General features: G+C 38.7%; 61 protein-coding genes and 1 pseudogene (2 of these 62 cut by a window edge). 45 read left to right on the forward strand and 17 right to left on the reverse strand.

Annotated elements, in window-relative coordinates:
- The 7 genes from F3G75_RS05265 to F3G75_RS05295 form a co-directional block, all read left to right on the forward strand.
- Positions 1-214: the end of a peptidylprolyl isomerase gene (locus F3G75_RS05265; RefSeq protein WP_149716823.1), read on the forward strand. 605 nt of this gene lie to the left of the window's left edge; the window shows 214 of its 819 coding nt (coding positions 606-819); its start codon lies beyond the left edge, outside the window; it ends in the stop codon at positions 212-214.
- 14 nt (positions 215-228) lie between these two features.
- A complete protein-coding gene (fbaA, locus tag F3G75_RS05270; protein ID WP_149716824.1) occupies positions 229-1,293 on the forward strand; it encodes a class II fructose-bisphosphate aldolase in 1,065 nt (354 codons plus the stop codon).
- Positions 1,294-1,297: 4 nt separating this feature from the next.
- The gene (locus F3G75_RS05275; protein ID WP_149716825.1) at positions 1,298-2,611 is read left to right on the forward strand and encodes a MotA/TolQ/ExbB proton channel family protein; all 1,314 of its coding nucleotides are present in this window, start codon (positions 1,298-1,300) and stop codon (positions 2,609-2,611) included.
- Positions 2,608-3,699 carry an OmpA family protein gene (locus tag F3G75_RS05280; protein WP_149716826.1) on the forward strand — a complete coding sequence of 364 codons (1,092 nt, stop codon included), beginning with the start codon at positions 2,608-2,610 and terminating at the stop codon, positions 3,697-3,699. The genes F3G75_RS05275 and F3G75_RS05280 overlap by 4 nt, the downstream gene beginning before the upstream one ends.
- Positions 3,692-4,543: a pyridoxal-phosphate dependent enzyme gene (locus F3G75_RS05285; protein ID WP_149716827.1), complete on the forward strand. Its 852-nt coding sequence runs from the start codon at positions 3,692-3,694 to the stop codon at positions 4,541-4,543. Before F3G75_RS05280 ends, F3G75_RS05285 begins: the two co-directional genes overlap by 8 nt.
- Positions 4,540-5,832, forward strand: coding sequence for a histidinol dehydrogenase (hisD, locus tag F3G75_RS05290; protein WP_149716828.1), 1,293 nt, complete (start codon positions 4,540-4,542; stop codon positions 5,830-5,832). The genes F3G75_RS05285 and hisD overlap by 4 nt, the downstream gene beginning before the upstream one ends.
- An 85-nt stretch (positions 5,833-5,917) precedes the next feature.
- Positions 5,918-6,673: a flagellin gene (locus F3G75_RS05295; RefSeq protein WP_188115392.1), complete on the forward strand. Its 756-nt coding sequence runs from the start codon at positions 5,918-5,920 to the stop codon at positions 6,671-6,673.
- Between the two features lie 282 nt (positions 6,674-6,955).
- On the opposite strand, the gene F3G75_RS05300 is transcribed toward F3G75_RS05295, so the two are convergent.
- Positions 6,956-7,690 carry a HugZ family heme oxygenase gene (locus F3G75_RS05300; protein WP_188115393.1) on the reverse strand — a complete coding sequence of 245 codons (735 nt, stop codon included), beginning with the start codon at positions 7,688-7,690 and terminating at the stop codon, positions 6,956-6,958.
- A gap of 234 nt (positions 7,691-7,924) precedes the next feature.
- Between F3G75_RS05300 and F3G75_RS05305 the strand changes: the two genes are divergently transcribed.
- Genes F3G75_RS05305 through F3G75_RS05325 form a run of 5 tightly spaced genes read left to right on the forward strand, consistent with a single transcriptional unit; the run spans position 7,925 to position 12,240 of the window.
- Positions 7,925-8,908, forward strand: a complete 984-nt coding sequence (locus tag F3G75_RS05305; protein ID WP_149716829.1) for a FecCD family ABC transporter permease — start codon at positions 7,925-7,927, stop codon at positions 8,906-8,908.
- Positions 8,905-9,672, forward strand: a complete 768-nt coding sequence (locus F3G75_RS05310; RefSeq protein WP_149714950.1) for an ABC transporter ATP-binding protein — start codon at positions 8,905-8,907, stop codon at positions 9,670-9,672. The genes F3G75_RS05305 and F3G75_RS05310 overlap by 4 nt, the downstream gene beginning before the upstream one ends.
- A gap of 19 nt (positions 9,673-9,691) precedes the next feature.
- The gene (locus tag F3G75_RS05315) at positions 9,692-10,501 is read left to right on the forward strand and encodes an ABC transporter substrate-binding protein (RefSeq protein ID WP_149716830.1); all 810 of its coding nucleotides are present in this window, start codon (positions 9,692-9,694) and stop codon (positions 10,499-10,501) included.
- A 6-nt stretch (positions 10,502-10,507) separates the two neighbouring features.
- Positions 10,508-11,725, forward strand: a complete 1,218-nt coding sequence (locus tag F3G75_RS05320; RefSeq protein ID WP_149716831.1) for a radical SAM protein — start codon at positions 10,508-10,510, stop codon at positions 11,723-11,725.
- Positions 11,722-12,240 carry a flavodoxin family protein gene (locus tag F3G75_RS05325; RefSeq protein WP_149716832.1) on the forward strand — a complete coding sequence of 173 codons (519 nt, stop codon included), beginning with the start codon at positions 11,722-11,724 and terminating at the stop codon, positions 12,238-12,240. The genes F3G75_RS05320 and F3G75_RS05325 overlap by 4 nt, the downstream gene beginning before the upstream one ends.
- Before the next feature lie 290 nt (positions 12,241-12,530).
- Here F3G75_RS05325 and rpoD read toward each other — a convergent pair whose 3' ends face one another.
- Together rpoD and F3G75_RS05335 are read right to left on the reverse strand one after the other, a co-directional pair.
- Positions 12,531-14,387, reverse strand: a complete 1,857-nt coding sequence (gene rpoD / locus F3G75_RS05330) for an RNA polymerase sigma factor RpoD (protein WP_021091519.1) — start codon at positions 14,385-14,387, stop codon at positions 12,531-12,533.
- Positions 14,388-14,539: 152 nt separating this feature from the next.
- The gene (locus F3G75_RS05335; RefSeq protein WP_149716833.1) at positions 14,540-17,479 is read right to left on the reverse strand and encodes a TonB-dependent hemoglobin/transferrin/lactoferrin family receptor; all 2,940 of its coding nucleotides are present in this window, start codon (positions 17,477-17,479) and stop codon (positions 14,540-14,542) included.
- A 189-nt stretch (positions 17,480-17,668) separates the two neighbouring features.
- On the opposite strand from F3G75_RS05335, the gene F3G75_RS05340 reads away from it, so the two are divergent.
- Positions 17,669-18,478, forward strand: a complete 810-nt coding sequence (locus F3G75_RS05340; protein WP_149716834.1) for a flagellar hook-basal body protein — start codon at positions 17,669-17,671, stop codon at positions 18,476-18,478.
- Positions 18,479-18,493: 15 nt separating this feature from the next.
- Complete coding sequence (flgG, locus tag F3G75_RS05345; protein WP_021091447.1) at positions 18,494-19,282, forward strand: flagellar basal-body rod protein FlgG; 789 nt, start codon at positions 18,494-18,496, stop codon at positions 19,280-19,282.
- A gap of 199 nt (positions 19,283-19,481) precedes the next feature.
- Here the strand turns inward: flgG and F3G75_RS05355 are convergent, their stop codons facing one another.
- Positions 19,482-19,925 carry a tetratricopeptide repeat protein gene (locus F3G75_RS05355; protein WP_149716836.1) on the reverse strand — a complete coding sequence of 148 codons (444 nt, stop codon included), beginning with the start codon at positions 19,923-19,925 and terminating at the stop codon, positions 19,482-19,484.
- A gap of 104 nt (positions 19,926-20,029) precedes the next feature.
- On the opposite strand from F3G75_RS05355, the gene F3G75_RS05360 reads away from it, so the two are divergent.
- The 7 genes from F3G75_RS05360 (at position 20,030) to F3G75_RS05390 (ending at position 25,209) form a co-directional block, all read left to right on the forward strand.
- Complete coding sequence (locus F3G75_RS05360; RefSeq protein ID WP_149716837.1) at positions 20,030-20,692, forward strand: AzlC family ABC transporter permease; 663 nt, start codon at positions 20,030-20,032, stop codon at positions 20,690-20,692.
- Entirely contained in the window at positions 20,689-21,024 is a 336-nt protein-coding gene (locus tag F3G75_RS05365) for a branched-chain amino acid transporter permease (protein ID WP_107698333.1), read from the forward strand. Before F3G75_RS05360 ends, F3G75_RS05365 begins: the two co-directional genes overlap by 4 nt.
- 85 nt (positions 21,025-21,109) lie before the next feature.
- Positions 21,110-22,156 carry a type II asparaginase gene (locus F3G75_RS05370; RefSeq protein WP_149716838.1) on the forward strand — a complete coding sequence of 349 codons (1,047 nt, stop codon included), beginning with the start codon at positions 21,110-21,112 and terminating at the stop codon, positions 22,154-22,156.
- Positions 22,157-22,263: 107 nt separating this feature from the next.
- Positions 22,264-22,863 (forward strand): LysE family translocator, encoded by a 600-nt coding sequence (locus F3G75_RS05375; RefSeq protein WP_149716839.1) that lies wholly within the window; start codon positions 22,264-22,266, stop codon positions 22,861-22,863.
- Between the two features lie 74 nt (positions 22,864-22,937).
- Positions 22,938-23,207 carry a DsrE/DsrF/TusD sulfur relay family protein gene (locus F3G75_RS05380; RefSeq protein WP_149716840.1) on the forward strand — a complete coding sequence of 90 codons (270 nt, stop codon included), beginning with the start codon at positions 22,938-22,940 and terminating at the stop codon, positions 23,205-23,207.
- A gap of 73 nt (positions 23,208-23,280) precedes the next feature.
- Positions 23,281-24,177: a DUF4299 family protein gene (locus tag F3G75_RS05385; protein ID WP_149716841.1), complete on the forward strand. Its 897-nt coding sequence runs from the start codon at positions 23,281-23,283 to the stop codon at positions 24,175-24,177.
- Between the two features lie 180 nt (positions 24,178-24,357).
- Positions 24,358-25,209 (forward strand): hypothetical protein, encoded by an 852-nt coding sequence (locus F3G75_RS05390; RefSeq protein ID WP_149716842.1) that lies wholly within the window; start codon positions 24,358-24,360, stop codon positions 25,207-25,209.
- Between the two features lie 20 nt (positions 25,210-25,229).
- On the opposite strand, the gene F3G75_RS05395 is transcribed toward F3G75_RS05390, so the two are convergent.
- On the reverse strand, positions 25,230-26,189 hold the full coding sequence (locus tag F3G75_RS05395) for an SLAC1 anion channel family protein (protein WP_149716843.1): 960 nt from the start codon (positions 26,187-26,189) through the stop codon (positions 25,230-25,232).
- Positions 26,190-26,272: 83 nt separating this feature from the next.
- Here F3G75_RS05395 and F3G75_RS05400 point away from each other — a divergent pair, with 83 nt between their 5' ends.
- From F3G75_RS05400 to glyS, 13 genes are all read left to right on the forward strand, one after another.
- Positions 26,273-26,917: a Crp/Fnr family transcriptional regulator gene (locus F3G75_RS05400; protein WP_103560655.1), complete on the forward strand. Its 645-nt coding sequence runs from the start codon at positions 26,273-26,275 to the stop codon at positions 26,915-26,917.
- A gap of 84 nt (positions 26,918-27,001) precedes the next feature.
- Positions 27,002-27,991 (forward strand): FAD-dependent oxidoreductase, encoded by a 990-nt coding sequence (locus tag F3G75_RS05405; RefSeq protein ID WP_223154351.1) that lies wholly within the window; start codon positions 27,002-27,004, stop codon positions 27,989-27,991.
- Positions 27,992-28,085: 94 nt separating this feature from the next.
- Positions 28,086-28,340, forward strand: coding sequence for a hypothetical protein (locus tag F3G75_RS09430; protein ID WP_223154349.1), 255 nt, complete (start codon positions 28,086-28,088; stop codon positions 28,338-28,340).
- A 10-nt stretch (positions 28,341-28,350) separates the two neighbouring features.
- On the forward strand, positions 28,351-28,512 hold the full coding sequence (locus tag F3G75_RS05410) for a YgaP family membrane protein (RefSeq protein ID WP_021091464.1): 162 nt from the start codon (positions 28,351-28,353) through the stop codon (positions 28,510-28,512).
- 13 nt (positions 28,513-28,525) lie between these two features.
- Positions 28,526-28,699, forward strand: a complete 174-nt coding sequence (locus F3G75_RS05415) for a YgaP family membrane protein (RefSeq protein ID WP_223154436.1) — start codon at positions 28,526-28,528, stop codon at positions 28,697-28,699.
- A 129-nt stretch (positions 28,700-28,828) separates the two neighbouring features.
- Positions 28,829-29,314 carry a 3-isopropylmalate dehydratase small subunit gene (locus F3G75_RS05420; RefSeq protein ID WP_149716845.1) on the forward strand — a complete coding sequence of 162 codons (486 nt, stop codon included), beginning with the start codon at positions 28,829-28,831 and terminating at the stop codon, positions 29,312-29,314.
- A gap of 9 nt (positions 29,315-29,323) precedes the next feature.
- Positions 29,324-30,391, forward strand: a complete 1,068-nt coding sequence (gene leuB, locus F3G75_RS05425) for a 3-isopropylmalate dehydrogenase (protein WP_149716846.1) — start codon at positions 29,324-29,326, stop codon at positions 30,389-30,391.
- Positions 30,388-30,633: a hypothetical protein gene (locus F3G75_RS05430; protein ID WP_021091490.1), complete on the forward strand. Its 246-nt coding sequence runs from the start codon at positions 30,388-30,390 to the stop codon at positions 30,631-30,633. The genes leuB and F3G75_RS05430 overlap by 4 nt, the downstream gene beginning before the upstream one ends.
- The gene (locus tag F3G75_RS05435; protein WP_223154438.1) at positions 30,615-31,046 is read left to right on the forward strand and encodes a CiaD-like domain-containing protein; all 432 of its coding nucleotides are present in this window, start codon (positions 30,615-30,617) and stop codon (positions 31,044-31,046) included. The genes F3G75_RS05430 and F3G75_RS05435 overlap by 19 nt, the downstream gene beginning before the upstream one ends.
- On the forward strand, positions 31,006-32,193 hold the full coding sequence (locus F3G75_RS05440) for a tRNA nucleotidyltransferase/poly(A) polymerase-related protein (RefSeq protein WP_149716848.1): 1,188 nt from the start codon (positions 31,006-31,008) through the stop codon (positions 32,191-32,193). The genes F3G75_RS05435 and F3G75_RS05440 overlap by 41 nt, the downstream gene beginning before the upstream one ends.
- 73 nt (positions 32,194-32,266) lie before the next feature.
- Complete coding sequence (locus F3G75_RS05445) at positions 32,267-32,746, forward strand: tRNA (cytidine(34)-2'-O)-methyltransferase (RefSeq protein WP_072594657.1); 480 nt, start codon at positions 32,267-32,269, stop codon at positions 32,744-32,746.
- Entirely contained in the window at positions 32,743-34,146 is a 1,404-nt protein-coding gene (locus F3G75_RS05450) for an endonuclease/exonuclease/phosphatase family protein (RefSeq protein WP_149716849.1), read from the forward strand. The genes F3G75_RS05445 and F3G75_RS05450 overlap by 4 nt, the downstream gene beginning before the upstream one ends.
- A 152-nt stretch (positions 34,147-34,298) precedes the next feature.
- Positions 34,299-36,317 carry a glycine--tRNA ligase subunit beta gene (gene glyS / locus F3G75_RS05455; protein ID WP_149716850.1) on the forward strand — a complete coding sequence of 673 codons (2,019 nt, stop codon included), beginning with the start codon at positions 34,299-34,301 and terminating at the stop codon, positions 36,315-36,317.
- A gap of 45 nt (positions 36,318-36,362) precedes the next feature.
- Here the strand turns inward: glyS and F3G75_RS05460 are convergent, their stop codons facing one another.
- Positions 36,363-37,355 carry a phosphoethanolamine transferase gene (locus F3G75_RS05460; protein WP_262481482.1) on the reverse strand — a complete coding sequence of 331 codons (993 nt, stop codon included), beginning with the start codon at positions 37,353-37,355 and terminating at the stop codon, positions 36,363-36,365.
- Positions 37,356-37,370: 15 nt separating this feature from the next.
- A pseudogene (locus F3G75_RS09535) lies at positions 37,371-37,454 on the reverse strand (hypothetical protein); the annotation flags it as partial.
- Between F3G75_RS09535 and F3G75_RS09435 the strand changes: the two are divergent.
- A complete protein-coding gene (locus F3G75_RS09435; RefSeq protein WP_223154440.1) occupies positions 37,420-37,560 on the forward strand; it encodes a hypothetical protein in 141 nt (46 codons plus the stop codon). The pseudogene F3G75_RS09535 and the gene F3G75_RS09435 sit on opposite strands and share 35 nt — an antisense overlap.
- 193 nt (positions 37,561-37,753) lie before the next feature.
- Here F3G75_RS09435 and F3G75_RS05465 read toward each other — a convergent pair whose 3' ends face one another.
- Genes F3G75_RS05465 through alaS form a run of 5 tightly spaced genes read right to left on the reverse strand, consistent with a single transcriptional unit; the run spans position 37,754 to position 43,570 of the window.
- Positions 37,754-38,041, reverse strand: coding sequence for a ComEA family DNA-binding protein (locus F3G75_RS05465; RefSeq protein WP_149716851.1), 288 nt, complete (start codon positions 38,039-38,041; stop codon positions 37,754-37,756).
- A gap of 9 nt (positions 38,042-38,050) precedes the next feature.
- Positions 38,051-39,979 carry a transglycosylase domain-containing protein gene (locus F3G75_RS05470; RefSeq protein WP_149716852.1) on the reverse strand — a complete coding sequence of 643 codons (1,929 nt, stop codon included), beginning with the start codon at positions 39,977-39,979 and terminating at the stop codon, positions 38,051-38,053.
- Positions 39,976-40,518 (reverse strand): septum formation inhibitor Maf, encoded by a 543-nt coding sequence (gene maf, locus F3G75_RS05475; protein ID WP_149716853.1) that lies wholly within the window; start codon positions 40,516-40,518, stop codon positions 39,976-39,978. Before maf ends, F3G75_RS05470 begins: the two co-directional genes overlap by 4 nt.
- Positions 40,515-41,015, reverse strand: coding sequence for a 3-isopropylmalate dehydratase (locus F3G75_RS05480; RefSeq protein ID WP_149716854.1), 501 nt, complete (start codon positions 41,013-41,015; stop codon positions 40,515-40,517). The genes maf and F3G75_RS05480 overlap by 4 nt, the downstream gene beginning before the upstream one ends.
- The gene (gene alaS, locus F3G75_RS05485) at positions 41,012-43,570 is read right to left on the reverse strand and encodes an alanine--tRNA ligase (protein WP_149716855.1); all 2,559 of its coding nucleotides are present in this window, start codon (positions 43,568-43,570) and stop codon (positions 41,012-41,014) included. The genes F3G75_RS05480 and alaS overlap by 4 nt, the downstream gene beginning before the upstream one ends.
- Before the next feature lie 166 nt (positions 43,571-43,736).
- Between alaS and F3G75_RS05490 the strand changes: the two genes are divergently transcribed.
- The 3 genes from F3G75_RS05490 to F3G75_RS05500 are packed head-to-tail and all read left to right on the forward strand — an operon-like array spanning position 43,737 to position 46,070.
- Positions 43,737-44,606 carry a Gfo/Idh/MocA family protein gene (locus F3G75_RS05490; RefSeq protein WP_149716856.1) on the forward strand — a complete coding sequence of 290 codons (870 nt, stop codon included), beginning with the start codon at positions 43,737-43,739 and terminating at the stop codon, positions 44,604-44,606.
- Entirely contained in the window at positions 44,606-45,559 is a 954-nt protein-coding gene (gene hemH / locus F3G75_RS05495; protein WP_149716857.1) for a ferrochelatase, read from the forward strand. Before F3G75_RS05490 ends, hemH begins: the two co-directional genes overlap by 1 nt.
- A gap of 49 nt (positions 45,560-45,608) precedes the next feature.
- Positions 45,609-46,070 carry a response regulator gene (locus tag F3G75_RS05500; protein WP_149716858.1) on the forward strand — a complete coding sequence of 154 codons (462 nt, stop codon included), beginning with the start codon at positions 45,609-45,611 and terminating at the stop codon, positions 46,068-46,070.
- Positions 46,071-46,123: 53 nt separating this feature from the next.
- Here F3G75_RS05500 and F3G75_RS05505 read toward each other — a convergent pair whose 3' ends face one another.
- From F3G75_RS05505 to F3G75_RS05520, 4 genes are read right to left on the reverse strand one after another with little or no spacing between them, the layout of a single operon-like run.
- Entirely contained in the window at positions 46,124-46,591 is a 468-nt protein-coding gene (locus F3G75_RS05505) for a phosphatidylglycerophosphatase A family protein (protein ID WP_149716859.1), read from the reverse strand.
- Positions 46,592-46,599: 8 nt separating this feature from the next.
- A complete protein-coding gene (locus F3G75_RS05510; RefSeq protein ID WP_149716860.1) occupies positions 46,600-47,781 on the reverse strand; it encodes a sulfate adenylyltransferase in 1,182 nt (393 codons plus the stop codon).
- Entirely contained in the window at positions 47,759-48,649 is an 891-nt protein-coding gene (locus F3G75_RS05515) for a response regulator (protein WP_072594670.1), read from the reverse strand. The genes F3G75_RS05510 and F3G75_RS05515 overlap by 23 nt, the downstream gene beginning before the upstream one ends.
- Positions 48,646-49,764, reverse strand: a complete 1,119-nt coding sequence (locus tag F3G75_RS05520) for a bifunctional 2-C-methyl-D-erythritol 4-phosphate cytidylyltransferase/2-C-methyl-D-erythritol 2,4-cyclodiphosphate synthase (RefSeq protein WP_149716861.1) — start codon at positions 49,762-49,764, stop codon at positions 48,646-48,648. Before F3G75_RS05520 ends, F3G75_RS05515 begins: the two co-directional genes overlap by 4 nt.
- A gap of 149 nt (positions 49,765-49,913) precedes the next feature.
- On the opposite strand from F3G75_RS05520, the gene thiC reads away from it, so the two are divergent.
- From thiC to F3G75_RS05550, 6 genes are all read left to right on the forward strand, one after another.
- On the forward strand, positions 49,914-51,212 hold the full coding sequence (gene thiC, locus F3G75_RS05525; protein ID WP_149716862.1) for a phosphomethylpyrimidine synthase ThiC: 1,299 nt from the start codon (positions 49,914-49,916) through the stop codon (positions 51,210-51,212).
- Positions 51,206-52,306: an Mrp/NBP35 family ATP-binding protein gene (locus tag F3G75_RS05530; RefSeq protein ID WP_149716863.1), complete on the forward strand. Its 1,101-nt coding sequence runs from the start codon at positions 51,206-51,208 to the stop codon at positions 52,304-52,306. Before thiC ends, F3G75_RS05530 begins: the two co-directional genes overlap by 7 nt.
- A 144-nt stretch (positions 52,307-52,450) precedes the next feature.
- On the forward strand, positions 52,451-52,717 hold the full coding sequence (locus F3G75_RS05535) for an ACT domain-containing protein (protein WP_021091480.1): 267 nt from the start codon (positions 52,451-52,453) through the stop codon (positions 52,715-52,717).
- Positions 52,718-52,726: 9 nt separating this feature from the next.
- Entirely contained in the window at positions 52,727-54,064 is a 1,338-nt protein-coding gene (locus F3G75_RS05540) for a PFL family protein (RefSeq protein WP_149716864.1), read from the forward strand.
- 104 nt (positions 54,065-54,168) lie between these two features.
- Positions 54,169-54,858 carry a cytochrome-c oxidase gene (locus F3G75_RS05545; RefSeq protein ID WP_149716865.1) on the forward strand — a complete coding sequence of 230 codons (690 nt, stop codon included), beginning with the start codon at positions 54,169-54,171 and terminating at the stop codon, positions 54,856-54,858.
- Positions 54,859-55,029: 171 nt separating this feature from the next.
- Entirely contained in the window at positions 55,030-55,482 is a 453-nt protein-coding gene (locus tag F3G75_RS05550) for a hypothetical protein (RefSeq protein WP_149716866.1), read from the forward strand.
- 84 nt (positions 55,483-55,566) lie between these two features.
- Here the strand turns inward: F3G75_RS05550 and F3G75_RS05555 are convergent, their stop codons facing one another.
- Positions 55,567-56,169: a YagU family protein gene (locus F3G75_RS05555; protein WP_149716867.1), complete on the reverse strand. Its 603-nt coding sequence runs from the start codon at positions 56,167-56,169 to the stop codon at positions 55,567-55,569.
- A gap of 163 nt (positions 56,170-56,332) precedes the next feature.
- On the opposite strand from F3G75_RS05555, the gene F3G75_RS05560 reads away from it, so the two are divergent.
- Positions 56,333-56,951 carry the 5' portion of a 2,3,4,5-tetrahydropyridine-2,6-carboxylate N-succinyltransferase gene (locus F3G75_RS05560; protein WP_149716868.1) on the forward strand. It continues 581 nt past the right edge of the window, so 619 of the gene's 1,200 nt are visible here — the first part of the coding sequence; the start codon lies at positions 56,333-56,335; its stop codon lies beyond the right edge, outside the window.

A 56,951-nucleotide genomic window follows, 5' to 3' on the forward strand; every position in this document is an offset into this window, starting at 1 on the left:
TTCAATGGCTAATGGCACAGTTTCAACTAAGCCAGTTAAAACTCAGTTTGGCTACCATGTTATCTTGAAAGAAGATGGTAAAGCTGCTGGTACTGTAAGCTTTGAGCAAGCAAAAGCGGAGATCGAGCAAGCTGTTAAAATGGAGAAATTCCAAGCTGCTGTTAGACAAAAAAGTGAAGCTCTACGCCAAAAAGCAAAGATAGAATATAAGTAAAATTGGAGGATAAAATGGGCGTTTTAGATATCGTAAAACCTGGTGTTTTAAGCGGAGATGATGTAACAAAACTTTATGCTTATGCCAAAGAGCAAGGTTTTGCAATACCTGCTGTAAATGTCGTAGGTAGCGACTCAGTAAATGCTGTTTTAGAAGCGGCAAAGGTTGCTAACTCGCCTGTTATCGTTCAGTTTAGTAATGGCGGTGCAGGTTTTTACGCTGGTAAAGCCTGCGAAAACGCAGCCGTTCTTGGTGCGATCGCTGGAGCAAAACATGTTCATCTGCTTGCTAAGGCTTATGGCGTGCCAGTCATTTTACACACTGACCACGCTGCTAGAAAACTTTTGCCTTGGATAGATGAGCTAGTAAAAGCAAGTCATGAGTATAAAAAAACTCACGGCGTGCCGCTTTTTAGCTCTCACATGCTTGATCTTAGCGAAGAGAATATCAACGAAAATTTAAGCACGTGTGAGAAGTATCTAAAAGAGCTTAGCGAGCTTGGCATCAGCCTAGAGATCGAGCTTGGCGTCACTGGTGGCGAAGAGGACGGCGTGGATAACACAAGTGTTGATAATGCGCTTCTTTACACTCAGCCAGAAGATGTCGCGCTTGCTTATGAAAGACTAAGTAAGATAAGCGATAAATTTAGCATCGCAGCTAGTTTTGGCAACGTTCACGGCGTTTATAAACCGGGCAATGTCGTGCTAAGACCAGAAATTCTTAAAAACTCACAAGCCTATGTCGCTAAGAAATTTAATACAAAAAGCGAGAAGCCAGTAAATTTTGTATTTCATGGCGGTAGTGGTAGCGAGCTAAAAGATATCAAAAATGCTGTGAGCTACGGCGTTATCAAGATGAACATTGACACCGATACGCAGTGGGCATTTTGGGATGGCGTACGCGAGTATGAGGCTAAAAATAGAGCATACTTGCAAGGTCAGATCGGCAACCCAGAGGGCGACGATAAGCCAAATAAAAAATACTACGATCCAAGGAAATGGCTAAGAAGTGGCGAGGAGAGCATGGTTAAGCGTCTTCAGACTGCTTTTAGCGACTTAAACTGCCTAAATAGGAACTAATCCTATGCAAAATCAAAATGATTTTAGTGAGCTAAGCGTGCCAAAAGAGCGCCAAGCTCACTCTTTCTTTGTCTTTTTTAAAGTTATCTTTATCCCTTTAGCTATCTACATCTTGGCGATACTAGCGTATCTTGGCGTTATAAATTTTCAGATGAAGCTTCACACCATCGTGATGATGGGCTTTATACTCTTTGTCGCTTTTATCTTTTCACGTCACAGCGCTTTGGTCGCTTACTCAAATTTCTTAGCAAATGCCAAAGACTACAAGATAAGGCTAAAAGAATTTATCATCTCGCATCTCTTTGAAATTTCAAACGTCAAAAAGGCAAACGCTAAATTTGAAGATTTTTTTGAGAGCTATACAAGAAATTTTAGAAATGACAACCTAGCAAACATCGGTCAAGCAGTCTTTCCTATGCTTGGAATTTTAGGCACATTTATTAGTATCGCTATTTCTATGCCAAGCTTTAGCTCAAGCACTGCAAACGGCCTTGAAAAAGAGATCGCTATACTGTTAAATGGCGTGGCTACGGCATTTTATGTATCGATTTACGGCATATTTTTAGCGCTTTGGTGGATGTTTTTTGAAAAGATCGGCATTAGCAAATTTGAGAGATTTTACAGCGAGCAAAAAGAGCTAAGCCGTGAGTTTTTCTGGCAGGAAAATGAACTAAATGCAAATTTTATGAAAGCATCTGTTGGCTACTTTAAAGATAGTCATGACGCTTTTAAAATGGTGCTTGATGATAAATTTTTAAGAAATTTAAACGATCAGGTAAATGAAAAATTTGACAGACTAAAAGAGCTTTGCGAAATAGAGAAAAATATCATAAATCAAAGCAAGGCTGAGCTTAGTGCAAACCTTAAAATGCTAAATGAAGCTAGCCTAAAACAAGATGAATTTGTAAAAATCCACTCTGATATGCTAAAGGCAGTAAGCGCGTTTTCTAATGCCTTTAAAGATATGGAGGTTAAAATTTTAACCGAGCATGCAAAGCTTGGCGAAATTTTTAGTAGAAATTTAAACGCTACAAAAGAGAGCCAGATAAAATTTGAGCAGACTATAAAGAGTTTTGACAAGGTTTTAAGAGAATTTTCTCTCTCTTTGATGAAAGAGCAAAACGACGCACTAAAGGAATTTAGAGCCTCGCTCGTGGAGAGTGCGACGATATTTAAGGCAGCGTATGAGCAAGAGGGCAGGAGCTTGGAGCGAGAAAAAGAGCGCGAGAGCCTCATAGCTGAGCTTAAGAAGAATATAGACGAGATCGATAAAGAAGCAAATTCTGTAATAGAAAAAATCGAAAATCTAGTGCAATGAAAATAAACAAAAATAACGAGGATCAATCGAGCTTTTGGGTTTCGTACGCAGACTTGATGGCGGGTCTGCTCTTTGTTTTTATGCTGCTTATCGGCGCTGTCGTCGTAAAATACGTCCTAACTCAAAACACTCTTGAAAATAAAGAGCAAGCCATCATCGCAGCACTAGCAAATTTAAAAGACGCTCAGGGTAGAAATTTCACCCTTGAAGAGCTAAATGATGCCCTAAAAAGCGAGCTTTCAAAGATAAGCGACGAAAATATAAATTTGAAAAAATCAAATGAAATTTTTGTTATCCAAATAGACGCTCTCAAAGAAAAGCTGGCCCAGCTCATAGAGGAAAACAAAGACGCTAATACAAGCATAAAAGAGCTAAATGCCAGCATTTTTGATCTAAATCAAAAGATGATCGTGCTAAATGATGAAATTTCATCAAAAGATAGAGCACTTAGTGACGCAAACGAGAGCAGTGAGAAAAATTTAGCCAAGATCGCCTTTTTACTCGAGCAAGTGAGCCAAAGAGAGGCTAGATATGATGAGCTTTTAAGGGATCTAAATATCACTCGCGATAGAGTGAAAAATTTAACTGGTATCAGAGTAAAAGTGATCTCAGCCCTAAAGGATAGGCTAGGCTCAAGCATCGAGATCGATCCAAACTCAGGTGCGCTAAAGCTTAGCTCCTCAGTACTTTTTGATAAGGGCAGTGCGGTCTTAAAAGAAGAGGTCAAAGAGGAGCTAAAGGCCACGCTTAGTAAATATTTCGACGTGCTTTTAAATGATAAAGATATCGCGTCAAACATTGATCAAATCATAATCGAAGGCTTTACAGATAGCGACGGAAGCTATATTTATAACTTAGAGCTTTCGCAAAAAAGAGCATACGCGGTGATGGAGTTTATAAATTCATTTAGTGGTGATACTCGCCTTAGAAAGTTGCTTGTCGCAAGTGGTCGAAGCTACAACGAGCTAGTTTTTAAAGATGGAGCCGAGGACAAGGACGCTTCAAGACGCATAGAGATCAAATTTTCACTCTCAAACAAAGAGGCTATCAACGAGATAGAGAAATTTTTGGAGTTTAAGGGTGATTGATAAAATTTGCTTAAGAGGACGAGAATTTTGGCTTTTAAGAGATGATCTGTTAGGCGAATTTAATGGTAACAAAGCAAGAAAGCTAGAGTATTTTTTAAACGCTGATCTTAGCGGCATAAAAGCCATCGTTTCTCACGGCTCAAGCCAGTCAAATGCGATGTATAGCTTAAGCCTTTTTGCTAAGATAAAAGGGCTTAAATTTTACTACGTCGTCTCTCATCTAAGCTCAAATTTAGAGCAAGATCCAGTTGGAAATTTCAAATTTGCACTTGAAAATGGCATGGAAATTTTTGTAAAAGAGGAGCGTGAGAAATTTGCTAAAGAGCTAGCCAGAAGCAAAAATGCACTCTTTATAAACGAGGGCGTGGCGCAAAGTGAGGCTGAGCTTGGCTTTATCACGCAGGCACGTGAGATCAATGAGTGGAGCAAAAAAAGTGGCATAAGTCCTGATATCTTTTTACCCTCAGGCACTGGCACAAGCGCATGCTATCTGGCAAAACACACCGATCTTAGCGTTTTTACAACTCCTTGCGTGGGGGATGGCGACTATCTAAAAAAGCAAATTTATGAGCTAGATAAAAACAGCAAAGTGCAAATTTTAAATCCCCCAAAGAAGTATCATTTTGGAAATTTATACCCAGAGCTTTATGAAATTTGGATAGAGGTTTGCAAAAGCGGCGTGGAATTTGATCTAGTGTATGACCCTGTTGGCTTTATCACGCTTTTTGCAAATTTAGATAAGTTTGGAGCTGAAATTTTATACATCCACCAGGGCGGAATTTTAGGTAACATTACACAAAGACAAAGATACGAGAGAAAATTAAAATTAAAGGAGCATGGATGAAATTTTTTCATAGTAGCGACGCTGATTTTGAGAGTAAATTTTTACAGCTGGTTAAACGAAGTGATAATGATATGAGCGCTGTAATGCCAGTGGTTGCAGGCATAATAGATGAGATAAGAAATGATGGTGATAGTGCACTTTTTGCCCAGATAGCTAAATTTGATAAATTTAGCGTTACAAGTAAAAACGACATAATAATCGACGTAAAAGAGATGGAGGCTGCCTATAATTCGTTAGATAATGCTCTGAGGGTAGCTTTAAATTTAGCTCACGATAGGATAAAAAGCTATCATGAGCGTACAAAACCAAGCGACTGGACATATAAAGATGAGCATGATATCTTGCTGGGTGCAAAATACACAGCGGTTGACCGCGCTGGCCTTTATATCCCAGGTGGCAAAGCGGCTTATCCTAGCTCGCTTCTTATGAATGCGATCCCAGCGATCGTAGCCGGCGTAAAAGAGATCGTAGTTTGCACCCCAGCACCAAATGGCAAGGTAAATAACTTACTTCTTGCGGCAATGCACCTTTGTAATATAAAGACAGCCTTTAAAATAGGCGGCGCAAGTGCGATCGCAGCGATGGCATACGGAACCGCAACGGTGCCAAAAGTAGATGTCATAACAGGACCTGGTAATATCTACGTAGCGACTGCTAAAAAGCTAGTTTATGGTGACGTAAATATTGATATGATCGCTGGTCCCAGCGAGATAGGCGTCATCGCTGATGATAGTGCCGATCCTCGCCACATAGCTATCGATATGCTCTCACAAGCCGAGCACGACGAGATAGCAAGTGCCTTTTTGATAACGCCGGTAGAGGCTTTTGCAAGAGCGGTGCAAAGACACATCGAAGATGAGCTAAAGACACTAAAACGTGAAGCGATTGCAGGTGCAAGCATAAGAAATAAAGCTGCAATAATAGTGGCAAAAGATTTAAAAGAGTGTTTTGCACTCATGAATGAGCTTGCTGTTGAGCACCTAGAGATCGCTACAAACGATGCTTTAAGTTATATTGATGATGTGACTCATGCAGGCGCTATATTTTTTGGACACTTTACGCCTGAAGCGATGGGGGATTATATCGCTGGGCCAAATCACACATTGCCAACTGGCGGAAGTGCGAGATTTTACTCACCGCTTGGAGTTGAAAATTTCATGAAGCGAAGTTCGATCATTTCAGTGAGTAGAAAAGGTATCATGCATATTGGCAAATCATGCATGCAGCTAGCTGAAGCTGAGGGGCTAACTGCTCATAAAAAATCAGTCGCAGTGAGGTTGGAAGACTAAAGATAAAATAGATTTTATAAAGATTTTGCAACTTTTTATAGAATTTATAGTAGAATCGGTAGCGAATTATTAAAAAGGAGTTGTTATGAAGTTAGGAACTTATACTGCAAACCAGGCTTCAGGAAACTATTATTTAGATCAAGCAAAAAATAGCGAGAAGAAAGCGCTAAATGCTATCTCTGCAAACAGCGAGATCAAAGCTTCAGGTGCAAATTTGCAAATCGCAGAGAGTTTGCTTTCACAAACAAATGTCTTGAACGAAGGTTTGGCAAATGCAAACGATATGATCGGTATGCTTCAAATCGCTGACTCAACGCTTTTAAATTTAAGTAAAAGTACGGATAGAATAGGTGAGCTTTCAAGTAAGCTCACAAATCCTACTCTCTCGGCAAATGAACAAAAAGGCATAAAGAGCGAAATCAACGCACTAAGAAATGCTATGAATGATAGCGTAAAAGAGGCTAAATTTAACGGTAAAAACGTATTTGATGCTGAGCTTGGATTTTTTACAGGCGAGAGTACAAAAAATATAAATTTGGGCACAAATGCTCTTTTAAATGTAAAAGATGACGGCTCAAATACAGGTGAAATTTTAAAAAATATAAATTCACTTCGCTCAGAGATCGGATCAACACAAAATGCTGTATTTAGAGGCATAAATGCTCTAGCCGCAAGGAGCGTGGCAAATGCTAATAGTGTAGAAAATCTTGATAGCAGCGATATCGCAAAGAGCTTGGAAGAAAATTTACAAGCAAATTTAAAGCTACATGCTGCGAGCTTAGCCAAAGCTCATGATACTACGAGCTTGACCGCAAAACTAGATAAACTTCTAGCTGAATAAATTTTTACCGGTCTTGCACCGGTAAATTCTTTTTTAGTTTCTAATAAATTTTTATAATGATTCTATCTTGTTTGGATGAAATATGTTTATAGTTTAGATTATAGGTATAGGCATATTGAGGAATTTTGATGCTAGATTTTCTCGAGTTCGGGCAAACCCAAACCATTTTTATGATAACAAGCAAAAATATCACGGCTTGTATCTTTTAAATTTTTATAGCAACGCAAAAAATAAATTTTAAGAGGTATAAATTTGTAAGACCAAACGGTCTTACAAAAGTGATTATTTTTTAGTGTGAGGGTTGTTTACTCTGCCACTATCGACAACTTGGAGTCCTACTGTGTCATATGCTGCGCCAAAGCCTTTTACGTATCTACCCTTTGTTGGAGTGAGTTTTACTATATAGAAATCTTTCATCTCTTTAATAAATGCAAGTGCTGATTCATTTGCAAAGGCACTCTCAAATTTGGAAATAAATTCATCTCTTACACTGTCGCTTATGAATTCAGCTTTTGCTTCAAAGCTTACTCTTACACGAGCAAATAGACTTTTTGCATCTTTTTCATCCTGAATAAAAAGGAGTGAAATTTTATCTGGGTTTTGTTTTATTGAGTGGTAGTGATCTGCTACTGATGATATGCAGATATAAAACTCATCGTTTTCTTTTATGAAAGGTGAATACGACGAAACCGCTTGTCCGTCAAGAATGCTTGAGATCACAACAGTCTTAAAGCTATTTATAAATTTCATCATTCCGCCTTGCACACTAGAGCTGCTTGTATCGCCCTTGATGCTCATATAAAGTTCTATGATCGACTCTCTAAAACCATCTCCACCTGCTTTGCTTAAAAATGGTACAAATGTTTTTGCCTGATCACATGTTATTTCCATGCCATCTTCGTTTATATCGGTCATTTTGACATTTGTAGGCTCAGCTACACCGCTAAATTTCTTACAAAACTCGATCACTATATCCAAATGATCTTTATTCATGTGGTTTAATGCTCTTTGTTTCAAAACTGTTCTCCTTATAAAAATAAAATTAAAAATCGCAAAATCATACTAAAGAAAACTTAAAATTGATTAAAATTATCATTAATATTTTTAAAGCGAGAATTAAGCTTATTTTTTTAAAATTACGAGTCATTAATGACATTTTAGAAAATTTATGGCTTTTATTTAAAGATTATATTTTCTGCTTATTTTTGTTTCTTTTTGCTGTTTTTAGCCATTTGTATTAAAAGGAAATTTATGCAGGGTAGTACCAAGCTTACCGTTTTGCTGATTATGCTCATTGTTTTGCTCTCTTTTATCTCGCTTAGTATAGGCGGTTCTGACATAAGTATGAGTGAGATTTTAAATTTTATATTTAATAACAAAATAGACGATATGAAAGAGACCATCTTGTTTGACATTAGACTACCAAGACTTGTAATGGCTCTGCTTATAGGTATGCTTTTGGCTAGCTCGGGTGTTGTAACACAAAGCGTCTTTTTAAATCCGCTTGCAGACCCATATATCATCGGCATAGCCGCATCTGCGACATTTGGAGCAGTAGTGGCATATCTTCTTGGCTTATCTGAAATTTATTATGGTATCTTTGCCTTTTTGTCTTCGAGCCTGCTTACACTTGCCATTTTTGGAGTTTACAATCGTAGTCGCTCTATTGCTACACTTCTTATAATTGGTATCGCTTTTTCATCATTTCTAGGAGCATTTACGAGTTTTGCGACATATCTTATAGGTGAAGATAGTTTTAAGATAGTGGCATGGATGATGGGTTATTTAGGTTCTGCTTCGTGGCAAAAGGTCGGCATTATCGCTGTTCCGCTTATCTTTTGCATGATATATTTTTATCTAAAACGCTTTGAGTTAACGATACTTTTAAGCGGGGAAGACGAGGCAAAAAGCCTTGGTATAGATGTCGATGCACTTAAGAAGCGTCTGCTTGTCATAGCCTCGCTCACGGTTGCTTTTTCAGTAGCATTTACCGGTATGATAGGCTTTGTGGGGCTTATCATTCCACACTCTTTTAGAATGCTTTTAAATACCTCAAACAACGCTATTTTGTTACCACTTTCTACTCTTGGAGGAGGAGCGTTTTTACTAGCTTGTGACGTGGTAGGGAAGAGTGTTTTAAGTCCGGTCGAAGTGCCAGTTGGCGTTATTAGTGCGTTTTTTGGAGCGCCTTTTTTTCTATTTTTAGCACTTTATCTAAAAAGGAGTGTGCATTGAGCGTAGAAGTATCAAACTTAAGCTTTTCATATGCGCAAACAAGTGTGCTAAAAAATATAAGCTTTACCGCCAAAAGTGGAAAATTTATAGGTCTTTTGGGCTCTAATGGATGTGGCAAATCAACACTTTTAAAATGTATCTTAAATTTGCTTTCTCCAAGCACTGGAAGTGTCAAAATTTTCGAAAAAGATGTACAAAGCTACAGCACAAAGGAGCTTGCGAGAACGACTAGTTTTGTACCTCAAAAAAGTGCACTTACTATGCCGTTAAGCGTTTTTGAGCTTGTTTTGATGGGTAGATATGCTCATCTAAAAAGCTCTTTTAGTGGTTATAGCTCTCACGATATTGCCCTAGTTGATGAGGCTTTGCAGACTTTTGGGCTCGCTAAATTTAAAGACCGAGTGGCAAACTCGCTAAGTGGTGGCGAATTTGCTAGAGCTTTGCTTGCTCGTGCAATAGTTAGCGAGCCTAAAGTTTTGCTGCTCGATGAGCCTACATCAGCCCTTGATCTAAGCCATGCTATAGAGGTATTAAAGCTTTGCTCGCATCTTACTCGTGAGCTAAATTTAGTCACCATAGCGGTGCTTCATGATCTAAATTTGGCCTCACTGATATGTGATGAAATTTTAATGCTAAAAGGTGGTGTTATAGCTCACAAAGGGAGTGTCAGAGAGCTTTATAATCCAGAAATTTTAGATGAACTTTATGGCCTTAAGGCAGATATCATATATAAAAATGATATGCCATTTGTTTTACCAAAATGATAATTTTAAAGGAGATTTCATGAAAAAATTATTTTTAGTTTTTGTTTTTTTACTTGGTTTTGGCGGTGTTAGCCTAAGTGCTAAAAATATCGTTGTGCTCGATCCTGCAGTGGTTGAGATGATGTATATGTTGGAGGCTGAAGATCAGATCGCAGCTATTTCTACTCTTGAGTTTGGCAAGATTTGGCCTGAGGATAAGACTGAAAAGCTAAAGAGCGTTGGCACTTATACAAAGCCAAATTTAGAGCGTATAGTCGAGCTAAAGCCTGATCTTGTAGTTACTAGCTTTCACTCTGATGGTGTAAACGCCGACCTTGCTAAATTTGGTATAAAGACACTTACGATGCAGGCAAATAGCGTAGATGATATTTGCAAAAATATAGAAAAAATGGGCGATATCACAGGAAAAAAAGAGCGTGCTGGCGAGCTTGTGGCTAAGATAAAACAGGACTTTTTAAAATTTCAAAACTCAAATTTGAGCGGTAAGAAAATTTTAGGCGTTTATGCAGCTACCCCACTAGTTGCTTTTAACGATGCTAGCTTGCCTGGGGATATGTTTACTAAATTGGGTATTAAAAATGTAGCAGGTGACCTAGCTGGAGCGATGCCGATCGTTCAAAATGAATTTATCCTAGCGCAAAATCCAGACTTCATAATAGTAGTAGGCATGAAAGATGGTAGTGATTTTTTATCGCAAAATCCAGTGCTAAAAGCAACTAGTGCGGCCAAGAACTCTAAAATTTTAAACGTCCCATCAAGTCTTGTCTTGCGCGGTACGCCTCGCATAAATGAGGCCGCAAATGAGCTATTTAACATGCTTAATAAGTGAGTATAAATGTTTAACAAACGTATAAAAGGACATAGTGTAGCTCCTTCAAAAAGACCAGATATGGTGAGTGAAGATGAGTTATGGGAATTTTTAGAGAGTGCGCCAGATGAAAATGAAGGAGTCATCTATATCCATGTGCCATTTTGTGACAATATATGCTCGTTTTGCTCGATGAATAGGACAAAGCTTGAAGACGAGCTTGATGAATATACAAAATTTTTACTAAGCGAGATAGAAAAATACTCTGCCACGAACTACTTAAAAAGCAAGAAAATAGGTAGTGTCTATTTTGGTGGCGGCACCCCAACGATATTAAAAGAGAGACACTTAGAGCAGGTGATAAACGCACTTAAGGGCAGTTTTAATATCCTACCTGAGTGTGAATTTAGCCTAGAAAGTACGCTTCATAATCTAAATATAAGCAAGCTTCGCCTTTTAAACGAACTTGGTGTAAATAGGTATAGTATCGGCGTGCAAACATTTAGTGAGGCTGGCAGAAAGCTGCTAAATCGCACACATAGTTCAGATGGAGCCGTAAAACATCTACGTGATCTGCGTGAGAAATTTAGTGGAATGCTTTGTGTTGATATTATATATAACTATCCTAATGAAAGCATAGATGAGGTAGTAAGAGATGCTAAGCTAGTGCGTGAGCTCGGCATTGATAGTGCGAGTTTTTATTCGCTTCAGTTTTTAGATGGCTCGGTGTTAAGCAAGACTATAAGCGAGGATTACTATGACGTGGAAGTGGACAAGAGCTTGCACCACGCATTTTTAGACGAAATTTTAAGTCAAGACGACTATGAAATTTTAGAATATACAAAGGTGGCCAAAAAGGGTAGGGACCAATATAAATATATAAGACTATCTCACGTGGGTGCCGATGTCTTGCCACTTGGCAAAGGTGCTGGCGGCAGGCTAGGGGAGTTTGGTATCTATAACATGAGCCAAAAGATGAAAGTTATGGGTCGCATGACTGCTAGGCAGATGGAGTTTGATAGATTTGTAAATCTTTTTCAGTATCCGCAAATAAGCCTTGAGTGTGTTTTTAAATTTGTGAGCCAGACGTGTGCCAATGAGCTTATGGATCTTTTTAAAAAATGTGAGGAAAGTGGATATCTAAAAATCAAAAACGGCTCTTTAAATTTTACAAAAGATGGCGTATTTTGGGGAAATTCTATCGCAAATGCAGTGATGGAAATTTCTAAGAAGGAGTTTTTATGAAAAGTATTGTGATATATACATCAAAAAGTGGAAATACAAAAAAGATAGCAGAGGCTATTGCAGGTGAGCTTAGCTGTGAGGCGATAAATTTTGCCGATGCTGGCGAGATAAATTTGAGCGAGTTTGACTTTATCGCACTTGGATACTATATAGATCAGGGCTCGCCGGAGAAGGAATTTAAAAAATTTATCTCTCAAAGTGTAAAAAATAAAAAAGTAGGCTTTTTTATAACCCTTGGTGCTGATGTACCAAGTGCGCATGCCACGCAGGCGATAGATCAAGGCAAAGAGCTATTTATGCAAAATGGCAATGAAATTTTGCGCACGTTTATCTGTCAAGGTGCGATTGCTCCTGAAGTGATAGAGCAACTAAAAAAACTTGGTAAAGCTATGCCTGATGATCCGAGATTTGCTCTAACGCCTGAGCGACTAGAGCGATGGGAGCGAGCCAAAACGCACCCAGATGAGGCTGATGTGAAAGCCGCAAAGGAAGCATTTAGAGGGGTTAAAATTTAAACTCATTTTGTGCCTATTTTTGCTCTAAAATTTTTAATAATCCTGTAAATTTTTATTTTCATTAGTGAGTGTGCTGTGATTATGAGATGATAATCCATTCTCGCTAGTGAATAGGAAGCTAAAATTTACTACAACAATATGCTCTAAAAGTTAACTAGCTTTGTAGATTTTAGCTTTGTTGCTCTTGTAACTAAAATTTATGTGGGAGATATTTGCTTTAATGCGAGTATAAAATTTTGATTTTAGCTTCTAGCTCAAATTTGTGTGAAATTCGAGCTAGATTAAGGCTTTTAGCCCTCAATGTAGTTTTTAAGTTTTCTACCAACTTTTGGATGTTTTAGTTTTTTGATAGCTGAGCTTTCTATTTGGCGGACACGCTCACGAGTGACATTTAGGGCCTTTCCGATCTCTTCAAGTGTGCGGTCGCTCTCATCTTCAAGTAAGCCAAATCTCATCGAAATGACTGCTTTTTCACGCTCATTTAGCTGAGAAAGCACATCGTCGATCTGCTCTCTAAGGTCACTTTTTAAAATTTGCTCTATCGGAGAAAGTGAGCTTTTGTCCTCGACAAAATCTCCAAATTTACCGTCCTCTTCGTTTGCGATCGGAGCTTCAAGACTGATAGGTTCTTTTGTGATCTTGATGACTTGCTTTACCTTATCAACGCTTAGTCCGACCTCTTTTGCGATAACGCTTACATCAGGCTCTTTGCCTTCTTCTTGGAGGTATTTACGGTTTATTTTGTTGATACGATTTATCGTCTCTATCATATGGATAGGTATCCTAATCGTCCTTGCCTGATCGGCGATCGCACGTGATATAGCCTGGCGGATCCACCATGTGGCGTAGGTTGAAAATTTATAGCCTTTTCTGTATTCAAATTTATCAACCGCCTTCATAAGGCCGATGTTGCCCTCTTGGATGAGATCTAAAAATGGTAAGCCCCTGTTTGTATAGCGTTTCGCGATACTTACGACTAGACGGAGGTTTGATTTAGCCATTCTAGCTTTTGCCTCGTCAGAAATTTTCTTTCCGCGTTTGATCTGCTCTAAAATCTCTTTTAGTCTTGTTGGCTCAAGATCAAAGCCTTGTTTGCTCGCCTCTTTTGTCGTAAATAGCTTTTTGATCTCGACATAAGTTGAGACCATTGTAGCTTCTGGCACGCGAGCTGCGATCTCTTCTTTGCTTAGCTTGATGATATCTTTTAGTATGCTTTTGTGATTTTTCTTAAGCTCGTCGCTAAACATTGGCAAGCGATACTCCAAACGTTTTAGCTCTCTGTCAAATTCGTCGTCGCTTTTTAGTGCTGTTTCCATTGATTTTACGATCTCGCTAATTAACTTGCTTGTTGGTCCAAGATCCATTAGTTTCTCTTTTAAAATTTTCTTTTTAAATGCAAGAGTCATCTTTGAAGCCGTATCGTCGCTTTCTACTTTATCTTGTTTGTTTGCAGTCTTTAGCCACTCTTTTTTTGCCTTTTCGAGGGCCTTAAAGCTCTCTATAACTTTTTCAGCACGTTTATCGTTTTTGGCTGATTTTTTAGGAGCTTCGTTTTCTTCGTTCTCTTCATCTTCCTCGTCTATATCGTCTTCGCTATCTTCATTTTCTTCGTTTTCACTCTCGTCTTCAAAGCTCTTAAAAAGCTCTTTTACGCGGCGTTCTCTATTGATGAGCGGCTCTTTATAGTCAAGTATGAAATCAATCAAAAATGGCACAGAACAAAATGCGTCAATAATGATATCTTCGCCAAGCTCAATCCTTTTGCTGATCTCAACTTCCTCATCTTTTGTAAGAAGCGCGATCTGACCCATCTCTCTTAGATACATCCTGACAGGGCTATCTGACCTTGACCACTCTAAAAGATCGCTCTCACCAGAAAGATCGAGATCTTCGTCAATATCTTGATCGCTCTTTTGAGCATTTTCTTGGCGTTTTTTAGCATCAGCTAAATTTCTAAGCTTTGCGGCCTCAGCAGATGTGATGAGCTGGACTTTGTTTGTTTTTGCTAGTTGTTCTATCTTTTTTACTATCGTGGCAGTTGGAGCTTTGTCTAATAATTTTACTAATTTTTCGTATGTCAAAAAGCCTTTTGCATTTTCAGCGAAAAGCTCTTCTATCTGAGAAAAAGAGTCTTTTGCGGCGCTCATAAATTTCCTTTCGAATCGTCTAATTGTGATTTAAGTATTGTTTAAAAGAAAGTGGATTATACCCAAATTTTGTAAAAAGTGTATAAAAGCAGTAAAATTTTATCTATACAAAGCTACCGCAAAAGTCTAAAATTGCGGTAGCTATAAAATTATTAAAACGTCATTTCAAATGTTAGCTTGAAATTTCTACCAGGTGAGTAAAATCTAGCAAGGCCCCTGCCAGTTTCTTTATTTACCATATTATTTGTGCCAAAAGTCCTTATACTTCTTGCACTATCCCAGCTTGTGTATTTTTTATCTGTGATGTTATACACACCTGCCGTAAATGTGAAATTTTTCATCGGTCTGTAAAATGCTACAAAATCAAATAGACTGTATGTATTACTGACATATCTAACATACGTATTTTTTGCATCTGGATCGTCTTTGGCATAGATATTGTAAGTATCTTCTGGACGTTTTGCTTTTACGTGTGTCATATATAGATTTGCTCCAAATTTATTATTTTTGGTGTGATATCCGACGTTATAGACAAATTTTGCTGGCTGAATGGCATTCATTGGAGCGTCTAGCTTGCCACTTTCATCTACTGACATTCTACCTTTTTGGTATAGGTATTTATAGCCGACATTAAAGCCACTTAGCCCACTATAAACTTGCTCTAGGTCTAGATTTGCACTCAGTTCAACACCTCTTACGCGAGCCTTTGCTCTATTTACGTTTTGGTATTTTTCTACTGGCATTCTACTACCAGCATTTCCGTATGTTAGCGTGCCACGACCGATATACTTTAGATCGATGAAATTTTTATAGTCTGTTTGAAAGAGATTTATCGTAAAAAAGCTAGGTGAGTTATGAAGAGTTACGGCAAATTCTTTTGTTTTTGCAATCTCAGGTTGAAGAGCTAAATTTGGAAATATCGTAAAATCAGGATGCTGAAAAGTAAAATAAATTTCATCAGATGTTGGAGCTCTAAAACCATTTGCATATTTTGCCTGAAGTCTTATATGCTCAAATGGGTCAAAATTTGTTGAAAGTGAATACGAATGATGTGTAAAATCCCTCTTTTGGCTTGCTAGATAACGTGCATTTTCTTCAGCATTTTTAGTTTTTATCCTTTTTACTTCTTCTGCACTAGAGCCAGGCGGTATAGTAAAAGGTATAAAAACACCAGCAAAAAGATCAGTTGGCAGCTTTGGTGTCTTGCCTGGTATGTAGCTTGGATTGTGTGTTATTTTGTCAAACCTATAATTTGCATCTACGCTTAAAATTTCAGTTAAAGATATATCATCACCCAGATAAAATGCCTTTGTCTTCGTTTCTACAGGTATCAAAAAGCTAAATTTATTATCCTCATGTCTACAAAGTGTACTGTAATCATTTCCGCCGTGAGGCATGCACTTGTCTGGTTGAAAATTTGGTAGCAAGCCTGTGCCCTTGTTTGCCATGCCAAAGAAATATTTCGCCCACCATTCCTTATTGTGTGCCTCATAACCTTGTTTATTTATCATACTCTTATCTATTTGATTATAAAGTCCACCGTATTTTAAAGTATGATCCATTTTAAATAGGCTAAATTCCTTTGTCGCATCTAAATTTAGCTGTTTTGTATCGGTATTTAGATCTCTATCTTTCCAGTTATTTTCAAGATATCCTGGAGCTCTTGGCAAAAGTAGTTCCTCAAATCTATTTTTTGGAGTAAGCTCTGCATATTTTCCATTGCCATCTGGCATGTTTTGCGGAGTTAGATTGTAGGTTTCATATCGTTTGGTTGTCTTATTAAAAAGCGTTAAAGGCTTAGAGCAATCATACTGATTACAATCGACAAGAAGTTTATCTGCTCCGCGATTTGTTCTTCCATAGAATGTTTCATCTACTTCGTTTCCATGACTGTCAAATACAATATCTTGAGGAAAAGTAAAGCCAGCTCCAGGCCAAGGCTCTTTTTCTACTTGTCTCATTTGTAGGTCGCCACCATATTTGTCCACTAGCTTACCTTCGTTATTTAACTTTAATCCTGATGGATTTAGTAGGCCTTGACAGTCGTTTTTATCACAGTACTCATCAGTCCTTGCCTTTAGCTGGATCTTTTGCTTTGAATAAGTTATCTTCATACTATCCCAAAGTGGGTTTTCATCGTAGTTTTCATATGTATAAAAGATATTTTCACGTTTGTTTTTATCATTTACATGCCTTACATCGGTGCTGTAACGTACGTTATTTAACATACCGCCAGTATAAAGAGCAAATTTATACGACCAGTCAGTACCTACTGTCTCTTTTGTACTTCTATCGATTCCTACGCTAAAGCGGTTTGTTTCATTAAAATTTACACCAAATTTAAATAGCCTACTATCTGTATTTATGGTATAAGGATCTGGCTTTTCTCTTTCCTTGCCAAGAACATTATCATCGTATGTATTGTATCCCCAGTTTTTCATCTCATGACCATCTCTTTTTGTAGTGATAAAGAGTATGTCAAACCGTTTTGCTCGTGCGGCCATGGTGTGAGAGAAAAGACTTTCGTCATTTGCTGAGGATTTTTGTGCTTTAAAGCCATAAAACCAGTCTTTTTCCGTAAGATAGTCTCTGGCGTCTTTTGTTTCAAACATTACAGAGCCCCCAAGTGCGCCTGAGCCGGTTTTTATACTATCTGCACCTTTTGTGATATTTACTTGCTGGATGTTTTCTATCTCTACGCCATTTCTTGTATTGTTAAAATTTCCATATCCTTCAAAGAGATCCTTAAAACCCTGTGATGAAAGTGTCTCAGCTTGATTAAGTCCATCGATGCTGATAGCTACGCGGTTTTCGTCAACGCCTCTTATAGCATATCCGCTAGAGCCAAAGCGACCGGTCTCAACTACACTGACACCAGTGTCATAGCGCACCATATCTCTAGTATCGCTTACTTGTTGTTTAGTAAGCTCGCTTGCCGTCTTTTTTACTTCACTAATCTTTTTATTTTTTACATTTTCTTCTTCCGCCGTTACCTCTACTCCGCCAAGTTCAACTTCTTTTATATTCTCACTCTCTTGGGCTAACAAATTTAAGCTAGCACAAAGCAAAACAACTAGTGAAGTCTTTTTCATAATAATGTATGTCCTTTTTGTATTTTTATTGTTTTTAATAGTCATTATCTATATTAAAGCCGCGAATCTTAACATTAAATAAATAAATTATTTATTAAACTTTATGAAATATTTAATAATTAAAAAATTAAAATTTTGGAACAGCTATTGCTTTAAAAACCATGACAATAATTAATTTTAGGAAATTGCATGCAAAATGGTTATTATCAAGCCACTGCTGGCATGGTAACGCAGTTTAATAGACTAAATGTGATCTCAAATAACCTTGCAAATGTAAATACGATCGGCTACAAGCGAAACGATGTGGTCATCGGTGACTTTGCAAGAATTTTTAAAGAGACGCAAGATGAGCTTCCTCTTAAAAATCACACAAAAGATGGAGCTAAATTTTTAAATAGAACACTTGACCGCGTACCACAAGTAAGTGAAGAGTACACCGACTTTAGCGCTGGTGGTTTTAAGTACAGCTCAAACACACTTGACTTTGCGATAAAAAGAGAGGATGCATTTTTCTTAGTCGATACTCCAAATGGCGTAAAACTTAGCAAAAATGGCTCTTTTAGCCTTGACGCAGACGACTACATCGTCACAAAAGAGGGTTACAGGGTGCTGCCAAGTGGCTATGAGGCGCAAAATCCTGGTCAAAGAGGCATCCAAGTACCACAAGGCGAGGTTTTGACGGTTGATAAAAATGGAAATTTATACTCAAATAACAATCAATTTTCTAAATTTTTTATCGCTCAGCCAAGGGAGATAAGAGATCTCAAAAAGGTTGGAGATAACCTTTTTGAGAGTAGAAATTTTGATGACATCACAGAGCTTGAAGAAGCTGATAGCGTGATGCAAGGATATGCCCAGATGTCAAACGTAAACCCAGTTTTAGAAATGGTGGGTCTAATAGAAACCCAGCGCTTAGTTGATATGTATCAAAAGGTTATGACAAGCCACATGAGTGATCTTAACCAAGATGCTGTTCAAAAACTAGCCCTAAAAGCTTAATAAAAGGATAAAACTATGATGAGATCACTTTACACTGCAGCCACTGGTATGATAGCCCAGCAGACGCAGATAGATGTAACCTCACACAACATCGCAAACGTAAATACTTATGGATACAAGAAAAATAGGGCTGAATTTGCCGATCTTATGTATCAAGTAATGGAGTACGCAGGTACGGCTACGAGTCAGACTACCACAAGCCCAACTGGTATCGAAGTGGGTCTTGGCGTGCGTCCAACGGCGATAAATAAAATTTTTTCTCAGGGCTATTTTAAAGAGACCAGCAACAACCTAGATATGGTAATAGCTGGCAACGGATTTTTTCAGATTCAACTCCCTGATGGCACGACAGCCTACACTAGAAACGGCGCTTTTAAACTTGACGCAAACGGTACGATCGTAAATAGCGATGGCTATCAGCTCATCCCTCAGATTACCGTACCTGCAAATGCGACGCAAATTTCTATCGGTACAGATGGCACCGTATCAGTGCTCCAAGCAGGTGAGAGAGAGATGGCCCAGATAGGTCAGATTGAGCTAGCAAATTTCATAAACCCAGCTGGTCTTCACTCAATGGGCGACAACAACTACTTAGAAACAAGCGCTAGCGGTAACGTGGTGGTAGGTGTTGCAGGACTTGACGGACTTGGTACGATCAGACAAGGGTTTGTTGAGATGAGTAACGTTCAGTTAGTTGAAGAGATGACCGATCTTATCACCGGTCAGCGCGCGTACGAGGCAAACTCAAAGGCGATAACTACGAGTGATTCGATGCTTGAAATAGTAAATGGGCTTAAAAGGTAGGTAGTATGAACGCGACTCTAGTTATCGTTGGGCTTATACTACTTTCTTTTACGCTTGAGGTATTTTACTTTTTAAATAAAACGACAAAAGGCAAGGACTCGATAAAACAGACTCATTAATTTGGGCGAAATTAAAATTTGGCACATCTCATCTAAAATTTCTGCTTTTAAGAGCAAGAATAAAAGCATCTTTTGCTTAATTAAAAATTTTTAAGTGTACTGCATGCTTCTTCCAAATCAAGCTCGCAGGCTTTTTTGTAGTAGTTTTTTGCTCTATTTTTATCTTGCAGTATACCAGTATCTCCTGTTTCATAGATGAGTGCAATGGTATAGCAAGCAAATGCATTTTTTAGTTCGCAAGCCTTATTATAAAGCCTAAGCCCTTCTTCTTTCTCTTGTGCTAGAGTGTCTTTTTGTAGATATGTATTTCCTAAAAATAGACAGCTATGTGGATTGCCTAGCTCACAGGCTTTGTTTGCTATAGCTGACATTTTATCGCGCTCATTTTTGTCAAGGTAGATATATATAAGATCGGTGCAGCTTTCTATGTTGTTTAAAGCGCATTCATTTTCAAGCTTGGTGGTATCTAAAATTTTACCCCAAGAAAATAGAATACAAAATAAAATTAGAATTACCTTTTTCATCTTTTAACTCCAAAAATTTCTATCATTTTATAAAATTTAACTCTATTTTTACTATAAATTTTTCAAATTTTCGTTAACATTTCGGCTTTTATCAAGGCAAAATTTTGACATTTAACTACGTTTTTAAACTATCTATTCCTATTTTTATGGGCTATTTTCCCCTCGGCGTTGCCTTTGGGATACTGGCTAAAAGCATGGGCGTTAGCGCATTTATCGCCGTCGCTCTTAGCACTCTTGCTTACGGCGGCGCGGCTCAGTTTATGATGCTCTCGCTTTTTAGCGCGGGCACTGGGCTAGTTGAGGTTTTTATCGTGAGCTATCTGGTAAATTTACGCCATACTTTTTACGGAATTTCACTTTTAAAAGAGTATAGCGGGATCAAATTTAAGCTTTTAAACATCGCTTTGCTAACGGATGAAACCTTTGCGATATTTAAAAATTTAGGGCTAAAAGATGTAAGCGATCGCAGCTTTGTCTTTACCTGGCTAAATCTACTTTCGTGGTCATACTGGGCGGCTGGGACGCTGCTTGGTGCGATACTTGGTGATTTTATAAAGGCCGATACAAAAGGGCTTGAGTTTAGCTTAACGGCACTTTTTATAGTTATTGTGATTGAAATGTTTAAAAATGATAAAAACTACCGCGTACTCTTTGCGGCGGTCTTTTTTGGCGTGCTTGGAGTGAGCCTATTTCCAGCTAAATTTGTGCTTGTTGGATCAATGGCACTTTGTTTTATATTTTTGCTTTTGTTCAAGGATAAAATTTGATAAGTGTAAGCTCAAGCGAGATGGTACTTTTTGTGGCGGTGCTTTTAAGCGCCATAGCTACTTTTATAACGAGGGCGACGCCGTTTTATGCGTTAAAAAACTATAAGTCAAACCCTTATTTAGACGCTATTGAAAAGCACATGGGCATGATGATAATGGTTGTTTTGGTCTGCTATGGCTTAAAAGATACGAAATTTAGCGAGTTTCCTTATGGCTTAAGCGAGATAGTAGCGGTTTTTACAGCTATTTTGATGCATTTAAAATTTAAAAATACCCTTCTTAGCATAGTTATTTCAACCGGAATTTATATGTTTTTGATAAGAATTTTTTAAATAAATATAAAATTTAGAAGTTAATAATTTTTTTAAATAAATGGCATTATAATGACTTTGCAAATTTTAATGCAAAGGAGCTAAAATGCGTTTAATCTTTAAGGCGGTGTTACTCATGATTTTAGGTGCTACTTTAGCGGTTGCTAAGCCAACCATCTACATTCTAGCCACTGGTGGAACGATAGCAGGAAGCGGCTCAGGATCGCTTGACTCTAGCTATACTTCTGGAACTGTTACGGTCGATAAACTAATCGCAGCTGTACCAGACATCAACAAGATCGCTACTATAAAAGGCGAGCAAATTTCAAATATCGGTTCACAAGACATGAACAATGAAGTTTGGCTAAAGCTTGCAAATAGAATCAACGAGCTTCTAAACAGCGGCAAAGCTGATGGTATCGTCGTTACTCACGGAACGGATACTATGGAGGAGACGGCGTACTTTCTAAATTTGGTCGTTAAAAGCGACAAGCCAGTCGTGCTTGTAGGTGCGATGAGAAATAGCGGCTCACTAAGCGCAGATGGTCCACTAAATTTATTTAACGCTGTAAACGTAGCTATTAGTAAAGATAGCGTAGGTAAGGGCGTTGTGGTTACTATGAATGATGAAATTCACGCTGCTAGAGAGGTAACAAAAACCAACACAACAGGTGTTGATACATTTAAATCACCAAACAGCGGTAAGATCGGCACAGTCTTTTATGGCAACGTAAAATACTATATGAATCCGATTAGAAAACACACAGCAAAATCAGCATTTGACCTAGAGGGCGTAAAAGAGCTTCCAAGAGTTGATATCATCTACTCACACGCAAATGACAATCCTGACTTTGTAAACATAGCTGTTAAAAACGGCGCAAAAGGTATAATTAGCGCTGGTCTTGGCAACGGCAACCCTTACTTTAGCGTACTTGACGCACTTGGCGAGGCTTCAAAAGCTGGCGTAGTAGTAGTTCGCGACTCACGTGTGGGAAGCGGCGAGACGACTATGAACGGCGAAATTGATGACGGCAAATACGGCTTTTTAACAAGCGATAATCTAAACGCTCAAAAAGCCAGAGTGCTTTTAATGCTTGCACTTACAAAAACAAGCGACAAAGCCAAAATTCAAGAGTATTTCTTAACTCACTAAAAAGAGGCGGCTTAGTCCGCCTTTTAAATTTAAGCTATAAATTTGATCGCAGGATCAGATCTATAGCTTAAATTTTTATATTTGTTAGCTAAATTTTAAGGCTTTTTATGGACTTCTTACTCTTTTTCGCCACGCTTGCTCCTATCTCGCTAATGCCGGGCATCAACATGACCTATGCGATGAGTATCGGTATGAGCTTTGGCTATAAGCACTCGCTTATTATGATGATCGGGCAGCTTCTTTCGCTTGCTTTCGTGGCGTTTTACTGTATGCTTGGCGTGGGCGCGGTGCTTCATCATTTTGAGTACGCATTTAAGGCGCTAAACATCATCGCAGGGCTTTATATGCTCTATCTTGGCGCGATGCTTCTTTTTGGCAAGGGCGAGCTTAGCATAACAAACGTCTCAAATTTACCAAGCAAAAAGCAGATGTTTACAAACGGCCTCATCGTTTGCTTCACAAATCCAAAGGCATGGATATTTTTCTCGGCTTTGCTACCTACGTTTTTGGATAAAGACGATCCCTTTAGTCTAACTCGTATGTGCGCGATCGCGGCAACGCTCGTTTTCATCGAGTCTTGCTCGCTAAATATTTACGCACTCGGCGGAGCTATGCTAAAGAAATTTTTACAAACGCACCTAAGGCTACTTGAAATTTGCACCGCCATTATCGTTTGTACGATCGGTGTACTTTTACTTTTTAGATAAATTTAGCCTCTTTTTATATAGCTTGGCTAAAATTTGCCCGGTTTGCACTACATTTTTGGCAAAAGGAGAAAAAGATGAAAAAATTTCTATTTATACTTACAAATCAGCCATACAACGGTACCGACAATGCTTACAACGCATTAAGGCTAGCTAAAACGCTAAAAGAAAAAGGCGAAGAGGTTAGAATTTTTCTAATGAACGATGCGGTCGATCTTGCGCGAAATAGCACCAAAAAGCCAGAAAAACTACGATCTCTATCTAGCGGCACTGTGCTCAATGTTTGTGGTAGCTGCCAAACAAGGTGCGGTTTGCACGCGGCAGAGTCTTATTTTGAGGCTTGGTGAATGGATATCTTGTTAGAGCGGGTTAGGCAGTGCGATCAGGTGATGACAATTTAGAGTAGATAAAGGAGAATTTATGAGTTTGACATTTAGTATAAAAAACAAGAAGAAGCTACTTGGCGGATATGCAAAGGCGCTAAGTGAGCGTGAAATTTCAGAGCTTGTTGAGGGACTTTTCTTTTTTAACAGTGAGCAAGAGGAGCCAGGAGCAAATGAGCTGGGCGCTGACGTGATGATCGCAGGAATTTGGGAGAAAAGTGCTCGTGGCTTTGAGCTAAACTATGAAGATGGAAAATATATCGTGCGAGTCTGCACTCCAAGCGGCGTTGGCGACTGGCGGATCGCGCTTGAGCTACTCTCAAAGCTCTCAGCCCAAACTGGCTCACCAATAGAGTGCGACAACGAGCAAATTTGCGATGAAAAGCAAATTTTAAAATTTGATTATGAAGCCGACATAATGTGGGGACTTGAAGCTCTAAAGGACGCAAAAGAGGAAAATCAAACGCTTCATATTTATGGCGTGGAGCGCGACGTGGCGTTTGACGCGGTTATGATAGATGAAATTTTTGCAAGCGCCAGCCCCGTGGCTAAATTTGATGAGATGATGAGGCAGGTGCAGTACCTTGACGCTTATAGCGCAAGAGAGAATTTATACGAAGATAAAAACGGGAATGAAATTTTTGGCGCGTATACGCTTAGTGAAAATTTACCGACTATCTTGCCTTACGCTCCCTCTCCTTCGTGGCAAGCGCAAGAAGTTTTAGGAGAGCGCAAGGTCTCGCGCTGGATACTTACGCTAGTAGTCGGCGTAGACGATAAGGACGCGCACGTGCTCGGCGAATGCGAATATGGCGCTTTCATGAAAAATTTACCAAAAGAAAAATATCGCTTCATAGACGCCGCAAATATACTGGTTGAGCCGCTTAGCGAAGAAGAGATGATGGAAATTTTAAAAAAAGCAAATAAAGCTTAGTTTTAAGTTAATAAACCACTCGAAAATGAAAATTCGCCTTAAAAATTTGAGTCGATTTTAAGCATATATTTAAACTCGTAAAAGCTAGGATTTTATTAGTATTGCCGCTTTTTGGGCTAAATTAGGCGAAATTTTAACCTAAACCAATCTAGGCTTTGCGTGATTTGAAAAAGGATAAAAATGAAAATTTTAAAAGCTATTTTCACAGCGGCATCGGCGGTTTGCTGTCTAAGCTCGGCCGTTTTACCGCAAAGCGACTGGAGTAAAAAGGAGCTAAAAGGCGAGGTCAAAAGCATGACGGCTACGGAGTACGAATACTCTATAGACGGCTCGGGCGCGCTAGAAAATACGCGCGTAAAGCGGACGGAGTTTAACGAAAACGGCTATATAGTGCAAGAAACCGAGCATATAAACGGCGTACCAAATAGTTCGGTTTTGTTTGAGTACGGCAAAGACGGGTTAGTGCGCAAAAAATATCAAGATAGCGCCGTTTATCTCTACGAATACGAATTTGACGGCGAAAATTTAGTCGCAACGGCCAAAGAGCAGCATGTGGAGGATAAATTTTACCCCCGCACGGAGAAAACCACTTACGGCAAGGACGGCAAAATGATCGCTCGGGCGGCGTATTCTGGCGGGACACTAGTGACGGACGATAGCTACGTCTACGACGAAAAGGGCGTTTTAACGCGGATAGAAAATAATATGGAGCCGCGCCACGCCATAGAGATAAGCTTCGAGCGCAAGCCAAACGGCGAATACGAAAAAATCACGCAAGCCCCAAACTCAAAATGGGTTTATTACTACGCCGCAAACGGCGACGAGATGGAGTATACGTCGGTAAATTACTTCGGCTCTGAGGCAAAAATCTGGCAAATTTTGCAGTTTAAGGATATAAGCAGGGACGAGCGGGGAAATTTGACGCATAAAACCTCGGTCAAATTTAAGCCAGCGGACAAATACTACGAAAACGGCGACATAACGGAAATCGGCCTATATAAAAAGCTAGAAATCAGCTACGAATACTACTAAAGTAAATTTTTGAGCTAAGGCTATTTTTCCGAAAAAATTTCGCCGTTTATTATAGATTTAACCGTTAAAAACCCGACTATCAAAATCGAAGCGACTAGAGCCGTAAAAGCGCCGACGCCTAAAACTAAGTAAAAATCGCTTTGCGTAATTTCGTAAGCTTTTAAAAACGCTATGGAGCTAGCGGCCGTCGGGAAGGTAAAAGCCCACCACGATAGGGCGAATTTGAGTTTAATAAATCTTTTATACGAAAAAAGTATAAGCGCCGCGAAAAACACGTTTATATTAAGCAGTATCGCCGCAAAAGCATCGAATCGCTCGGTTAGCTTTACGTATCCCAAAAATGCCATAGCCGGCGGCGCTAGCGTAATGACTAGCGTCGGGACGAATTTGTCGGCTAACTTATCGCAAAAGACTAATCTGTAAAATATAACGGCGAATAAAATAATCCAGAAAAATAGCCCCAAACTAAAATAATACCAGATCGCTTGAGATTTTTCGGCTATGATCGGGATTAGCAAGTTGCCCACTACGGGGATAAACCATGCCGGATTTAGCGTCGCGATATCGAATTTTTCGTCGATCCAAAAAGAAATTACGTAAAGCGTAAAAATAGTTTGCAAGCCTAAAGCCGCGTAAAAAAGCGAGTAGTATAGTCGCGGCGCGTCTTTGTAGGCTAGAGCTAAAAGAAAAAGCGAGATGATGAATCCGCCGAAAAAATTTATCCTTATAGGGTGCGAAAATTCGGCCTTTACTTCTTCTTTAAATTTTAAAAGCTTAAAGAGGTAAAACGCCGAAAGTAGGCAAAATACCGTGCAGTCTAGCGCTCTAAGCACCGAGAATATCTCGCTCGGTAAATCAAATATCTTGCTTAATTTCTTATAAGCCGCGCAAAGTCCTCCAAGCCCCATAGTACCGGCAAAAAGCATAATCGGCAGCGATTTTATTTTGCTTTGCGAGTCGTTTTTCTTAACATCGTGCATTGTTTTTCTTTTCGTATTAAATTTTTATGCAATATTACCTATAATAAGGTTAAATTTTTGTAACGAAGTCACGAAAGGGCAAAATGCTAAGCGAAGAGTTAAAAGAAATTTTGCGCGAGAGATTTACGAATAATTTCGATCTAGCAAGCGAGGATCTAAATGCGATCTTTGCTAACGCGTATTTAAAAACCGTAAAAAAGGGCGATATATTTTACTCCGGAAACGATTGCTTCGGATTTATACTTATACTAAAAGGCGTTTTAAGGGCGTTTGTGTCATCTAGCGCAAAGGAAATAACGATATTTAGGCTAACCAAAGACGAGAGCTGCGTGCTGTGCGATACGTGTTCTATAAATTCGTTAGAAAATAAAGTAAGCGTCGAAATCGAGCAAGATAGCGAGATCATCGTTATTCCAGCGCGAATTTACAAGCCTCTTAAAGAAAAATATCCGAGTATTTTAAATTTTACTCTAAAAATCGTAGCCGATCGGTTTGCTAGAACGATAAACGTTATGGAGCAGGCTTTGTTTTCGCCGCTTTCGGCGCGGATTATGAATTTTTTATCCCAAAGCATCGAAAATCTAAACGAAAATTTTATAAAAATAACTCACGAAGAGTTGGCGAATCATCTAGGAAGCGCTAGAGAAGCGGTATCTAGGGTGCTTAAAGAGCTTGAGAGAAGCGGGCAAATAACGCAAAGCCGCGGCGAAATAAGGCTAGTTTCTTAAAATTCTCGTTTTAAGGTAACATTGTTACGGATAGGGCGGCCTTTTTTAGGTAGCATTTCATAAACTCGTTTTAAAGGAGAATTTATGAAAGGACTGCAAAGAAGAGACGCTTTAAAGCTAATGGGGGTCGCGGGACTAGCCGCGAGTATGAGCGGTTGCTCGGCAACGGGCGGCGAAAACGACGATATAAATTCTAAAATCGTCATAATGGGCGCGGGACTTAGCGGTATCGCGTTGGCGGCTAAACTTAGAAGAGATATGCCTAACGCCAAGGTAATTCTCGTGGATAAAGACGAGAAATTTTACTATCAGCCTGGCTTTACGCTAATCGCCGTCGGAATTTACGAAGCTAGCGACGTCGTTTACGAAAAAGCGGATTATGTCCCGCAAGGAACCGAGTGGATACGCAAAAACGTATCGGAGATAAAGCCCGAAGCCAATCTACTCGTCTTAGACGACGGGAGCGAGCTTGGGTATGATTATCTAATCGTAGCAAGCGGCGTGGAATACGATTTTGAAGCCGTTAAGGGGCTGAGCTTAGAGGATATTAACGATACGAGCGGCAATATATCCTCCGTCTACACCCTACAAGGCGCCGTAAAGAGCAACGAGCTGATGAAAAAATTCTCTCAAAACGGCGGCGCGGCGGTATTTTGCGATCAAAAAACCCCGATGAAATGCAGCGGCGCTAATAAAAAAGTAACATGCATGAGCGAAGATAGGCTGAGGTTGGCCGGCAACCGCGATAAAGGCAGCGTTAATCTTTACGTCGGCGGCGGCAAGCTTTTCGGAGATCCGACTTATGCCGCGGCGATGACTCAAATAATGATAAAAAGAAAGATAAAATTTAATCTTCGCCACCAAATCGTAGCCGTCGATAAAAGCTCAAATACCGCTACTTTCGAGTTTTGGACGGCGTATAGGCAAAACGGCGAAGATAAAATCGCGTCCGAGCTAATCGACGTAAAATACGACTGGCTTCACTTGCCGCCTAAGCAAAAAGGAAGCGAAATTTTAGCTCGCGCCGGCCTAACTAAAGAGGGCGACAAGCTAAATTTTTTTAGCCGTCGATAAATACAGCCTGCAAAGTACAAAATTTAAAAATATATTCGGTATCGGCGATATTTGCGGATTTGCGGCCGGCAAAACTGGGGCTAGCGTTAGGAAAATGTATCCGATCTTAGCTAAAAATTTAGCCGATACGATAAAAGGACGAGAACCTAGCGAGAAATTTACCGGATATACAGCTTGCCCTTTTATCACCAAATACGCCAAAGCCATAATGGTAGAGTTTGACTGGGAGGGAACGGCTCCGACGCTAGAGTGCTTCGGCGCTACCAGGGAGAGCTATATTAGTTGGCTGGTTAAAATTTACGGATTTAAACCTATGGTTATGAATGGAATGCTAAAAGCTTTGGCTTAAAGGAGATAAAATGAGCGTTTTAGATAAAACTATACGTTTGATTATAGCGGCGATTTGGTTTTTTATTTTCGGATTTATTTGCGACTGCTGGTTGTGGACGGTCGGGCTAATTCCGCTTTTAACGGGATATTACGGCTACTGCCCGCTTTATAAAATTTTTAAGAAAAGGTAAAAAAATGGTAAGCGTGAAAAGTAGAATTATTAGGGTCATTCTGGGGCTAGTTTTTATGGTGGCAGTTTGGTATTTTTATGAGAGCTACTGGGCGTTAATCGGCCTAATTCCAATCATTGTCGGTGTTACCGGATTTTGCCCAGCGTGTAAATTCTTAGGTAGGTGTTCTTTAAATTTAAAAAGATAAAAGGGGGCATTAAACGCCCCTTGCCTTGCCTTTTAGCCGTTTAAATCGCAGACTTTATTTGTGATTTGATGAATTATTTAGTTACTTTTGGCTAAAATCAGCTCAAATTTACATAACAAAAGGTTAAAGATGAAAGAAGGCAAGGTTTGGAAATTTGGCGATAATATCGATACTGATATCATCATCGCTGCTAGATACTTAAACACCTCTGACGAAAACATTTTGGCAAAGCATATTATGGAAGATGCTGATCCTAATTTCAGTACCAAGATAGATAAAGGCGACATTATCGTAGCGGGCGAAAATTTCGGCTGCGGCAGCTCTCGCGAGCACGCTCCTATCGCGCTTAAAGCCGCCGGTATAGGCGCGGTGATAGCTAAAAGTTATGCGAGAATTTTTTATAGAAATAGCTTTAATACGGGACTTTTGATACTTGAAATCAAAGAAACGGACGAAATAAACGAGGGCGATGAGCTAAAAATAGATGTAGATAACGGCGCGATCGTAAATTTAACCAGCGGCAAAGAGTATAAATTTAGCCCTATACCGCCTTTTATGCAAGAGCTTTTAAATGCTGGCGGACTTATAGAGTATGCAAAAGCGAAGATGAACTAAGGAGCGGCGATGAAAAACTATAAAATTTGCGTTATAAAAGGCGATGGCATCGGCCCTGAGATCATAGATGAGGCGATAAAAATTCTAGATGTCGTTAGCGCTGAGTTTGGGATAAAATTTGAGTACGACTACAAGCTTATGGGCGGTGCAGCTTATGATGTATTTGGTGTGCCTTTGCCAGATGAGACGCTTAGTTCTGCTCTAAGCTCTGATGCTGTGCTTTTTGGAGCGATCGGCGGCGAGAAGTGGGATAGTTTGCCAAGACATCTAAGGCCAGAGAGCGGACTTTTAAAGATTAGAAAAGAGCTTGAAGCTTATGCAAATTTACGCCCAGCCATCGTTTTTGATGAGCTAGTGGATGCTAGCACACTAAAGCCAGAGGTTTTAAGAGGCGTTGATTTTGTCGTGGTTCGTGAGCTAACGGGCGGACTTTATTTTGGACAGCCACGTGAAAAAGGTGAAGATAGAGCGTTTAATACGATGGTTTATTCTAAAATGGAAATCGAGCGTATCGCAAATATCGCTTTTGAAACAGCAATGCTTCGCAAGAAAAAGGTCTGCATGGTCGATAAGGCAAATGTGCTTGAGACAAGTCAGCTTTGGCGCGAGGTGACTAGCGAGGTGGCAAAGGGCTATCCTGAAGTAGAGCTTAGCTTTATGTATGTGGATAACGCAGCGATGCAGCTAGTAAGAGCGCCAGCAAATTTTGACGTCATACTTACTGAAAATTTATTTGGCGACATTTTAAGTGATGAAGCGAGTATGGTTTGTGGTTCGATAGGACTTTTGCCAAGTGCTAGCATGGGCGGTAAGGTGGGAATTTATGAGCCAATACACGGCTCAGCACCAGACATCGCAGGGCAGGGCATAGCAAATCCAATCGCAACAATTTTAAGTGCAGCAATGATGCTAAGATACGCATTTAGCGAAAATGACGCCGCAGATGCGATAGAAAATGCTGTGAAAGAGGCACTTGCAAAAGGCTATAGAACAAAAGATATCGCTGCTTTTAATGCAGTTGAAATTTGCTCAACTAGCGAAATAGGCGATGTTATCGCAGGATTTATCAAAAAATGAAAAACACAATCACCGAAGCACTCATCTACGAAGCTCAGGGGCTAAAAGATGATGCACTTGAAATTTATAAAAATATCTTAAAGCAAGATCCGTCAAACAAAGATGCCCTTAGCGCGATAAACCGCCTTAGCGGACTTCGCAAAGAGCGAGCGATAAAAAACGAGCAGATGAAAGAGTTTTTTATAGCGATGAAAAGTGACGAAGAGATAAATGAATTTAAAAGGTGGTTGATAAGATTATGAAGCTTGATGATATTGCTAGAATGGCAATCAGCGAGGTTAGCGCTGAGCTTGAAAAAATAGAAGCATTGCAAAGTAAAAAGCAAGAAGAGCTTGAGCGAGAGAATTTAAAAAAAGAGCTTTTGGCCATAGAGAATAATGAAAATGCACTAAATAACGAGCTAAAAGTTGAGGCAAATTTACAAAATGAGCAAGTATTTGAGGTAAAAGAGGATCCAGTAAGTCCAATAAAAAATAGAGAGGTGAGCGAAGAGAAAATTTTCTTGGCAAATCTTGCCGAACGCATAGAAGTGCTTTTTGAAGGGCTTAAACAAACTCCTGAGCAAAATCTTGCTTCAAGGCTTGAGCTAACTACAAAATTTTTAGAATTTACCCTTGCAAATATCGAAAATAGACTCCAAAATCTCTCAAAATAAGCCATTAGATGGCTCAAAAAATGAGATAAAAATCAAAAATGAAATTTATAAAAATAGCGAGCTAGACTTTTTTAGATCGCTATTTGCTCCATTTACTTCACGTATCTATCTAGTTGGTGGCTGCGTGAGAGATGCGTTCTTAGGGCGAGAAATTTACGATTATGACATCGAAGTTTATGACATTGAGCCCACTAAATTTAATGAGCTAATGGCTAGAATAGGCGCTAGCGGAGTTGGCAAAAGCTACTTTATCTACAAATACAAAAACTACGATATTGGGCTTCCAAGAAGCGAGAGTAAAACTGGAAATTCGCACAAAGACTTTGCGGTAAGCTATATTAATGATCCCAAAATGGCGAGCCTTAGGCGAGATTTTACGATAAATGCCATGATGATGAATATCTTTAATGGAGAAATTTTAGACTTTTACGGCGGGAAGCAAGATTTAGCAAACAAGATATTAAGGCACATTGATAGTGAAAAATTTAAAGAAGATCCACTAAGGGTGCTTCGTGGTGTGCAGTTTAGCGCTAGGCTTGATTTTAGTATAGCGAACGAGACACTAGCTCTTATGAAAAGCCTTAGTTTGGAGCATCTAAGCAGAGATAGGATAAATACTGAGCTTATTAAATTTTTTCGCTCAGAGCATCTAGAAAAAGGAGCTTACTATCTTTTTGAGCTTGGACTTTTTAAAGAAATTTTTGGCGTGCAAATTTATAAAGATGATGAGTTTTTGACTGATCTTAAGAGTGCTAGAGAATTCCTGGATGATGAGAGATTATTTTTGTATCTATTTTTTGGAAAATTTGAGCTTGATGCAAAAGAAATTTTAGAGAAAATGCGTCTGCCAAAGAGCTACCTTTCTATCTTAAAGCAGCCTTATTTTAAGGACATGCCAAGCGATAAAGAGCTAATGCAAATAGCACTTAGCATGCCTATAAAATCATGGCTTGGAGCTTATAATAAAGAGCGAATAGAGCGTGCCAAGAAACTTGGAATTTATGAGCTAAAATTTGACGCGAAAGTCGATGTGATAGAAATTTTATCAGCTGGTTTTAAAAACGAAGAGATCGCAAAAGAGATAAAACGTAGGCAAGAGCTTGAAATTTCAAAATATCTAAGCGAGCATAAGCCTAGAAAAGATTAGTCTTTAAAACTCTTAAAAGCCCATTTTGGCTAAAATAGGCTAGTTTATAACACTTTTAAGGCAAAGAAAGCTTATGTTTAACATAGTCTTAGTTCATCCTCAGATACCGCAAAATACTGGAGCTATCGGTAGAATGTGCGTTAATGCAAATTTAAAGCTACATATCGTTAAGCCCACTGTGTTTGATCTGAGTGAAAAGGCTGTTAGACGAGCAGGGCTTGACTACTGGAAAATTTTAAATCCAAAAATTTGGGATAGTTTGGAAGAATTTTTAGAAGCAAACTTAAGCCACAAGGATAGATTTTTCTTCGCTACTACAAAGACAAATAGGCTTTACTACGAGGCTAGGTTTAAGCCAGGAGATTTTATATTTTTTGGTGGCGAGAGTACTGGGTTGCCAAGAGAATTTATGGATATAAATTTTAAAAACGCCATAACCATACCAATGGGAAAAGAGGGCAGGAGCTTAAATTTAGCTATGAGTGCTGGCATTATCGCGTATGAGGCGATCAGGCAAAATATCACTGAATTTGACTTTAGGAGTGAGATTTGAGAGTAGTCTTTGCTTTGGTTTTTACCATTTTGGTGGCATTTGCGAGTGAAATTAGCATCGCAACTTATAATGTGCAAAATTTATTTGATTGCAAAGATGATGGTAGCGAGTATCTTGATTTTAAAGTAGGCGTATCAAAGTGGGACTGCGAGGCAGCTGATTCAAAACTACAAAGAACAAGACAAGTCATAAATGCACTAAATACTGACATTATCGCACTTCAAGAGATTGAAAATGAGCAAGTTTTAAAATCTCTAGTAAGTGATAGCGAGTATAAATTTATAAGCTTTACAAAGGAGAGAAATTCGCCTGTTGGGCTTGGGCTTATTTCAAAGTTGCAGCCAAGTGGTAGTGAAATTTTTAAAGTTCCAAACGTAAAGACGAGAAATATTTTAAAGGTTATGTTTGAGACAGAAGGCAAGAAATTTAGCATATTTGTAAATCACTTTCCAACTTATAAAAATGGCATAAATATGCAAAAAAAGGCTGAAAAAACGTTAAGAACAGCTCTGGGTAAAGAGAAAAATGCAATTATTTTGGGTGATTTTAACTCGCCCTTTGGACAAAAATCCATCCTAAATGACATAATTGCAACAAGAAATTTTTATGATCTTTATAAAGATCTTGAGCCAAAAGATAGATATTCTCACGCAGTGCATGGCAAAAAAAGAGCGATCGATCATGTTTTACTTTCGCCCAGCTTTATGGAAAATGGCGATCTAAGTTATGTTAGTGGTAGTTTTGAAGTCTTTAAACCAAGCTTTGCAGTCGATGAAAAGGGCTTTGCAAAGAGTGACCTCTACTCAGATCACTTTGCATTAAAGTTTAAAATTTCAACTGATCCAAGCCCAGTAAAAAAGAGCTTTGTAAGTAAATTTTTTAAAAAAGATGAAAACAAAGCCAATAAAAAAATAAGCGAACAAAGCTATAAGACGGCTGATGTGGATACGCTTTTTGATCACCCAGAGGCAGTGCCAGTCGTGATTGAAAAAGCGGTTGTTATCTTAAAAGATAAACATGGCTTTATTGTCTCGAAAAATCACCGCGGAATTTATGTTTATGATCCTAAAAATAGTGTTATTCTAGGCGAAGAGTTAGATGTTTTAGTAAGGCGAATGAAAATTTATAAAGATGCGCTTGAAGTCAGCTCTTATGAGATCATAAATGAGTATGGCACAAAAGATATTAGCGAAAATTTATTAGATGCATCGCAATTAAGCGAAGCTAGAAGTGGAGATGTCTTTGCTAAAATTTCTGGCAGACTAGAGAGAGGTTACCTGCATACACCATACGGTAAGATCAGAGTTTATAGTAAGAAAAAGCTAAAAGATGGCGAGTATAGTTTTGAAAATGTGAGAGTTAAAATTTATAAGAGAGAAAACCAAATCGTTGTGGAGTAGAGAGTGCAAATTTTAGATATTTTTATGATTACGGCGTTTGTTTTATTTCTTATTTTTATGATAAGAGGCGTCATTTTGCAGTCACAGGAGAAGGAGAGGGTAAGAAAAATGGTAAGAGAAAAAAGAGAAAATTTTAATAAAAAGAGTGAAATATGAAAGAGTTATTATTAGAAATTGGAGTCGAGGAGCTTCCAGCGATACCCTTTTTAAGGGAGCTACCAAATATCAATGCTAAATGGCAGGCTGTGCTTGAAAAATATAATCTTGTAAGTCCTTTTAAATTTTATTATACGCCGCGTCGTTTGGTCTTTTTCCATGAGAAATTCCCACAATCTCAGCCTGATAGCGTAGCTAGCTTTATCGGTGCGCCAAAGCAAGTGGCACTAAAAGACGGAGCATTTACAAAGGCAGCACTCAGCTTTGCAAATAAATGCGGCATAGATGAAAGTGAGCTTAAATTTAAAGAGATAGACGGCAAAGAGGTGCTTTACTACGAAAAAGAGGTAAAGGGTGAGCCGGTTGCCAAGATAATGGGTGACATAGTTGAGGAGTTTTTAAAGAGTCTTAACTTTGGCAAGTCTATGCGCTGGGGCAACGGCGAGTTTGAGTTTATCCGTCCGATAAGATCGTTTTTGTGTTTACTTGGCGATGAAGTCATAAAATTTAATAAATTTGGCGTAGAGAGCAGCGATTCAACCTATCCGCACAGAAGCATTAGCTATGACAAGATAAAAATTTCAAATATAAAAGAGTATTTTGAAGGCTCAAAGAGCCGTGGCATCGTGCTTGAGGCGGGTGAGAGAGAAAAAATAATTCTTGATGAGTTTGAAAAAATTAGCCAAAAAAGTGGGCTAAAGATCGAGATCGATAAAGACTTGTTGGCTGAAGTCGTGGCGATCACCGAGTATCCGACAGCACTTCTTGGCTCGTTTGAAGAGGAATTTTTGGAGGTACCAAGCGAGGTTATCATCACTTCAATGAAGGAAAATCAGCGCTACTTCCCAGTCTTTAAAGATGGCAAGCTCGCAAATGGCTTTGTGGTTGTTAGTAACGCCATAACGCAAGACTATTCGCTTATCATCAAAGGCAACGAAAAGGTGCTAAGAGCAAGACTAAGTGACGCGATGTTCTTTTGGCAAAGCGACCTATTGCACGAATTTAGCCCAGAAAAGCTAAAAAATATAACTTATCTAAAAGAGCTTGGAAGTATCTACGAAAAAGAGCTTAGAGAGCTAAAAGTGGCTAAAAAACTAGCCAGCAACTACGATGAGCTACTCAAAAAAGAAGCTGGCGAGTATGGAGCCAAACTTGAGCGAGCTGTGATGCTAAGCAAGGCCGATCTTACAACGCAGATGGTTTATGAGTTTACCGAGCTTCAAGGCATCATGGGTGCTTACTACGCAAAGGCAAAAAATGAGGATGAAAACGTCGTTTTAGCTATAAAAGAGCAGTATTTGCCAGACGGTGAGGAGGCGCAGTGCCCAAGTAAGGTATTTAGCTCGGTTGTAGCGCTTTCAAATAAGCTTGACACGCTAATGGGGCTCTTTAGCATTGGCAAAATCCCAAGTGGCACGAAAGATCCTTACGCTCTAAGACGCGCGGCAAACGGCGTGATAAAGATCGTTTTGGCACATAATTTGAAATTTAATGTAAAAGAAATTTTAGAAGATATCGCAAAAGACTACAAGAAATTTGACATTGAAGTGCTTATAAATTTCATACTTGATAGGCTTTACACTTTCTTTGACGCAAATGCTTCTATCGTAAAAGCGTGCATAAAAAGCGGCGAAAAGGATATCTTGGAGCTAACCAAGATGATAGAGGCACTTGCTAAAATTTCTAGCGAACCAAGCTTTAGGGAAAATTTCTCTACATTTAAGCGCCTTGCAAACATCATCAAAGATGATAAATTTAGCAAGGTTGATGAGGGTCTCTTTGAGATAGATGCTGAAAAATCCCTAAATGACGCGTTTAAAGTAGTTGATAAGAGTCTAGCGTATGAGCCAAGGCTAAAGGCATTATTTGCTCTAAAACCGCAAATAGATGAGTTTTTTGACAAAGTTATGATAAACGTTGAAAACGAGAAAGTGCGAAACAACCGCATCGCAATCATCGGTCAAATTTATAGTGAGATACTAAAAGTAGCTGATATAAAAGAGATCAGCTTTTAAATTTACGCCAGCTTCAGGCTCTTGCCTAGGCTGGCTTTAAATTTACTACCTAAAGATATCAAATTCTGGCTCATAGGCCTTAGTTTTTATTCCAAAATATCCAAGAACTGAGCTAAATATAAAATCATGCGAAAGGCTCTCATCTTTTCTAGTTTTTAGCCTTTTTAAAAGTTCGCTATCGCTTGAAAAGACGATGGCTGGGATGTGTTTTTGCTCGTCTGGAGCGATGGAGTAAGGCAGACCATGTAAATATATACCGTTTTCACCTAGGCTCTCTCCGTGATCTGAGAAAAAGAACATGGTGACTTCAAATTCATCTTTTCTTGCTTCAAGGGCATTTATTAGCTCGCTTTGTAGATAGTCCTCATATAAAATAGTGTTGTCATAGGTATTTGCTATCTCATCTGGCGTGCATTTATTTAGCTCGGCAGTATCACAAGTTGGGGTAAATTCTTTAAATTTGCTTGGATAGCCTTTGTAGTAGATAGGGCCGTGCGAGCCTTGCAGATGTAGCACGATAAAGGTGGTGGAATTTACATCTTTGATGACCTTTTTGGCCTCATCAAATATCACTTCATCAAAGCCTTCTGTTCTATGATCTGAAGTATGGTTTTGATCAAGATTGTCGCAAACGCCCTTGCAGCCGCCGCTATTGTTGCCAAAAAAGTATGTTTTTATACCAAGCTTATTGATGATATCAACTAAATTTTCACGAGCTTTAGCTTCACGGTTACTAAAATTTTCTCGCTTTAAGTCTGAAAATAGGTAAGGCACACTAGTCTTTGTGGCTGTTCCACATGAGTAGAAATTTGTAAAACTTACCACATCTTTTTGTTTAGTAAATTTATTCGTATCGTTTTTGGCGTAGCCATTTAGTGAGTAGTTTCTACTTCTTTGCGTCTCGCCAACTATCAAAACTAAAATTTTTTTATCATCAGCTAGTACCGCATCATCTGCTACATAAGTAAAAGGTAGTGGTTTTTGAGTGATCGATTTTGCTAGTTTTATAGCTGAGTAGATGGGATAGTATGGGAGCAATGCAGTTCTTAAATTCGAATGCTCTCTAAAAAATGGTATAAAAATTTTAGACGTTAATAAAAGTATGATAGCTATTGCAACTATAGAAAATGAGATAATTTTTGCTCTTAATTTAAGCTCATTAAATACTAGCGAAAATCAAGATAAAGACAATTGCAAATATAAGAAAAAAGAATATAGAAAAAGAGAGTTGATTATTTTGTAGAAAGCCTGAAAGAACGCCTTTGTATAAAAATATATAATTTATAAAAAATATGTAAGTAGTAAATAAAATCAGAAACTTTAAAAAACTAATATTTTTAAATTTATTAATATTTAGCATCTTTTCAGCCTTTATAAAAAGCTATAATAATAGGACTCAAATGTAAATGGCTAGAAATTTCAAATAAAAAATAAGATTATTTTTTCTTGCCTTTGGAGTTTTTTGCTTCAGTTTTTTTAACTTTTGCATTCTCTTTTATGCTAAGTTTTTCTTTAACTTTTTGCATATCGTTAAAGCCAATACCTTGGACTTTTTCAAGTTCATCGATGCTTTTAAATTTATGGGCTTTTCTGTATTTTATAATGTTTAACGCCTGGCCTTTGCTTAGCCCAAGTTCCATTAGCTCATTTTTGCTGGCCGTATTTAGATTAGCGCCATATGCAATACTTGCGACTACTAAACAAAGTAAAATTTTAATCCTCATCTTATCTTCCTAAAATAATAATCCATCGTTTTCTTGATCTTGTATGATGTCATTTGCTGGTATATTTTGAGGTAGTGGTGAATCGTTTGTGTAGTATTCGTCACTGCCACCATAATAGCCTTTATAAACACCATCTGGCTGCTCAAATGCACGTCTTAAAGTAGGATAAAGCTTAATGTAGCCTTCCATAAATTTCTTAAACACAGGTGCGGCTGTTCTACCACCACCCTCAACCTTTTTCATAGGGCTGTTGTCGTCATTTCCGTACCAGATTATCGCTTCGATGTCAGGCGAGTAGCCACAAAACCAAGCATCGATGTTATTGTTTGTTGTGCCAGTTTTACCTGCTATTTGGATACCGTTTATTTTAGCATTGCGTCCAGTGCCGTTATTTACGACATTTTGAAGCAAGGTAGTCATCAAAAATGCCTGCTCAGGTTTTAGCACTTGCTTTCTTTGTGGTTCATAGTCCATCGAAGCCCCAAAGCTATTTTCTATATGCTTAATAAGTGTTGGCTCAACCATCTCGCCCTCATTTGGGAACATTGAGTAAAATTTTGCAAAATCAAGTGGTGAAATCCCAAAACTTCCAAGTGCGATAGATAAATTTTCTGGGATATCGTTAAAGCCCATATCAGTAAGCTGTTTACGAACCGAGCTAAGGCCAAGATCGTTTAGCAAATTTATGGTTGCGAGGTTACGAGACTGAGTTATGGCTGATTTTATAGTGATATAGCCTTGAAAGCCACCACTATAATTCTTTGGCGTCCACTCTTTGCCATTTCCCATGTCAAATGTCCTAGCGATATCAGCCACTTGAGAAACGACTGAGTAGCCGCTATCAAGTGCTATTTGATAGATAAACGGCTTAAAGCTAGATCCTGGCTGGCGCTTGCTTTGAGTGGCGCGGTTATAGCTGCTTTTTGCATAGTCGATACCGCCAATTAGTGCCAAAATTTGACCACTTTGTGGATGAGTGACTACTATAGCTCCATTTAGGATTTCTGCATTTGCTTTTTTATCGCGCTTTAAAATTTCATTGTAGCCATAGACTAGAGCTTCTTGAGCGATCTTTTGGACATTTAGATCAACTGTACTTTGTATCTTGTAACCGCCAGTTTTTATATCGTCAAATTTCTTTGAAGCCTCTTTTATTATCTCATCGACTACGTAAGGGGCTTTATTTCTTGTGAGTGTATCGTCAAAGACTGCTGGCTCTTCAAGCACGCCCTTGCGGTACTCATCCTCATTTATCCAGCCGATACTATACATTCTCTCAAGCACTCTGTTTGCACGGCTAAGTGATAGGTCAAGGTGCTTTGTAGGATCATAGGTGCTTGGGGCCTTTGGCAAGCCAACTAACATGGCAACTTCTTTTATGCTTAGCTCATTTAGCTCTTTTCTAAAATATCCCTCAGCTGCTGTTTTTATACCGTAGTAGCCATGTCCAAAATATACGTGATTTAGGTATCTTTCGATGATATCTTCTTTGCTAAGCTCGCTTTCAAGCTTCATAGCAAGCACGATCTCTTTTATCTTTCTTGTAAATTTCTTCTCACGGCTTAGAGCCAAATTTTTAATGAGCTGTTGTGTTAGTGTTGAAGCACCCTCAACTAGCTTTCTAGCCTTGATATCTTTTATGGCAGCCCTTGCCATGGCTTCTACGTTTATGCCACCATGCTCAAAGTAGCTAGTATCTTCGATAGCCACGAGTGCTTCTATGACACGCGGCGGGATGTCGTTATATTTTACGTAAATTCTATTTTCTTCAAAGATATTTGCGATGAGCTCGTTATTTCTATCAAAAATTTGCGTTGTAAGCTTTGGTTTATAATCAATAATAGCGTAAGCATCAAATCTAACTTGTGAGTAAAAATATAAAAATGCTCCGCCAAGTGAAATGGCAACTATAAAGATAAATGCCAAGATATATTTCATAAAAATGCCTTTAATATTTTTAAATTTAGTCCCATGGCTGTGCTGGTTTCGCCGTGTTGGGAGATGATATATTTTTTATTAAAATTTTCTATCGTCATGGCTCCAGCCTTACCTTGCCACTCATTATTTTTTATGTATTCATTAAGGTCATGCTCGTTAAATTTTTTAAATTTATACGTAGTCTTACTTACGTTTATAAGCTCAAATTCGCCTAAAAATATCATCGCCGTATAGACGCTGCATTCGTTGCCACTTTGTAAATTTAGCATAGCAAGCGCCTCATTCTCGTCTTTTGCTTTACCTAAAATTTTATCTCCACATGCCACGCAGCTATCTGCAAAGAGTAAATTTTTAAGACCTACATTTTCTTTTAAAAATTGTTCTTTTTTAGCTTTTACGACATTTTGGACATAAATTTCAGGCTTTACGTTTTTTTCTATCTTACTCTCGTCAAACTGGAAAGAAATTTGAGTGAAATTTATACCAGCCTCTTTTAATAAATTTGCCCTTGTTGGCGAGCTTGAAGCGAGTGTTATCATAAAAATACCTTATAGCTTATGCCAAGATAAATGGCTGCTAGAGAAGCTAATAAATTTAGTGGTGTGAAGTAATAAATTATAACGATCAAACTCTCATTTAGCTCGATCATTTCATGCGATCTTAGTGCTTTTAAGGCCTTTTTGTATCTATAAAATATATAACTTAAATTTAATAGCAAAAATAGTTCTATTGCGCATTTTGTTGCTACCATCGCACTTGCCATAGGATTTGTCAAATTTGCATCATAAAATCCAAAAATTATAACCACACTTGTCGCTATCACGCAAAGGATTAGTATGAAAATCGTAATGCCAAAGCGTCTTATAATGTGAAGTAAGATGTGATAGCGTTCCTTGTCTTCAAATTTATTTTTTATAAAGTAACTTCCAACAAGCACAAGACCGGCTTGTAGCCCCACAAAAAGAGCTACAAAGCATACATGCAAAAATAGTACTACTTGGTCAAATTTTATAAAAGCTATATCGTAATGACTCATTTTTCTAAGGCTTGCCTTGCGTACTCAAGTGAGTCTTTTATCGCATCTTCTATCATTGATGCATCTTTGCCACCGGCTGTTGCAAAGTCATCTTTGCCACCGCCATTGCCACCTAAAATTTGTGCTGCAAATTTTACCCAAGCACCTGCCTTTAAAGGAGCGTTTTTAACTCCAGCTGCAAGAGAAATTTTGCCACTCTCATCGGCTTGGATTAGCAAAATAGCAGCACTTTCATACTCATTTTTAAACTCATCTATCAAGGTTTTTATATCTCCACCATCTACGCTTGTGACGCAAAGCTTGGTTTTATTTATATCTAAATAGACCAGCTCATGAGAATTTTTAGCATTTTTTAGTTTATCTTTTAAAACTCTTAATTCATTTTTTAGCTTTTTGACCGCATTTAGTGGCTCAGCGCTCTTTAACTCATCTTTTAGCTCATCAAGCTCAGCTCTAAATGACTTTGCTAAATTTAGCGCAGCTCTTGAGCAAACGGCCTCTATACGCCTAACGCCAGCACTTACACCGCTCTCTTTTGTGATGAAAAATGATCCGATCTCATCTATATTTTTAACGTGTGTACCGCCACAAAGCTCTTTGCTGACATTGCCAAAGCTAACGACTCTCACATCATCAGCGTATTTTTCATTAAATAGTGCGATAGCTCCGCTATTCTTAGCATCTTCAAGTTTCATGAGCTCTGTTTTTGAGTTAGCGCCATTTAGTATCCACTCATTTACCAAATTTTCGACCTTTGAAATTTCTTCGCTAGTAAGTGCTTTTGGATGTGAGAAGTCAAACCTTAGCCTATCTGCTTCTACACTTGAGCCAGCTTGAGCGATATGCGTGCCAAGTACGTTTCTAAGAGCTGCGTGAAGTAAGTGTGTGGCGCTGTGGTGACGTGCGATCTGGGCTCTATCACTGCCAACTTCAAGCTCTACTTCATTGCTAACTTTTAGCGCCGCATTAGTTTTTACTAAAGATAAATTTAGCCCATGAAATTTTTGCGTATCAAGCACATTTGCTTTGCCTACTATCTTACCGCTATCGCCGCACTGACCACCACTTTGAGCGTAAAATGGAGTGACATCAAACATCACCCAACCCTCTTTGCCAGCGTCCAGGCTATCTACATTTTTAAATTCCTCATCAAGTAGGGCTAGAATTTTACTTTTACTTTTAAGCTCTTCGTAACCTATAAATTTATTCTCGCCAAATTTCTCAAGTAGCTCTTTAAAATCGCCCTTCGCACTCTTGTCGCCACTGCCTTTCCAAGCAGCTTTTGCACGTGCTTTTTGCTCGCTCATAAGCTCATCAAACCTTGCCTCATCGACTTTTAAGCCTTTTTCTCTAAGCATGTCAGCTGTTAGATCAAGTGGAAAGCCAAATGTGTCATAAAGCTTAAACGCAGCCTCTCCACTAAAAATTTCTTTTGTATTTTTTAGCTCGCTCTCAAATAGCTCTAAACCGCTTGCAATAGTCATTAAAAATCTCTCTTCTTCAAGCTTTATCTGCTCTTTTACAGCCGCTTTTTTCTCATTTAGATAGGTGTAGTGCTCGCCCATTAGCTCGCAAACTTTATCAACAAGCTTATACATAAATGGCTCTTTTATGCCTAGCAAGTATCCATGGCGGATCGCACGGCGTAAGATACGGCGAAGCACGTAGCCACGGCCTTCTTTGTCAAATGTCGTGCCCTGAGCTAGCAAAAATGTGACTGAGCGGATGTGGTCGCTTATGACGCGGTAGCTAGCGCCACTTTCATAGACGTATGGCTTGCCACAAAGCTTTGCTACTTCGCTAATTAGTGGCATAAAAAGTGTGCTGTCGTAGTTACTAAATTTACCTTGCAAGATAGCAGTAACGCGTTCAAGTCCCATGCCAGTATCGATGCTTGGCTTTGGTAGTGGGCTTAGTTTGCCGTCCGCGCTTCTTTCATACTGCATGAAAACAAGGTTCCAAATCTCTAAAAATCTATCACCATCGCCACCCATGTAATCTTCAGGTGTATTGAAGTGCTCAGCACCTTGATCGTAAAAAATTTCACTACAAGGGCCACATGGTCCAGTATCGCCCATCTGCCAGAAGTTATCGTGATCACCAAAGCGGTAAATTCTCTCTTTTGCGATGTGAGTGCTCCAAATTTCAAACGCTTCATCGTCGCTTTCATGAACGGTTACATAAAGCTTATCTTTTGGTAGTTTTAGCACCTCTGTGACAAATTCCCAAGCGTAAGCGATCGCCTCTTTTTTGAAGTATTCGCCAAAGCTAAAATTTCCTAGCATTTCAAAAAATGTGTGGTGGCGCGCTGTGTAGCCGACGTTATCTAGGTCGTTGTGCTTACCGCCAGCTCTTATGCAGGTCTGACAGCTAGTACGAATAGGTGGTGTTGGGCGTGGCACTTCGCCTGTGAAAATGCTCTTAAATGGCACCATACCGGCATTTGTGAAAAGTAGTGTTGCGTCGTTTGGCACGAGTGGCGCTGAAGCTACGACTTCATGACCTTTTGATTTAAAAAAATCAAGATATGCCTTTCTTATATCTAAATTTTGCATTTTTATCCTCGTTGGTTTTAAATTTTGCTTGATTTTAGCTAAAAATCGTTTGTAAATTTATAAAAAAATACAAAATTAATTTTTGCTTAATTATTTTATAAATTTATTTGTTTAAAAGCGATTTGCAATTAAAATAGCCTAAAAATTTATAACTAAAAGGTCTTTAGTGAAACTCAGAATTGGCATTGTTGGATACAATCTAGTTGGCAAGCGGCACTATATGGAGCTGAGGCGTTCTGACAAATTTGAAGTTTGTGGAGTTTTTGATAAAGAAAATAGAGATGATGCTTGCAGAGCTCCGTTTTTTGATGAGTTTAAGAAATTTATAGAAGTAGCCCAGCCACAAGCTGTCGTACTTTGTTTGCCTCAACATGAGATCGTAGAGGCCTTTTGTCAGTGTGCAAAATATTGCCAAAATATCTTGATTTCAAGGCCAATATTTAAAAGTGTAAGCGAGCTAAAAGAGATAAAATATGCCTCAATGGTAAATAAGGTAAGAGTTTGCACCGGCGTTGATGAGCGCTTTAATCCAACTATCGTTTCATTAAAAAAAGCACTTTTAAAAGAAGAAGAAATTTATAGCATTTCAATTGCGCATTTTAAACCACTTTGTGAGGGAAATATTATAAATGAGCTTTCGCTTTGCGATATAGACCTTGCGAAAAATTTAGTGGATAGTGAAATTTGCAGCTTTTTTTATACTCAGGCAAATAAAACCAATACCAAAATATGCGACAATGTTGGAATAAACATTAAAATGAAAAATCAAATTTTGGTGAGTATTACTGATTCTTTTTGTGGCTCTTTAGAGCGTTTTAAAATAGAAGTAAATGCCAAAGAGGGTGTTTATTTTGGCGATCTTATTGATTATAAGCTTCATAGAGTCAATGAAAATGGACAGATGAATTTAAAAACTGACCCCATAAATAATGAGATAAAAGCTCAATACGATGCTTTTTATGATCTTTGTCAAAGTGGCGAAAGTAGCGAGCTTTCAAGCATTGATGATGTGATAAAAATCAAAGAGCTATTTTGATGAAAAAGGCACTTTTACTTTTGAATATGGGCGGGGCAAACAGCCTTGCTGATGTAGAAATTTTTTTAAAAAATATGTTTAATGACCCTTATATTTTGGGTATAAAGAATAAATTTTTAAGAAAATTTGTAGCTTTTATGATCACAAAAGGTAGGCTAAAAACGGCTAGGCATAACTACGAACAAATAGGTGGCAAATCACCTATTTGCGAGCTTACAGCTAAGCTTTGCGATAAAATTTCAAGCTTACAAAATGAGTTTGATGCAGTTGATTTTGCGATGAACTATACTTCACCATTTGCAAAAGATGTGCTTAAAAAATACGAAAATTTTGATGAGATAGTGCTTTTGCCACTTTATCCTCATCATTCACAAACTACGATAACTTCGAGTTTGGATGATTTTAAAAAAGCAAAAGATGAGCTAGAGATAAAGGCTAAAATTTTTCTTTGTGGACCATTTTACGATGATGAAATTTACAACAAAATCATAATCTCGCACATAAATGAAACTATAAATAATATAGATGTAAGCGATGTGGAGCTTATCTTTTCAGCTCATTCGTTGCCTCAAAAAATTATCGATAAAGGCGATGTCTACGAAAAGCACATAAATGAGCATGTGCAAATTCTAAGCAAAATGATAAAAGATAGCGGATTAAACTTCAAAGAGATAAATTTAGCATACCAGTCGCGTCTTGGGCCTGTAAAATGGCTAGAGCCATCACTAAATGAAATTTTAGTAAAGTGCAAGAGTAAAAAGGCTCTTATCTATCCACTCTCTTTTTGTATTGATAACTCTGAGACTATTTTTGAGCTAGTTATTGAGTATGCAAAGATCGCAAAAGAGCTAAATTTTAGCTTCTACAAGGTTGTTTGGTGCCCAAATTTTAGTGATGAGTTTGCTAGTTTTATCTTACAAAAAGCAAAAACAGCCAAAGAGATTAACTTTTAGGAATAAATCTTGCTTATAAAATATATCTCAATACAGTAAAAGGAGATATATGAAGGTACAAAATAACGACATAATCGATTATTTATTGCAATCAGGCTCAAGCAAAACTAAGGATAAAAAAAATAGTTTTGATGAAATTTTAAGCCTTACTATGGATAAGATCGCAAGCGATGCAAAAATTTCAGACAAGATTGAACAGTTTAAAAAAAGACTTACTGAAATCGGCGCAGTTGGTTTTATAAGCGAGCTAAATTCTAACAAGATAGAAGAGAAAATAGCCCAAAAGAAAAAGGAGCTAACAGAACTTCTAGGCATAGATGATCCCGCAAAAACACAGGATCAAAAAAATGAGTTGCTTAAAATAATGGATAAAATTTTAAGTGATTATCGCAAAGAGCTAAATGTAGCACTTGCTAATCAAGCTCTGCTAGAGAAGCAAAAAAATCTTAATAGTAAGAGTAGTAGCTCGGTTAATCTAAGTTCTGTTTTAAATGAGCTAGGACTTGCTTAAAATTTATATAAAAGATATTTAAGCCTATATAACTTTGCCAAAAATCTATATTTTTACGGCAAAGTTATGCCAAATTTTATAGCAACCCCGTATATTATTGCGCTAATTATTCCAGCAAAAAAGCCAGCTACTATATCATCGCCCATTACGCCAAGGCCACCTTTTACATTGCGGTCGATCCTGCCTATTATCGAAGGCTTTTTAATATCAAGCACTCTAAAAAGTACAAGTGAGAGTATTAGCTGAGAGATCGTAGCTCCGCTAATGGCAATAGCAAGCCAAACTCCAGCAACTTCGTCTATAACGATAAAACTTTCATCGTGAGAATTTACCTTTTTTTCAAAATCATCAATAACGCTAATGCTTACCAAAAATAGCAAAATGCTAGCTAGAAAAAGTGTGGTTGATGATAAAAAATAAAGCACAAAATAAGCTACTACAGCGCCAGCGATAGAACCCCAAGTGCCAGGTGCTTTTGGCAAAAGTCCAAATCCAAAAAAAGTTAAAAATAGTCTTTGCATAAATTTCCTTAAGTGAGTGATGATGTTTGATAAAGCTTCATAAGCTCTTCGTAAAAGTCGCGGTCAGTTTTGTTTTCAAGCAGTCCCGAATTTACAAAAAGGTCATCACAAAGCTTTTGCACGTCTTTGAAGCGATTTGTAAAGAGTTTGCTTAAAACTAGTGCAGAAATTTCTGGCCTCACAAGAATGGCTGGTGGCATAATGCCGTTAAATAGCAGCTCTTTGATAACATCTGGATGATATTTGATCTGATGATGTTGTCCGTGCGGGCAACTTTTGGTACTAACTAGCGTCTTGCATTTGTTGCAATAAACTAGTTCTGGCAGTACGATTACCTCTAAATTTAGGTCGTTTTTATAAATGTCAAGAATAGTATGAGCTTCATTGTGATCAAAAAACATTCCAATCCCTGAGTGGTTTTGTCCGATGACTAGCTTATTTGCCCCAAATCTTGAAGCAGCGATGCACTCAAGTGTTGGGTTTGCATGTGAGCTAAAAAGAGTCGTATTTTTTAGAGCAAAGACAAAGACCTTTTTCGTCGGCAAATAATTTTGTATAAAATAATCTAGCACTTGTTTTCTAATCTCGTAATCAACGTGCTTTTCTTCTCTTGTTCGTATTAAAAAAATGATTACTAAATCAGCCTTGTCAATAGTCATTCTAACAAGGCGCTCGTGAGCTCTATTAAATGGATCAGCCGTTAAAAAGACCGCCGTTATCTTTTTAGCGCCATCTTCTTTTATTAGATTATTTAGTGCATTTTTGCTTATTTGCATACTTTCATCATAAAGCTCAAATTCGCCACTAATGCCATATTTGCCTAAATTTAGCTCTTTATCATTACTGGCTTCATTTGCTAAAAATATATTTTTAGCCCTCATATTCTCGTCAAATTTAAAGACTTTAGCAACATTAATGTATCCAACGATCTTACCATCAAGACTTAGATTTACCTTTTGTCCAGGAGCAAGCTTGCTAGCAATATTTTGATTTAGCTCGCCAAATGGAGCGAATCCAAAAGAATACGGCATCGGCTCACCATTAAAATAGCCTTTCTTACTCACCTCTTTTATCTGTTCATCATCCATCAGCGAGTCATAATCTGAGAGAATTTTATTTTTTATTAGCTCCAAAGCACCAAAAACTTCGGTATTTATAGAAATTTCACTATTTTTTCTTGCTGACGTCATATTTCTTTCTCTTTTCCCAAAGTGATTTTCTAGAAATTCCAAGCTTCTTGCTAAGTTCTGTATCAGGGAATTTATCTTGATAATTAACGATTATGTATTTTATGTATTCATCGATCGTAACGATCTCATCGATATTGAAATTTTTATCGCGTCCTGAAAGCTCAAGCTCGTCAAATGGTGCTTTTTGTGCAAAATCGCTAGTTGAGATCGCGACCTTTTTCTTTTTGCAAATTTCTAAAATTTTCTCTTTTTCTTCTTGTTTTAGCTCCTCTAAATTTGTCATATAGATTAGCTCGTCACCATTTTTGGCTAGTGCCTTTTCAAGCTCAGAGAAACAGGCTTTGCCTAAAAATAAAAATGGTAATTTGCAAGCTTTTACATAGCTAAATATAAATTTATCACTATATCCGCTTTTGCTTGATTTTAAAAGCAGTGGAAATTTTATCTTTTTTGCCTCAAAGCTAGAAATTTCGTACTCTTTTAAAGCGTAATTTACGTAGCTTTCATAGTTCTTGATCTCGTTTTTGAAATTTCTAAATTCCTCAAAATGCTTTATCTTTCTAACTAGCTCTTCTATCATAAATGGCTTTTGGATGTAATCAACCGCTCCTGCTTGGATTGGTTTTAGCACAGTGTCACTATTGATATAAGCGATTAGTAAGATGATGATAGAGCTTTTAAATTTTTCGATAACAGGGTAAAAATCCTGTCCCGGAAGTGTTGTAGAAAGTAACACTACATCAAAATTTTCAAACTTCAATGCCTCTTTGACGCTTTTAGCGATCTCGCAGTCGTAGCCAAAATCAGCTAGTTTACTAGCCATCGAGCCAGCTAGGTAAATTTCATTTTCTACTATTAAAATTTTCATATTTGCTTCCAGTTGTAAAATTTAAGGCTTGCACTTGCCATTACGGCGATCCCTTCGCATCTGCCAACAAAGCCAAGCCCTTCAGTAGTCGTTGCCTTTACATTTATGCGGTTTTGGCTTAAATTTAGAGCTTTTGCGATATTTGCCTCCATTTTTGACTTTAGTTTTGAAATTTTTGGTTTTTGTGCCATTATCGTGATATCAGCGTTTGTTAGCACAAAGCCCACACTTTGCACCCTTTTGTAAGCTTCCTCAAGCAAGTAAATGGAGCTAATATCTTTAAATTTAGCATCCGTATCAGGAAAAAGCTCACCTATATCGCCAAGCCCAGCAGCTCCCAAGATAGCGTCAGTTAGCGCATGAAGCGCCACGTCGCCGTCGCTGTGAGCCTTTAGTCCAAACTCATAGTCGATCTCCTCGCCACAAAGAATCAAAGGACGACCCTTTTCAAACTCATGCACGTCAAAGCCGTTTCCCACAAAGACTTCATTTTCTGGCTCTTTTAAAGCAGAAATTTTTGCAAGATCTTCTTTGTAAGTGATCTTTCTTGCCATCTCATCACCTAAAATTTGCCATACGCTAGCGCCAATGGCTCTCATAGCTGAGCTATCATCTGTGTAAATTTCACCGCTACTGAGAGCTTTTTTAAGAAGTGCTGTGCGAGAGAGTTGTGGTGTTTGGATAAGTTTTACTTTATCTCTATCAACCACATTTTCGCCAAGATAAGCAGTGTCTGCGATCTTTAGCGCTGGAACCACACAATCAGCCTGACTCGCTGCCTCTATAATTTTGTGAAAAAGCTCGCTTGAAATGCAAGGGCGCGCGATGTCGCTAACTAGGACAAATTCGCTACTAACTAGCTCGAGCGCGTTTTTTAGGCTATCTTGCCTTGTCTCGCCGCCATCAACAAATTTATAATTTGGAGCAAATTTAGACATGTATTTGCACTCTTTACTAACGACTATTATCTCTTTAAATGTGTAAAAGTTACTCAAATTTTTAGTGGCAAATAGCCAAAGTGGGTCACTGCCTATACGAAGCCATTGCTTCTTTACAGGTAGCTCAAAACGGCTGGAATTTCCTGCTCCTAGCATTATAAGTGAGATATCAAGCAAGGTAGCTCCTTTGAAGATTGTTACGGAATTATACATTCTAAAACTTGAAAAAATCTTTTTAAAAAAGAGTAGAAATTTAGATTTATTTAGTTAGTTCAAATATAAAAAGGACTAAAATTAGTTTTTTTATAAATTTAAAAAGGCTACTCATGAGAGAAAAGACGCAGATGTATTATGCTAGGCGTGGTGAGCTCACAAAGGAGATGAACTATGTGGCAAAGGTCGAGGGGATAGGCGAAAATTTGCTTATGGATGAGGTAGCAAACGGCAGGATCATCATCCCAGCAAATGTAAATCACATAAATTTAAAACCAATGGGCATAGGCAGAAAGCTAAAGACAAAGGTCAATGCTAATATCGGCAACTCAAGCCTAAGTAGTGATATTTGCGCGGAGCTTAGAAAGCTTGAAATTTGCTTAGAATTTGGCGCTGATACGGTTATGGATCTAAGCACGGATGGCGATTTGGATGCTATTAGAAGTGCGATCATAGAGCATTCAAGCGTGCCAGTTGGAACTGTGCCGATGTATGAAATTTTAAAAGAGGCAAAAGAGGTTACAAATATCACAAATGAGCTAATTTTAAGCGTGCTTGAGAAGCAAGCAAAGCAAGGGGTTAGTTACTTTACGATACATGCTGGCTTTTTACGTGAGTTTTTGCCGCTTGTTAAAAAGCGTAAAATGGGCATAGTTAGCCGCGGTGGCAGTTTGAGCGCTAGCTACATGTCAAAGCTAAATAGGCAAAACCCATTTTACGAAATTTTTGATCAAATTTTAGAAATTTGCGCTAAATACGATGTCTCGCTCTCGCTTGGCGACGGACTTCGCCCAGGCTGCCTTTATGACGCGACAGATGAGGCACAGCTTAGTGAGCTAAAAGTGCTTGGAGAGCTGACACTTCGTGCGTGGCAAAAAGATGTGCAGGTGATGATAGAGGGCCCTGGTCATGTGCCATTAAGTCAAATTGAGTATAATATGAAAATCGAACAAGAGCTCTGCCATGACGCCCCATTTTACGTGCTTGGACCGCTTGTCTCAGACATCGGTGCAGGATATGATCATATCACGTCAGCGATCGGCGGCACAATGGCGGCATATCACGGCGCTAGCATGCTTTGCTACGTGACACAAAAAGAGCACCTAGGACTACCAAATGAAAATGACGTAAGAGAGGGCATTGTAGCTCACAAGATAGCAGCTCATGCCGCAGACGTCGCACTTGGCAAGGCGGGAGCGATAGAAAAGGATCACGAGATGAGTGATGCGAGATATGCGTTTGACTGGAACAAGCAGTTTGAGCTTAGCTTTGATCCAAAAAAGGCTAGAGAGCTTCACGATGAGAGCTTGCCAGAAGATGCGTTTAAAAGCGCTCATTTTTGTTCGATGTGCGGACCAAAATTTTGTGCATATAAAATTTCAAAAGATCTAGAAAAAGGAGAAAAATGTTAAATAAAGAAGAGGTCTTAAATAGACTAAAAGGTGTTATATATCCTGGTTTTGAAAAAGATATAGTTAGCTTTGGCTTTGTAAAAAACGTAGAAATCGGCGAGAAAATTTTGATCAATGTCGAGATAGTTAGCTCAAGCTCTGATGTGGCAAACGAGCTAAAAGCGGACATCAAACGCGTCATGGGCTCAAATGAGTATGTGCTAAATTTGATCCAGCCAAAGATACCTGAGGAGAAAAGTAACACTCAAAGTGGCAAAAATATTGCACCACAAGTTAAAAATTTTGTAATGGTAAGCTCAGGAAAAGGCGGCGTTGGCAAATCAACCACAACGCTAAATTTAGCCATTTCAATGGCAAAACTTGGCAAAAAAGTGGGTATTTTGGATGCTGATATCTACGGACCAAATATTCCAAGGATGCTTGGTGAAGTAAATACTCAGCCACAAGTCGTTGGCAACAAGCTAAAGCCGATACTTAGCCACGGTGTGGAGATGATGAGTATGGGCGTTTTGATGGAAGAGGGCATGAGCCTTATTTGGAGAGGTTCGATGATCATGAAAGCGATCGAGCAGCTACTAAAAGACGTGCTTTGGAGCGAGCTTGATGTCTTGTTTCTTGATATGCCTCCAGGAACGGGCGACGCGCAGCTAACTCTAGCTCAAAGCGTGCCAGTAACAGCAGGTGTCTGCGTCACAACGCCACAAGTGGTAGCGCTTGACGATAGCAAACGTGCGCTTGATATGTTTGAGAAACTTCACATCCCAATCGCTGGTGTCATCGAAAATATGAGTGGTTTCATCTGCCCAGATAATGGCAAAGAGTATGACATCTTTGGCAAAGGCACCACTGAAGAGGTAGCAAAAGCTTACAACACGCAAATTTTAGCTGAAATCCCTATCGAGCCAGCTGTTCGCGTGGGTGGAGATAATGGTAAGCCAGTTAGCTTCTACGAGCCAAACTCAGTCACTGCAAAACGCTACGAGAGCGCGGCTGCTAGACTTTGGGAAGTGATAGAAAATATAAATAGTGATGGCGGAGCTGATAACTCGGCGATCCAGCCCATAAATGACGGCAAGAGTGCTTGCTCGAAGTAAAATTTACAAAAGATAAAATTTAGAGCAAATTTTAAAATTTGTTCGTTTAAAGTTGGCTACCAAAATTTAGCTTTGCTTGATGCTTGGCTTAAATTTTGGAGCCAAAATGCACTTCAAATCAAAAATTTATTAACAGGAGAAAAGATGAAAGCGATCGTAACCGTAGTCGGAAAAGATAGAGTTGGCATCGTTGCTGGCGTCTCAGCAAAGCTTAGCGAGCTAGGGCTAAACATAGATGATATATCGCAGACTATTTTAGATGAGTTTTTTACGATGATGGCAGTGGTTTCAAGTGATGAAAATAAAGACTTTACGGCCTTAAGAGCAGAACTTAACGAGCTTGGAGAGAGCCTAAAAGTAAAGATAAATATCCAAAGTTCCGCTATCTTTGATGCGATGCATACAATCTAAGGAAAAACAATGGACATCAAAAACGTAACCGAAACGATCTCAATGATCGAAGAGCAAAATTTTGACATCAGAACGATCACGATGGGCATTAGTTTGCTTGACTGCATCGATCCTGACATGGGCAAAGCTTGCGACAAAATTTACGCAAAAATCACCACTAAAGCCAAAGACCTAGTCAAAGTGGGCAATGAAATTTCTGCCGAGCTAGGCATACCAATCGTCAATAAAAGAGTGAGCGTGACGCCTATCTCGATAATCGGCGCCGCAACGGACGCAAAAGACTACGTGATGATCGCAAAGACGCTTGATAGGGCTGCAATTGAGGTTGGTATTGATTTTATAGGTGGTTTTTCAGCTCTAGTGCAAAAGGGCTATCAAAAGGGCGATGAAATTTTGATAAATTCTATCCCACAAGCTCTTGCACAAACTGCAAAAGTGTGCTCAAGCGTCAATGTCGGCTCAACAAAAAGTGGCATAAATATGAGCGCAGTGCGTGATATGGGGCGCATTATAAAAGAGACGGCGGCAGCATCTGAGATGGGTTGTGCTAAGCTTGTCGTTTTTGCAAACGCAGTCGAGGATAATCCTTTCATGGCAGGTGCATTTCACGGCGTGGGCGAGGCTGATGTGGTGATAAATGTGGGCGTTTCTGGTCCAGGTGTGGTAAAAAGAGCACTTGAAAAGGTGCGTGGCGAGAGCTTTGATGTGGTGGCTGAGACTGTGAAAAAGACGGCGTTTAAGATCACACGTATAGGCCAGCTAGTTGGCCAGATGGCGAGCGAAAGGCTTGGCGTGAAATTTGGTATCGTCGATCTCTCTCTTGCCCCAACACCAGCTGTGGGCGACTCGGTGGCTCGTGTGCTTGAGGAGATGGGGCTTGAGGCTGTTGGTACGCACGGAACGACTGCGGCACTTGCTTTGCTAAATGACGCGGTCAAAAAAGGTGGCGTCATGGCGTGCAATCAAGTTGGCGGCTTAAGCGGTGCATTTATCCCAGTTTCTGAGGACGAGGGCATGATAGCGGCCGTTCAAGCTGGATCGTTAAACTTAGAAAAATTAGAGGCTATGACTGCGATTTGCTCGGTGGGGCTTGACATGATAGCTATACCTGCGGACACGCCAAGCGAGAGTATAGCTGCAATGATCGCTGATGAGGCGGCTATCGGCGTGATAAATCAAAAAACAACAGCCGTTCGTATCATACCATTAGGCCGTGAGGGCGATATGATCGAGTTTGGCGGCCTTTTAGGAAGAGCGCCTGTGATGAAGATAAATAAGGCTTCAAGTGCCGACTTCATCGCTCGTGGCGGACAAATTCCAGCTCCAATTCATAGTTTTAAAAACTAATCTTCAAAGTCCGCTTTAAATTTGCGGACTTTTTCTTAAATTTATCCTAACCTTTTCAATCACTTTTAGTTAAAATAATGAAAATTTTAGACCAAGGAGCTAAAATGAAAATTTTATCACTGCTTACGGCGCTACTTTTTGGAGCGGTATGTGGCTTTGCAAATGATGGCAAAGTAAGAAGTATCGACATCTACGTCACGCCATACTACTCAGCAAATGCTGGCAAGGTGGAGTACGTCAAGGTCTATGACAAGATAGATGAGCTTTTAAAAAGTGGCAAAGAAGAGGACTTTAAAAAGGCTGAAAAGATCGTGCGAGACGCCCCACAAATGGTCTCTCCGATAACTCTTTTTGTCCTTTCAGCTCGCGCATATGATCTTGGACTTCGCGATGATGCGGTATTTTGGTTTTATGCGGCAAAAAATCGCGCGATCTTGCTAAGAGGCGTTATAGACATGGAAGGCGAGAAATTTACTGACGTGGTGGCTGCGATAGGAGCGTTTATGAAGCTTGTTGGCGACGTGGTCAATCCTTATGCATTTTGCGATATCAAAAAGCAACAAGATATCGCTGATAAAGCGCTTGAATGGACCAAGAAAAATGCCTATGAAGCGATGTTTTCGCCAGAATTTAGCTCGCCTCACGAAGATAGAAAAGCAGCCCTTGCAAAAGGCATAGAAAAGCTAGAAACTCGCAATAAAAAAGAGAAAGATTACTTTTTAGATAAAGATAATCTTGCTAACTTTAAAGCTATGCGCAAGCAAAATGGCACTGATGAGAAATTTTGCTTCTAAATAGCGAGAAAAACTGAAAATTTGCTTGTAAATTTAGCTTTTGCTTTATGCTAAAAGGGCAAATTTACAAGCTATCTCTATTTTAGATGATAAATTTTAGCTCACTACAAATCTGCTTAAATTTCGCTCTTTTTCGTAAGAGTAGCAAAAACACAAAAATGAGAATAAAAAATGACTTTAAAATTTGGCGAACTTGAAAAAGTTGCAACAGATGAGGGTTTTATCTGGTATGCCCAGACGTGGCTAAAAAGCGAAATTTTTGGCCAAGTGCTCTTTTGCCTTATCTCGGCAAATGGGGCAGATGTGGACGATGAGACGATTTTGCTAGCAGAGCGAATCGCCGGCGATATTGACCGGTATGTAAAAGAGGCACTTATCTTTTTAAAAGATGAGCTTAGGCGAGGGTACTTTTTGAGCAAGGATGAGCTTAGAGCGCTTGATGTGCCAGTTTACGATCTGCCGTTTGAGTCCCCACAGTGTACTTTTTATGCGCAAGATAAGCAGTGGCTGATGAGATTTGCTGAGGGTGCGCTTGATATTTGCGAACCTTTCGGTATTGGGGTGATTTTTGAAGGTGAAAAGCCACTTCGTTTAGAAAATTTAGAGCTTAGCCAAGAGTGCTAATCGTGGATAAATTTTGCTTTTAAACGGTGAGATAAATTTAGTTGCTGTTTTAGGTTTTTAGCCCAAAACAGCAAAAATTTGCATTTATGCGTTGCAGCAGCAATAATCACTTGGATCTTTTTCTTTTGTGATCCTAGCTCTTAGGTCGTGGCGGATGATCTCTATCGACCAAAACCATATCATGTGGCCGACAAATTCAGATACATGCTCGTACCAAGGAAGTGTCCAAAGTGGTGGAGTAAGCCCCAAAATAGGCAATGCGATCACGTGAACAGCGATATTTACGATAACGCCAACTAGTAAGCCTTGCCATATTGTAATCTTTGGAAATTTCTCAGCCAAAACACAATAAGCAACCGCAAAAACGATCGAAAATAATATATGCGTCATCATTACGTAGTTAAACGCATGCCCTGCAAACTCGTAAATGGCGGCATTTGGATCGGCCACTCCCAAATAATCCCTTAAAAATACATAAGGTGGATTTAAGAAATTTCTAGAGCAATCGATCGCATCGGCTGCCCTAATGGTACTCTCTGGTCCGCAAGCAGCGTTAAACATATCCATCGGACTTCTTGGAGGAAGTGGGAATTCTGCTCCCCATTTGACAAAGGCTGAGACAATGCCAGCGACAAGGCCGATTAACGCAGCCAGAGCAAATCTAGGTTTTGTTACTAAATTTGACATTTAAACTCCTTCCTTAAATTTGCAAAATCTTATTGCAATTTACTTTATGATAAGATTAATCATTATTAAAAATATAAAAATATTTAAAAATTTTAATGGACTTAAAATCATAAAATTTTTAGCCATTTTTGGCTAGACTAAGAAAAAATTTAAAGGAGAATAGATGTCTAAAGAGTTTAAAGATGCAAATGAATTTAAGGAATTTTTTGAAGAATTTAGAAAAAAAGATGGCTACAAAGATCCGCTTGCTTTTGGTATCGCTAGGATCGATCGCGGACAAAAAAATACAGATAAAATTTTGCAAGCGACTTTTGCTGTTGTAAATTACAAAGAGAGCTTTTTAAGCGCAGCTGCTTATATCTATGCTTTGCAAAAATGTGACGTTAAGGTTGATTTTAACGGCTCTGAATTTATAGCTGATCTTACGCCAAAAGTGGTAAAAAAGGCTAGTAAGCTCTTTAGCGTCTTTGAAAAAGAGATAAGCTCTCATAAAAATGTACAAAATTTGCATGCCGTAAAAATGGCTTTTGATGACGATCTTGAACTAAATGAGAATAAATTTAAACTTGTGTTTTTATTTGATGATGCAAAGCCACTTAGCGTGGAGGCCGTATATCTCAAGCTTTACTTGATATCGCTTGGCAAAGTCGCACCTAGAACGATCGTGCTTGATGGAGCTTTTGGTTTGTTGCCAAATGTTGCATGGACTAGCCAAAATACGCCAATTGAGCTTGAATGGCTAAGAGAAAATGAAATTTCTCTAAAGATGTTTGGCGAATATC

Origin of the sequence: Campylobacter concisus, assembly GCF_902460705.1 — a bacterium.
Lineage (GTDB): Bacteria > Campylobacterota > Campylobacteria > Campylobacterales > Campylobacteraceae > Campylobacter_A > Campylobacter_A concisus_Z.

Bases quoted from the DNA above. Each gene is read 5' to 3' on its own strand.
- F3G75_RS05395 (WP_149716843.1), bottom strand. From the start codon at position 26,189: ATGCACGATGTTAAGAAAAACGACTCGCAAAGCAAAATAAAATCGCTG.
- F3G75_RS05545 (WP_149716865.1), top strand. From the start codon at position 54,169: ATGAAAATTTTATCACTGCTTACGGCGCTACTTTTTGGAGCGGTATGT.
- F3G75_RS05340 (WP_149716834.1), top strand. From the start codon at position 17,669: ATGCAAAATGGTTATTATCAAGCCACTGCTGGCATGGTAACGCAGTTT.
- F3G75_RS05480 (WP_149716854.1), bottom strand. From the start codon at position 41,015: ATGAGTCATTACGATATAGCTTTTATAAAATTTGACCAAGTAGTACTA.
- F3G75_RS05375 (WP_149716839.1), top strand. From the start codon at position 22,264: ATGGACTTCTTACTCTTTTTCGCCACGCTTGCTCCTATCTCGCTAATG.
- F3G75_RS05380 (WP_149716840.1), top strand. From the start codon at position 22,938: ATGAAAAAATTTCTATTTATACTTACAAATCAGCCATACAACGGTACC.
- leuB (WP_149716846.1), top strand. From the start codon at position 29,324: ATGAAAAACTATAAAATTTGCGTTATAAAAGGCGATGGCATCGGCCCT.
- F3G75_RS09435 (WP_223154440.1), top strand. From the start codon at position 37,420: ATGATAGCTATTGCAACTATAGAAAATGAGATAATTTTTGCTCTTAAT.
- F3G75_RS05535 (WP_021091480.1), top strand. From the start codon at position 52,451: ATGAAAGCGATCGTAACCGTAGTCGGAAAAGATAGAGTTGGCATCGTT.
- F3G75_RS05515 (WP_072594670.1), bottom strand. From the start codon at position 48,649: ATGAAAATTTTAATAGTAGAAAATGAAATTTACCTAGCTGGCTCGATG.
- F3G75_RS05335 (WP_149716833.1), bottom strand. From the start codon at position 17,479: ATGAAAAAGACTTCACTAGTTGTTTTGCTTTGTGCTAGCTTAAATTTG.
- F3G75_RS05325 (WP_149716832.1), top strand. From the start codon at position 11,722: ATGAAAAGTATTGTGATATATACATCAAAAAGTGGAAATACAAAAAAG.
- hemH (WP_149716857.1), top strand. From the start codon at position 44,606: ATGAAAAAGGCACTTTTACTTTTGAATATGGGCGGGGCAAACAGCCTT.
- F3G75_RS05540 (WP_149716864.1), top strand. From the start codon at position 52,727: ATGGACATCAAAAACGTAACCGAAACGATCTCAATGATCGAAGAGCAA.
- F3G75_RS05445 (WP_072594657.1), top strand. From the start codon at position 32,267: ATGTTTAACATAGTCTTAGTTCATCCTCAGATACCGCAAAATACTGGA.
- F3G75_RS05305 (WP_149716829.1), top strand. From the start codon at position 7,925: ATGCAGGGTAGTACCAAGCTTACCGTTTTGCTGATTATGCTCATTGTT.
- F3G75_RS05470 (WP_149716852.1), bottom strand. From the start codon at position 39,979: ATGAAATATATCTTGGCATTTATCTTTATAGTTGCCATTTCACTTGGC.
- F3G75_RS05530 (WP_149716863.1), top strand. From the start codon at position 51,206: ATGTTAAATAAAGAAGAGGTCTTAAATAGACTAAAAGGTGTTATATAT.
- F3G75_RS05430 (WP_021091490.1), top strand. From the start codon at position 30,388: ATGAAAAACACAATCACCGAAGCACTCATCTACGAAGCTCAGGGGCTA.
- rpoD (WP_021091519.1), bottom strand. From the start codon at position 14,387: ATGAGCGCCGCAAAAGACTCTTTTTCTCAGATAGAAGAGCTTTTCGCT.
- F3G75_RS05280 (WP_149716826.1), top strand. From the start codon at position 2,608: ATGAAAATAAACAAAAATAACGAGGATCAATCGAGCTTTTGGGTTTCG.
- hisD (WP_149716828.1), top strand. From the start codon at position 4,540: ATGAAATTTTTTCATAGTAGCGACGCTGATTTTGAGAGTAAATTTTTA.
- thiC (WP_149716862.1), top strand. From the start codon at position 49,914: ATGAGAGAAAAGACGCAGATGTATTATGCTAGGCGTGGTGAGCTCACA.
- F3G75_RS05505 (WP_149716859.1), bottom strand. From the start codon at position 46,591: ATGCAAAGACTATTTTTAACTTTTTTTGGATTTGGACTTTTGCCAAAA.
- F3G75_RS05385 (WP_149716841.1), top strand. From the start codon at position 23,281: ATGAGTTTGACATTTAGTATAAAAAACAAGAAGAAGCTACTTGGCGGA.
- F3G75_RS05500 (WP_149716858.1), top strand. From the start codon at position 45,609: ATGAAGGTACAAAATAACGACATAATCGATTATTTATTGCAATCAGGC.
- F3G75_RS05420 (WP_149716845.1), top strand. From the start codon at position 28,829: ATGAAAGAAGGCAAGGTTTGGAAATTTGGCGATAATATCGATACTGAT.
- F3G75_RS05315 (WP_149716830.1), top strand. From the start codon at position 9,692: ATGAAAAAATTATTTTTAGTTTTTGTTTTTTTACTTGGTTTTGGCGGT.
- F3G75_RS09430 (WP_223154349.1), top strand. From the start codon at position 28,086: ATGTATCCGATCTTAGCTAAAAATTTAGCCGATACGATAAAAGGACGA.
- F3G75_RS05510 (WP_149716860.1), bottom strand. From the start codon at position 47,781: ATGACGTCAGCAAGAAAAAATAGTGAAATTTCTATAAATACCGAAGTT.
- F3G75_RS05410 (WP_021091464.1), top strand. From the start codon at position 28,351: ATGAGCGTTTTAGATAAAACTATACGTTTGATTATAGCGGCGATTTGG.
- F3G75_RS05550 (WP_149716866.1), top strand. From the start codon at position 55,030: ATGACTTTAAAATTTGGCGAACTTGAAAAAGTTGCAACAGATGAGGGT.
- maf (WP_149716853.1), bottom strand. From the start codon at position 40,518: ATGATAACACTCGCTTCAAGCTCGCCAACAAGGGCAAATTTATTAAAA.
- flgG (WP_021091447.1), top strand. From the start codon at position 18,494: ATGATGAGATCACTTTACACTGCAGCCACTGGTATGATAGCCCAGCAG.
- glyS (WP_149716850.1), top strand. From the start codon at position 34,299: ATGAAAGAGTTATTATTAGAAATTGGAGTCGAGGAGCTTCCAGCGATA.
- F3G75_RS05400 (WP_103560655.1), top strand. From the start codon at position 26,273: ATGCTAAGCGAAGAGTTAAAAGAAATTTTGCGCGAGAGATTTACGAAT.
- fbaA (WP_149716824.1), top strand. From the start codon at position 229: ATGGGCGTTTTAGATATCGTAAAACCTGGTGTTTTAAGCGGAGATGAT.
- F3G75_RS05320 (WP_149716831.1), top strand. From the start codon at position 10,508: ATGTTTAACAAACGTATAAAAGGACATAGTGTAGCTCCTTCAAAAAGA.
- F3G75_RS05275 (WP_149716825.1), top strand. From the start codon at position 1,298: ATGCAAAATCAAAATGATTTTAGTGAGCTAAGCGTGCCAAAAGAGCGC.
- F3G75_RS05390 (WP_149716842.1), top strand. From the start codon at position 24,358: ATGAAAATTTTAAAAGCTATTTTCACAGCGGCATCGGCGGTTTGCTGT.
- F3G75_RS05355 (WP_149716836.1), bottom strand. From the start codon at position 19,925: ATGAAAAAGGTAATTCTAATTTTATTTTGTATTCTATTTTCTTGGGGT.
- F3G75_RS05370 (WP_149716838.1), top strand. From the start codon at position 21,110: ATGCGTTTAATCTTTAAGGCGGTGTTACTCATGATTTTAGGTGCTACT.
- F3G75_RS05465 (WP_149716851.1), bottom strand. From the start codon at position 38,041: ATGAGGATTAAAATTTTACTTTGTTTAGTAGTCGCAAGTATTGCATAT.
- F3G75_RS05555 (WP_149716867.1), bottom strand. From the start codon at position 56,169: ATGTCAAATTTAGTAACAAAACCTAGATTTGCTCTGGCTGCGTTAATC.
- F3G75_RS05295 (WP_188115392.1), top strand. From the start codon at position 5,918: ATGAAGTTAGGAACTTATACTGCAAACCAGGCTTCAGGAAACTATTAT.
- F3G75_RS05405 (WP_223154351.1), top strand. From the start codon at position 27,002: ATGAAAGGACTGCAAAGAAGAGACGCTTTAAAGCTAATGGGGGTCGCG.
- alaS (WP_149716855.1), bottom strand. From the start codon at position 43,570: ATGCAAAATTTAGATATAAGAAAGGCATATCTTGATTTTTTTAAATCA.